Source organism: Candidatus Kryptoniota bacterium (assembly GCA_036567965.1).
Classification (GTDB): domain Bacteria; phylum Bacteroidota; class Ignavibacteria; order Kryptoniales; family JAKASW01; genus JAKASW01.
Map to the genome: position 1 here is coordinate 115,343 of DATCTN010000007.1, position 57,671 is coordinate 173,013.

At 49.9% G+C, this 57,671-nt stretch carries 47 protein-coding genes (2 of these 47 running past the window's edge); 36 read left to right on the forward strand and 11 right to left on the reverse strand.

Translation table 11 applies throughout. The features are described 5' to 3' along the window. The 5 genes from VIS48_02155 to VIS48_02175 all read left to right on the forward strand — a co-directional run. On the forward strand, positions 1 to 422 hold the 3' portion of the coding sequence (locus VIS48_02155) for a thiolase family protein (GenBank protein HEY9164944.1). It extends 754 nt beyond the left edge of the window; only the last 422 of its 1,176 coding nucleotides appear in the window; the start codon falls outside the window, past its left edge; it ends in the stop codon at positions 420 to 422. A 3-nt stretch (positions 423 to 425) separates the two neighbouring features. Next, complete coding sequence (locus VIS48_02160) at positions 426 to 1,292, forward strand: 3-hydroxybutyryl-CoA dehydrogenase (GenBank protein ID HEY9164945.1); 867 nt, start codon at positions 426 to 428, stop codon at positions 1,290 to 1,292. Positions 1,293 to 1,334: 42 nt separating this feature from the next. Beyond that, positions 1,335 to 2,480, forward strand: a complete 1,146-nt coding sequence (locus tag VIS48_02165) for an acyl-CoA dehydrogenase (GenBank protein ID HEY9164946.1) — start codon at positions 1,335 to 1,337, stop codon at positions 2,478 to 2,480. 89 nt (positions 2,481 to 2,569) lie between these two features. Further along, complete coding sequence (locus VIS48_02170; GenBank protein HEY9164947.1) at positions 2,570 to 5,044, forward strand: family 20 glycosylhydrolase; 2,475 nt, start codon at positions 2,570 to 2,572, stop codon at positions 5,042 to 5,044. Positions 5,045 to 5,200: 156 nt separating this feature from the next. Next, a complete protein-coding gene (locus tag VIS48_02175) occupies positions 5,201 to 5,638 on the forward strand; it encodes a hotdog fold thioesterase (GenBank protein ID HEY9164948.1) in 438 nt (145 codons plus the stop codon). Here the strand turns inward: VIS48_02175 and holA are convergent. The 8 genes from holA to VIS48_02215 form a co-directional block, all read right to left on the reverse strand. Then, positions 5,631 to 6,647: a DNA polymerase III subunit delta gene (gene holA, locus VIS48_02180; GenBank protein HEY9164949.1), complete on the reverse strand. Its 1,017-nt coding sequence runs from the start codon at positions 6,645 to 6,647 to the stop codon at positions 5,631 to 5,633. The genes VIS48_02175 and holA overlap by 8 nt on opposite strands. Next, positions 6,644 to 7,126, reverse strand: coding sequence for a peptidylprolyl isomerase (locus VIS48_02185; protein HEY9164950.1), 483 nt, complete (start codon positions 7,124 to 7,126; stop codon positions 6,644 to 6,646). Before VIS48_02185 ends, holA begins: the two co-directional genes overlap by 4 nt. Positions 7,127 to 7,367: 241 nt before the next feature. Next, positions 7,368 to 8,153, reverse strand: coding sequence for an undecaprenyl-diphosphate phosphatase (locus VIS48_02190; GenBank protein ID HEY9164951.1), 786 nt, complete (start codon positions 8,151 to 8,153; stop codon positions 7,368 to 7,370). Between the two features lie 26 nt (positions 8,154 to 8,179). Further along, positions 8,180 to 8,854, reverse strand: coding sequence for a hypothetical protein (locus VIS48_02195; protein HEY9164952.1), 675 nt, complete (start codon positions 8,852 to 8,854; stop codon positions 8,180 to 8,182). A gap of 65 nt (positions 8,855 to 8,919) precedes the next feature. Continuing rightward, the gene (locus VIS48_02200; GenBank protein HEY9164953.1) at positions 8,920 to 11,109 is read right to left on the reverse strand and encodes a bi-domain-containing oxidoreductase; all 2,190 of its coding nucleotides are present in this window, start codon (positions 11,107 to 11,109) and stop codon (positions 8,920 to 8,922) included. A 10-nt stretch (positions 11,110 to 11,119) separates the two neighbouring features. Beyond that, entirely contained in the window at positions 11,120 to 11,776 is a 657-nt protein-coding gene (locus VIS48_02205) for an LUD domain-containing protein (GenBank protein ID HEY9164954.1), read from the reverse strand. Beyond that, on the reverse strand, positions 11,773 to 13,146 hold the full coding sequence (locus tag VIS48_02210; protein HEY9164955.1) for a LutB/LldF family L-lactate oxidation iron-sulfur protein: 1,374 nt from the start codon (positions 13,144 to 13,146) through the stop codon (positions 11,773 to 11,775). Before VIS48_02210 ends, VIS48_02205 begins: the two co-directional genes overlap by 4 nt. Then, positions 13,146 to 13,919, reverse strand: a complete 774-nt coding sequence (locus VIS48_02215) for a (Fe-S)-binding protein (protein HEY9164956.1) — start codon at positions 13,917 to 13,919, stop codon at positions 13,146 to 13,148. Before VIS48_02215 ends, VIS48_02210 begins: the two co-directional genes overlap by 1 nt. 499 nt (positions 13,920 to 14,418) lie before the next feature. Between VIS48_02215 and VIS48_02220 the strand changes: the two genes are divergently transcribed. From VIS48_02220 to clpB, 6 genes are all read left to right on the forward strand, one after another. Next, positions 14,419 to 16,467: a trehalase family glycosidase gene (locus tag VIS48_02220; GenBank protein HEY9164957.1), complete on the forward strand. Its 2,049-nt coding sequence runs from the start codon at positions 14,419 to 14,421 to the stop codon at positions 16,465 to 16,467. Between the two features lie 11 nt (positions 16,468 to 16,478). Next, positions 16,479 to 18,638 (forward strand): trehalase family glycosidase, encoded by a 2,160-nt coding sequence (locus VIS48_02225; GenBank protein HEY9164958.1) that lies wholly within the window; start codon positions 16,479 to 16,481, stop codon positions 18,636 to 18,638. A 5-nt stretch (positions 18,639 to 18,643) separates the two neighbouring features. Next, the gene (locus VIS48_02230) at positions 18,644 to 19,702 is read left to right on the forward strand and encodes a UDP-glucose--hexose-1-phosphate uridylyltransferase (protein HEY9164959.1); all 1,059 of its coding nucleotides are present in this window, start codon (positions 18,644 to 18,646) and stop codon (positions 19,700 to 19,702) included. Positions 19,703 to 19,714: 12 nt separating this feature from the next. Continuing rightward, the gene (locus VIS48_02235) at positions 19,715 to 22,297 is read left to right on the forward strand and encodes a TIM-barrel domain-containing protein (protein HEY9164960.1); all 2,583 of its coding nucleotides are present in this window, start codon (positions 19,715 to 19,717) and stop codon (positions 22,295 to 22,297) included. A 245-nt stretch (positions 22,298 to 22,542) separates the two neighbouring features. Beyond that, the gene (gene dnaK / locus VIS48_02240) at positions 22,543 to 24,462 is read left to right on the forward strand and encodes a molecular chaperone DnaK (GenBank protein HEY9164961.1); all 1,920 of its coding nucleotides are present in this window, start codon (positions 22,543 to 22,545) and stop codon (positions 24,460 to 24,462) included. Positions 24,463 to 24,526: 64 nt separating this feature from the next. Then, positions 24,527 to 27,169, forward strand: coding sequence for an ATP-dependent chaperone ClpB (clpB, locus tag VIS48_02245; GenBank protein ID HEY9164962.1), 2,643 nt, complete (start codon positions 24,527 to 24,529; stop codon positions 27,167 to 27,169). 128 nt (positions 27,170 to 27,297) lie between these two features. On the opposite strand, the gene VIS48_02250 is transcribed toward clpB, so the two are convergent. Further along, positions 27,298 to 28,293, reverse strand: a complete 996-nt coding sequence (locus VIS48_02250; protein HEY9164963.1) for a phosphatase PAP2 family protein — start codon at positions 28,291 to 28,293, stop codon at positions 27,298 to 27,300. Between the two features lie 215 nt (positions 28,294 to 28,508). Between VIS48_02250 and hisB the strand changes: the two genes are divergently transcribed. From hisB to fbp, 14 genes are read left to right on the forward strand one after another with little or no spacing between them, the layout of a single operon-like run. Next, on the forward strand, positions 28,509 to 29,096 hold the full coding sequence (hisB, locus tag VIS48_02255) for an imidazoleglycerol-phosphate dehydratase HisB (GenBank protein HEY9164964.1): 588 nt from the start codon (positions 28,509 to 28,511) through the stop codon (positions 29,094 to 29,096). Continuing rightward, the gene (gene proC, locus VIS48_02260; GenBank protein HEY9164965.1) at positions 29,097 to 29,933 is read left to right on the forward strand and encodes a pyrroline-5-carboxylate reductase; all 837 of its coding nucleotides are present in this window, start codon (positions 29,097 to 29,099) and stop codon (positions 29,931 to 29,933) included. Beyond that, positions 29,920 to 30,528 (forward strand): imidazole glycerol phosphate synthase subunit HisH, encoded by a 609-nt coding sequence (gene hisH, locus VIS48_02265; GenBank protein ID HEY9164966.1) that lies wholly within the window; start codon positions 29,920 to 29,922, stop codon positions 30,526 to 30,528. Before proC ends, hisH begins: the two co-directional genes overlap by 14 nt. Position 30,529: 1 nt before the next feature. After that, a complete protein-coding gene (hisA, locus tag VIS48_02270; protein HEY9164967.1) occupies positions 30,530 to 31,294 on the forward strand; it encodes a 1-(5-phosphoribosyl)-5-[(5-phosphoribosylamino)methylideneamino]imidazole-4-carboxamide isomerase in 765 nt (254 codons plus the stop codon). Further along, complete coding sequence (gene hisF, locus VIS48_02275; GenBank protein ID HEY9164968.1) at positions 31,288 to 32,118, forward strand: imidazole glycerol phosphate synthase subunit HisF; 831 nt, start codon at positions 31,288 to 31,290, stop codon at positions 32,116 to 32,118. Before hisA ends, hisF begins: the two co-directional genes overlap by 7 nt. Next, positions 32,115 to 32,519: a phosphoribosyl-AMP cyclohydrolase gene (hisI, locus tag VIS48_02280; protein ID HEY9164969.1), complete on the forward strand. Its 405-nt coding sequence runs from the start codon at positions 32,115 to 32,117 to the stop codon at positions 32,517 to 32,519. The genes hisF and hisI overlap by 4 nt, the downstream gene beginning before the upstream one ends. Further along, positions 32,516 to 32,983 carry a 5-(carboxyamino)imidazole ribonucleotide mutase gene (gene purE, locus VIS48_02285; protein ID HEY9164970.1) on the forward strand — a complete coding sequence of 156 codons (468 nt, stop codon included), beginning with the start codon at positions 32,516 to 32,518 and terminating at the stop codon, positions 32,981 to 32,983. Before hisI ends, purE begins: the two co-directional genes overlap by 4 nt. A gap of 10 nt (positions 32,984 to 32,993) precedes the next feature. Beyond that, positions 32,994 to 33,902, forward strand: coding sequence for a carbohydrate kinase family protein (locus tag VIS48_02290; GenBank protein ID HEY9164971.1), 909 nt, complete (start codon positions 32,994 to 32,996; stop codon positions 33,900 to 33,902). Beyond that, positions 33,889 to 34,806: a dTDP-4-dehydrorhamnose reductase gene (gene rfbD / locus VIS48_02295; protein HEY9164972.1), complete on the forward strand. Its 918-nt coding sequence runs from the start codon at positions 33,889 to 33,891 to the stop codon at positions 34,804 to 34,806. The genes VIS48_02290 and rfbD overlap by 14 nt, the downstream gene beginning before the upstream one ends. Before the next feature lie 11 nt (positions 34,807 to 34,817). Next, positions 34,818 to 36,104 (forward strand): serine--tRNA ligase, encoded by a 1,287-nt coding sequence (gene serS, locus VIS48_02300; GenBank protein ID HEY9164973.1) that lies wholly within the window; start codon positions 34,818 to 34,820, stop codon positions 36,102 to 36,104. 3 nt (positions 36,105 to 36,107) lie between these two features. Continuing rightward, the gene (locus VIS48_02305) at positions 36,108 to 37,853 is read left to right on the forward strand and encodes an ABC transporter ATP-binding protein (GenBank protein ID HEY9164974.1); all 1,746 of its coding nucleotides are present in this window, start codon (positions 36,108 to 36,110) and stop codon (positions 37,851 to 37,853) included. A 5-nt stretch (positions 37,854 to 37,858) separates the two neighbouring features. Beyond that, positions 37,859 to 38,869 carry a hydroxyacid dehydrogenase gene (locus VIS48_02310; protein ID HEY9164975.1) on the forward strand — a complete coding sequence of 337 codons (1,011 nt, stop codon included), beginning with the start codon at positions 37,859 to 37,861 and terminating at the stop codon, positions 38,867 to 38,869. Position 38,870: 1 nt separating this feature from the next. Next, positions 38,871 to 40,703, forward strand: a complete 1,833-nt coding sequence (locus VIS48_02315) for an ABC transporter ATP-binding protein (GenBank protein ID HEY9164976.1) — start codon at positions 38,871 to 38,873, stop codon at positions 40,701 to 40,703. A 17-nt stretch (positions 40,704 to 40,720) separates the two neighbouring features. Continuing rightward, entirely contained in the window at positions 40,721 to 41,737 is a 1,017-nt protein-coding gene (fbp, locus tag VIS48_02320) for a class 1 fructose-bisphosphatase (protein ID HEY9164977.1), read from the forward strand. Between the two features lie 52 nt (positions 41,738 to 41,789). On the opposite strand, the gene VIS48_02325 is transcribed toward fbp, so the two are convergent. Both VIS48_02325 and VIS48_02330 read right to left on the reverse strand, forming a co-directional pair. Next, a complete protein-coding gene (locus tag VIS48_02325; protein HEY9164978.1) occupies positions 41,790 to 42,875 on the reverse strand; it encodes an LptF/LptG family permease in 1,086 nt (361 codons plus the stop codon). Continuing rightward, entirely contained in the window at positions 42,872 to 44,242 is a 1,371-nt protein-coding gene (locus tag VIS48_02330; protein HEY9164979.1) for an LptF/LptG family permease, read from the reverse strand. The genes VIS48_02325 and VIS48_02330 overlap by 4 nt, the downstream gene beginning before the upstream one ends. A gap of 237 nt (positions 44,243 to 44,479) precedes the next feature. Here VIS48_02330 and VIS48_02335 point away from each other — a divergent pair, with 237 nt between their 5' ends. The 11 genes from VIS48_02335 to VIS48_02385 form a co-directional block, all read left to right on the forward strand. Further along, complete coding sequence (locus VIS48_02335) at positions 44,480 to 46,087, forward strand: sodium:solute symporter family protein (protein HEY9164980.1); 1,608 nt, start codon at positions 44,480 to 44,482, stop codon at positions 46,085 to 46,087. Positions 46,088 to 46,107: 20 nt separating this feature from the next. Continuing rightward, positions 46,108 to 46,338: a hypothetical protein gene (locus VIS48_02340; protein HEY9164981.1), complete on the forward strand. Its 231-nt coding sequence runs from the start codon at positions 46,108 to 46,110 to the stop codon at positions 46,336 to 46,338. An 80-nt stretch (positions 46,339 to 46,418) separates the two neighbouring features. Continuing rightward, complete coding sequence (locus VIS48_02345; GenBank protein HEY9164982.1) at positions 46,419 to 49,520, forward strand: M1 family metallopeptidase; 3,102 nt, start codon at positions 46,419 to 46,421, stop codon at positions 49,518 to 49,520. Between the two features lie 29 nt (positions 49,521 to 49,549). Next, positions 49,550 to 51,358 (forward strand): long-chain fatty acid--CoA ligase, encoded by a 1,809-nt coding sequence (locus VIS48_02350; protein ID HEY9164983.1) that lies wholly within the window; start codon positions 49,550 to 49,552, stop codon positions 51,356 to 51,358. Positions 51,359 to 51,368: 10 nt separating this feature from the next. Beyond that, a complete protein-coding gene (locus tag VIS48_02355) occupies positions 51,369 to 52,562 on the forward strand; it encodes an acetylornithine/succinylornithine family transaminase (GenBank protein HEY9164984.1) in 1,194 nt (397 codons plus the stop codon). Between the two features lie 348 nt (positions 52,563 to 52,910). After that, positions 52,911 to 53,288, forward strand: a complete 378-nt coding sequence (locus VIS48_02360; GenBank protein ID HEY9164985.1) for a hypothetical protein — start codon at positions 52,911 to 52,913, stop codon at positions 53,286 to 53,288. Continuing rightward, positions 53,282 to 54,670 carry a tryptophanase gene (locus tag VIS48_02365; protein ID HEY9164986.1) on the forward strand — a complete coding sequence of 463 codons (1,389 nt, stop codon included), beginning with the start codon at positions 53,282 to 53,284 and terminating at the stop codon, positions 54,668 to 54,670. The genes VIS48_02360 and VIS48_02365 overlap by 7 nt, the downstream gene beginning before the upstream one ends. Before the next feature lie 57 nt (positions 54,671 to 54,727). Next, complete coding sequence (locus tag VIS48_02370; protein ID HEY9164987.1) at positions 54,728 to 55,429, forward strand: hypothetical protein; 702 nt, start codon at positions 54,728 to 54,730, stop codon at positions 55,427 to 55,429. A gap of 45 nt (positions 55,430 to 55,474) precedes the next feature. Then, positions 55,475 to 56,197 (forward strand): N-acetylmannosamine-6-phosphate 2-epimerase, encoded by a 723-nt coding sequence (locus VIS48_02375; protein HEY9164988.1) that lies wholly within the window; start codon positions 55,475 to 55,477, stop codon positions 56,195 to 56,197. After that, a complete protein-coding gene (locus VIS48_02380; GenBank protein ID HEY9164989.1) occupies positions 56,181 to 57,194 on the forward strand; it encodes a hypothetical protein in 1,014 nt (337 codons plus the stop codon). The genes VIS48_02375 and VIS48_02380 overlap by 17 nt, the downstream gene beginning before the upstream one ends. 95 nt (positions 57,195 to 57,289) lie before the next feature. Beyond that, positions 57,290 to 57,671: the beginning of a hypothetical protein gene (locus VIS48_02385; protein ID HEY9164990.1), read on the forward strand. The gene runs 776 nt beyond the window's last position; only the first 382 of its 1,158 coding nucleotides appear in the window; its start codon is at positions 57,290 to 57,292; its stop codon lies beyond the right edge, outside the window.

Sequence of the window (57,671 nt, forward strand, 5' to 3'; positions counted from 1 at the left end):
GAGCGGCAGCCATAATACTTATGTCGGAAGAAAAGGCAAAAGCAATTGGGATAACACCTCTTGCAAAGATTGTCTCTCAGGCGTCGGCGGCACAGGCGCCGGAATGGTTCACCACTGCGCCCGCAACTGTAATCCAAAAACTCTTCAAGAAGACCGGATTTCAAAAGGATGACATAGATCTTTTTGAGATCAACGAAGCATTTTCAGTGGTTTCATTGGCAGTGAAGCAGCTTCTCGACCTGGACCTTGAAAAGGTGGATGTGTGCGGCGGTGCGGTCGCGCTTGGTCATCCCATTGGAGCGAGCGGAACGAGGATTCTCACGACACTGGTCCACTCGATGCGGAGGAAAAATGTCCATCGCGGGCTCGCCGCGATCTGCATAGGCGGAGGAGAGGCCGCCGGTCTAATCATCGAAAGGTAAAAAATGGAAATAAGCAGCGTAGCCGTTATTGGCGCCGGTACAATGGGAAACGGAATCACCCATGTGATGGCGCTGTCGAAATTCACGGTTTGCATGATCGACCTCAGGAGAGACGCGGTTGAAAAGGGAATGAGTTATATACGCCACAACCTCGACAGGCAATTAGGGAAAGGAATTATCTCGGAAGACCAGAAGAACGAGGCGCTGGGGAGAATCTCTCCTCTGACCTCGCTCGAATCAGGCGTTCGTGATGTCGATTTCGTAATTGAAGCCGCTACAGAGAATATTAAGATTAAGAAGGACCTGTTCCATACTTTGAGCGACATCTGCAAACCGGACGCGGTCCTCGCGAGTAATACCTCCTCCATCTCCATCACCGATCTCGCGGCTTCAACTCTTCGTCCGGACAAAATAATCGGGATGCACTTTTTCAATCCGGTTCCGGTGATGAAACTGATCGAGATCGTTCGCGGCCTCGCGACGGCAGTCGATACCTACGAGACGGTGCGCAACCTGGCGTACAAACTCGATAAAGTTCCCGTCGAAGTTCAGGATTATCCCGGCTTCGTATCGAACAGGATCCTGATGCCCATGATCAACGAAGCCATCTTCTGTGTCATGGAAGGTGTCGCCTCGGCCGAATCAGTGGACACCGTTATGAAACTTGGGATGAATCATCCGATGGGTCCTCTCGCACTGGCGGATCTGATCGGGCTCGACGTGTGCCTCGACATTATGAATGTCCTCTTTCACGGGACCGGCGACCAGAAATACCGTCCCTGCCCGCTTTTAAGAAAAATGGTATCGGCCGGTTACCTCGGCAGGAAGACCGGACGTGGATTCTATACCTACGAATCCAAACCGGGATGATTCTGTCCTGAACCAACTTTTTAACCGCGGAGAGATTTGATGATCGATTTCGAGTTCACTCAGGAACAACAGATGATAAAGGAAGCAGCGCGGGACTTCGCTGAAAAGGAGTTGGCACAGGGAGCGATGGAGCGTGACGAAAAGGAGCTCTTTCCTTTCGAGCAGGTCAAAAAGATGGGCGAACTCGGTTTCATGGGTATGATGGTTCCTGCCGAATATGGCGGAGCGGGCATGGATACCGTCAGTTACGTCCTGGCGCTCGAGGAAATCAGCCGCGTGGATGCGTCCGCGGGCGTTATCATGAGCGTAAATAATTCGCTGGTGTGCTGGGGAATGGAGGAGTTCGGCTCCGAACAGCAAAAACAAAAATACCTTACCCCGCTGGCGTCGGGCAAAATGCTGGGAGCGTTCTGTCTTTCAGAACCGGAGGCGGGAAGCGATGCCGTCAATCAGCGCACCACTGCCGTCAGCCGAGATGGCGGATATATCATCAACGGGACAAAGAACTTTATAACCAACGGAGCAAATGCGGACGTGCTGCTCGTCATGGCGACGACGGACAAAATGAAAGGTGCGAAGGGAGTCAGCACATTCATCGTCGAAAAGAAATTTCCCGGAGTGGTCGTGTCCAAGAAAGAACACAAGCTCGGGATCAGAAGCTCCGATACTGCCCAGATAACGTTTGAGGATTGCCGGGTGCCCGCCGAGAACCGCATCGGTGATGAGGGATTTGGATTCAAGTTCGCAATGATGACGCTCGATGGAGGAAGGATCGGCATCTCCGCCCAGGCGGTCGGGATCGCCCGTGCTTCGCTCGACGCTTCGCTTAAGTATGTTAAAGAACGGAAAGCGTTCAATAAGTTTCTGCACGAATTCCAGGCAATTCAGTTCAAACTTGCCGACATGCACACGAATGTCGAAGCTGCCCACCTCCTGACTCTGAATGCAGCGCTGAAGAAAGACCGCGGCGAACATTTCACAAAGGAAGCTGCTATGGCAAAGCTGTTCGCCTCTAAAGTCGCGGTCGACAGCGCTCTTGAGGCCATCCAGATCCACGGAGGATATGGTTATCTGAAAGATTTTCCAGTCGAAAGATATCTGCGAGATGCAAAGATTACGGAAATTTATGAGGGGACGTCTGAGATTCAGAGAATTGTAATTGCCAGGGATGTACTTGACCTCAAGTGATCCATCCCGTCATGGGCGTCGTCAACTCCACGGAAGAAACAAGGAAGTTCAAGCGTGATGCCGACGTCCATTCCGCCAGGGATACACAGATGAACAAACGAATTCTGACTCGACGATCAATCGTAATCATCTTTGCATTCTTCCCGATGATTTTATCAAGTATTCCATCTGATGCCGGCATCCTGCCGACGCCGAAGTTCTTCCGTGAGCGCAACGGGAGAGTGAACTTCCGGATTGCAGTCCTGAATTTTCACGGAGAAGCCAATGACACTGCCGCTGTCAGTGAACTGGTTTCGTATTTCGGTAAAGACGCACGACGCGGATCAAAAAATGTGAGGGACGGCATCTTGATTTCCGGACGCTTATTTGGCGGTGAGACGGAAGCACCAAACCGCTTCTCGGTTGCGATTGCCGACACCGTCTTCGCGTCCGAGGAAGGCTACCTGATCGAATCGGGAGATCGTACCGTCACAATCTCGGCCAAAACGCGGACAGGCATCTTTTATGGAGTTACGACCCTTCTCCAATTGCTCGAGAAACGAAAAGGCGAATACTATCTGCCCGACGCTTTCGTCGCCGATTATCCTTCGATGAAGATGCGCGGGATAAGCGACGACATAAGCCGCGGACAAATCTCTACAACGGCGAACTTCAGGAAGATAATCAGGTTCCTTGCTCTGCATAAGATGAATGTCTATATGCCGTACATTGAAAATGAATTCGATTTCAAATCCTATCCGGCCTTTAGCGAGGGGCGCGCTCCATTGACTGCGGGCGAAGTCGCCGGCCTGAACCGGTACGCGACTATGTACCATGTTCAGCTCATTCCGATATTCGAAACATTAGGTCACCTTGAAGATGTCCTGATCAAAGACGATTTCAGTAAATACGCCGAGTTTCCCGGATCGGCGTGCATAAATGTATCTTTCGATTCAACTTACATGTTCATGAAAGGTCTCCTGACTGAAATTGCATCAGCGTTTCCAAACGAGTACTTCAATATGGCCGCGGACGAGACGTGGGACGTGGGCCTCGGTGCAAGCAGGAAGCTCGTCGATTCGCTCGGACTGGCCAATGCGCACGCGCAGCATTACAAAAAGATTTACGACATCCTGAAATCATTGGGCAAGAAAGTCATGATGTACGGTGATATAATTCTAAACAACCCGGAAATCCTCGACTCCATTCCAAAAGACATTACGATTGTCGATTGGCACTACGGACCCTCGTTTGATTATCCAAGCATACAGAAATTCAAAAAGGCGGGCTTCGAATTTATCGCGTCACCCGCGGTCTGGAACTTTGTCGGTCCTTTTCCGAATTTTCCCGCGAGTTACGCGAACATCCAGTTCTTCGCGAGAGAGGCGTACCAGGAAAATGCTCTCGGGATGGTCGTGTCGACCTGGAACGATAACGGCGGTGCTGAACTGAGGGAACTTAACTACCCTGGTTATGCGTGGAGTTCGGAATGTGCCTGGAATCCGGCAGGCGCGTCAGTTGACACCTTCGAAAACGAGTTCTTCGAAGATTACTTCCGGACAAGATCCGATTTGCCGAGAATTATTTATGAGCTCTTATCTTCGAATAACAATCTTGTCGACTGGAATGAGTTCTGGAGGGCACCATTCCTTTCTGCGGGCAACGGGCAAGCTGCTCTGCGGACCGAAAGCATCCTATCAAATATGCCTGAAGTCTTCTCTTTGATTTCGCGCGCGAAAGGAGAAGTGAAAGCGAACGCAGATATTCTGGATATTTATCAGCTGGTCGCGACGATGGACGAGTTTTACGCGAGGAGAAACATCGGCGTCATCAAGATGAGAGAGATCTCCGCCGATACCCTACTGACGACTGAGGAAAAGGCGGCGAGTATCAACTCAATCGAGCAGGACCTCCTGAAGAGTCTGCATGGAATGGACAAGGAGTATAGGAAAATCTATCTCCGGACAAATCGTTTGCCCATGCTCCAGCTTCTTCAAATGAGATTTGACGATGAGGAAAACGCACTTTCTTCAGGTGCCCGCGAGCTGGCGTCCGGTAATTCGTCATACGATCAAAAACTCAAGAGCGGGTTTATTTATTATCCTGGCAGCCGGCCGTATTCAAGACAAAGTTCCAAGGTGGACTCGTGCACATTCTGGAAAACAGTGGAGATCGATTCGCTACCAGCACGAGTTGTCGCCCAGCTCATCGGCGATACGTACTGTAAGCTTTTTGTCAACGACCAGTACGTCGGAAAAGTGGAAGCGAGACGCACTCTCACGCTCGATGTCGAACGTCAAAGAGTGCAGGTCTTTGATCTCGCGAAATATTTGAAAGCCGGCCGGAACACCCTGGTGATTCAATCGGCAAATTACGACAGAAATGGGTCAGCCGGATGCAACCTGATGGCCGTAATCGGAAACGATACGTTGTCGTCGGACAGCACCTGGATGGTGACCAAAAGTGTAGTGAACCCATCCAAGCTGGACTCCACGACGAGCATGAACGCCACGGTTTACGACAATGGCTGGACGGTTTCAGCTCCGGACTTTTCGTTGAAACTGAAATCGTGGATCGAAAGATAAAACGATTTTGAGAATTCCCGGCGCACGAATTTGTTTCGATATCTGAAGATCCTGGCGACTGTGAGCACACGATGACTTACGTAATTCCTCTTTCAATTTGAAGAACAGTAGTTCTAATTCTCAATACGCTATCGTTACGTCGACAGGAATTTTTTAATGACCGAACTACGAAAGACAACTCCATCTGAAGCAAATCGATTCATGCGCGACACCCTGGCCGAGGCGTTGGGAATTGAAATTACAGAAATTGGAAAAGATTATGTCAAGGGGAGTATGCCCGTGGACAGGAGGACGAGGCAGCCGTTCGGGATCCTGCACGGAGGCGCTTCTGCCGCGCTTGCAGAAACTCTGGGGAGCATTGGAGGCACGCTGGCTCTGGAATCGGAAGCGCAGTCATGCGTCGGGCTGGAAATCAACGCAAATCATGTGAGTTCCGTCAGCGGGGGGAAGGTCTACGGAACCGCCGTTCCGCTTCACATCGGGAGGACCACTCACGTGTGGGAAATTACGATCGAGGATGACGAGAGAAATCTAGTCTGCATCAGCCGGCTGACGCTTGCCGTCGTGTCGCGGACTGATCCGGTCTCTAAATAGCTTCCGCAGTTTTACTGTCAAGAATTTCAGAAAGAATGATTGCTAACGCGTCGGCGTCCGAGTAACCGCCGCTCTTCAGCTTGGAGTCGGCGTCGAGGAGTGTCGCAACTGCTTTCCTAAGTCTCGGCATAGAGTACATTCTCGCTGCCGAAACATACTCGTTGAGGAATGGATTCCATCTCCCGAAAATCCTCGTCGACATCTCGTTTGTGTTGAGTCCCTTCGCCGCGAAATGTTTAACTTGAATCAAGTTCAGAAAGTATCGGGTTAGCATGAAGCCGATGTAAACAGATTTCTCGCCCGATTCGAGCATCTTGATTCCCACTTCATACGCCCGCGGTGAGTTGCGCTGACCGATTGCGCGCTGGAGTTCAAATATATTGAATGTCCTCGACTTGCCCACTGCCGCGCTTATGTCGTCAAACTCGATCTGCTTTCTGTCTCCGACATAGAGAGACAGTTTCTCGAGTTCCGACGTCAAGTCCCCGAGTGAATCGCCCGTTAGATCGATCAGGAAGTCTGCATTGCCCGGAGCGATGTCCTTATCGAGTTTTCGGGCATAATCCACGAGAAACTCAGTTAACTCAGCACCTTTGAGGTGATTGAAGATCAGCGTCTCCGCGACGGGTGAAATTGTTTTGTATGGCTCTTCGGAGGATTTTATTTCCCCCGCCACAAGGCAAAGAATGCTGGAATCCGGTACGTCAGCAAGATGGGCGGCGACATCAACTCGATGCCTCTTGTCCATCCTCTCAAATTTCTTGACGATGGTAAGCCGCTTATCGCCGACAAAAGGGAAGCTGAGCGCCGAAGAAAGTACGTCTTCAGAAGTGCATTCACTGCCGTCCAGCACGTCAAGATTGAATGACCGATTGGCCGGATCCACTGCCGCTTGGGTGATGAGGTCGGTCGCTTTTGAAATGAAGTAATCTTCATTTCCGTAAATCAGATAGATCCGCTTGAATTTCTTCTTTTTTACATCCGAAGAGAATTTCTGGAAGTCGCTCATTTCTCCATGTACGCCTTTAAAATATATACGGGTTGAAGAGGAACGTCGCGTTCATCGCGTGCCAGCTTTGAGATTTTGTCCGCTACATCCATGCCCTTGACGACCTTGCCGAACACTGTGTAAGCTCCGTCGAGACGAGGCAGATTCGAAAGGCAAATGTAGAATTGACTGCCGTTGGACTTTCGCTGCGGATTCACCTGGTCCCCTTCGCGTGCGGCTCCGACCGACCCGCGGAGATGAGGCTTCCCGATTTCAGCAGCAATTGCGTACCCTGGCCCACCCTCTCCATATGAATTCCTGTTTGTTGACCGGGTATTCGGATCGCCTCCCTGTATCACGAAGTTAGGAATGATACGGTGGAACTGCAGGCTGTCGTAGAAGCCCTCAGTCACGAGCTTGCGGAAGTTCGCACTGTGCAGGGGCGCCGCATCGTCGTACAGCTCTATCTCGATGTTTCCATAATTGGTTTCGAGTATCACGTTCTTTCCTTTCGATGTGCAGCCTGATATGAGAAAAGTTAGAAGGCACAAAGTTACAAAGACGCTCAAGGACGATGGCAGGACATTTCGGACTCCTAGAAAACTGTGTCGACATGCACTTCCGGGATGACGTGTCGCTGTGTCACTTTGCTTTTCCATCTTCGTGCCTTTCTTATTCTAAATCGGATGAACACAAGATTTTCGTTCGATCTGTCCTCGTTCATGAAAACTCCCGAGAACGCTAGCTGTTCAAGAATATAAGGAGCAAAAGTCCAAGTGCAATTCTATAGACTGCGAAAACAGTAAATCGGTGGGTCTGGATGTATCGCAATAGCCACTTCACGACGAGGAAAGCGGTGATAGTGGAGACGACAAACGCGATTACGATGTCACTCCAGCTCCCTCCTCCGCCGTGCTTATATGCATCCCAGAGCAGTTTGCCACTGGCAGCATACATGGTAGGAATTCCTACAAGAAACGCGAATTCTGTTGCCGCGGATCGATTGCTCGTACCCAGAAGCATAGCTGCGAAAATCGTCACCCCCGATCGCGAAGCACCGGGGAAAATCGCGGCGACTATTTGTCCAAGGCCTACTGCCACAGCAACTTTCCAAGTTATCAGGACAGTATCTGTTTTTTTTGCGGCAAGCCACTCCGCAACAATGATCCATACGCCGCCGATAATGAGCGCCCAGGCAATCGGGGTGATCGTCTCCGGCAATTTGAAACCCATTTTAAGGGCAACGAGTCCGAGAATTCCCGTGATCACGAATGCACCGATGAGTTTTGCCGCATAATCACGATTCTCGGGTTTAGAAAGTCCCGTGGCGAGCGACCATAACCGCTTCCAGTAAATTAACGTTACTGCGAGAATCGCTCCCGCCTGGATGACGACATTGAATAAGTCCGAACGATGTCCTAAGCCCAGCTTTTCAGCTATCAGCAAGTGTCCCGTGCTGGAGATTGGAAGGAACTCCGTGACTCCTTCGATTATTCCAAGTATTATACTTGCGATGTTGTGATTCACCAGGTCTCCTCTAAATTCGTGTTCAATTAAAAGTAATACACTAGTCCGAATGTGAGTCCGATACCCGATAGATGCATGTTGACGGGTTGAGGATTAGAAGTGGCATCGAGAAAAGTGAGATCACTTCCATCGCTTGCTTTCAGATTTCCAATGAATTCGGATCGTGCTTCGCCGTCGACGCGTGCGTAAAGATTGTCTCCAAGCTTCGTATCGATGAGCGCATCGAACTTCAAACCTATTCCTCGTGCGGAATAATTCGTGGGCGCATTCGAGTAGATATTTGTCGCGCCGAGGTAACCGAAGTGGTATCCGATCCCTCCTCCAAATTTCACGTAGAAATTTTCGCCTGTGACAATTTTCCGAAGCGTGATCGAAGGCATGAGACATGAATAGTCAATCTGCAGTTGTCCTGCCTGACCCGAGGAACTCGAGCTCTTAGTAATGTATCCGAGTTCTACACCAAGCGACCAGTCGCCGGATATTGGATACTCACAGGCGCCGACAAATTGCCCTGCGGTGGTGTACGTTCCAGGAGTAATGCTTCCCGGCGCAGCGTAGTTAAGGTATTGAGATAGCGACGGTGCGTCGAAATACTCGAAGCCAAGACCTGCCGTAATTGAAAGACCCTGCGCATGCAGGTTCAACGGAACCAATGATAGACAGGAAATCGCGATTATCATGCATCTCTTTGTTGATTTCAATAGAACGCTCCAGTCTGAATGGGTGTTGTCAGATTGCTCGCAATTTAGTGACGCGAATCGCAGAATTACAGTTCAACCGGCATGCCTATCGAAAGTGCCGTCAGGATTCTGAAAGTTGTCAATGAAGAATTGATGAGATCGTCGAAACTTATCAATGGCAACCCGCTAGATTGAACAGCTCGCATGAAGGCTTTCACTTCGCTCGTGATTCCTTTATCCGTTTTTCCATTTCCGATTTTCTTGCGCGAGCCTTTGCTGAAGAGGTACGCGACCTGGAAATTGTCGATCACAGCGGCTCGTTTACCCGCAGTTACTTCGATGCGCTCTTTGGGAAGCGACATGTCGCCGTTCGCAAGATAAGTAATTATTCCGAGCGAGCCGTTTTTCATGCGCAGCGTAATCGAAGCGTTGTCGTTGTCCACGATACCCTTGTTGCCCGATGCCACAGATTCAGCCATGATCTTGGAGATCCTGGAGTCAGTTATGAATTGAATCAGATCGACGAAATGGCACACTTCGCCGACTATGCGGCCGCCACCTTCCACGGGATCTTGAGTCCAGTGGGTTTTGGGCACAAACCCTGCGTTTATTCTACAGTTGACGACGATGGGTTCGCCGACATCTTTGAAATGACTTTTTACTGCCGCGGTCAGAGGCGCGAATCTCCGATTGAACCCGACCATGAGAAGCGGGAGATCTTTCTCGTCGTGCGCTCTATAAAACTCTCCGATGGAAATCAGCTCATCTTCATTAAGAGCAAGCGGTTTCTCCACGAAAACATTTTTGCCCGATTTCAGTGAGCGCAGGGCAAGCGAAGCGTGAAGGTTGTGTCGGGTCGCGATGAATACAGTGCCGATGTTGGTGTCGGAAATAATATCATCTGCATTCGTCGTGATCCCTGAAAACCCGAACCGGTTTTGAGCGCTCTTTGCGGTCACGCCGGATGATGTACAAACAGTTTGAAGCGACAGATTACTGATTTCGGCAAGCGCAGGGAGGAGGTTGGATTGAGCGAAGCTTCCGGCACCAATGAATCCGACATTAAGCGGCTTGGCTCTGAATGGTGCGGATTCCGGCCGAGCTCCCGATGAACTTATCGCCTTTGGGCCGCTCGCCGAGGACCTGCCTGTTTCCTGATCGTACTGGAGCAGTATGCCGATATATTTCTCGGCGCTCTTGCCGCTTATCAGTGCATAGGCCTTCTCGCCTTCTTCAATATGAAATTTGTGAGTCGTCAACCCGCGTACGTCGACCTTCTTTTCGCCCACGAGCTTTATAAACTCCCGCATGTTTCTATTTTCTGTCCACCTGACATAGCCGATCGGATAATCGTTGCCTTGTTCCTCGAAACTGGGATCATACCTGCCGGGTCCGTAGGAACGCGAGAGTTTCAACTCGAGCTCCTTCAAATAATACGGCGCGCGCGGTACGTTCATTCCTGTCTCACCTATCATGACGATTCGTGAACGATCGCGGGCGATTTCTCCGGCAAGCGAGAGAGGATCGCTGGACTTCGTCGCCGCGGCTATGATTACGCCATCCGCCCCGTAACCGGCTGTGAATGAGTCGATCATCGACTTCACGTCTGCCGTCCTAATTGCCCCGTTGTCGGCACCAAGTTTCTTCGCAAGTTCCACATTTTCCGGGTCGATATCGATCCCGAAAACCGAACAGCCATTTGCCTTCAGGATCTGCACGGCCAGCAAGCCGACTAGTCCCAGACCTATCACCACAAAAGATTCACCGAGCGACGGTTCCGCCTGGCGAATGCCTTGAAGCGCAATTGAGCCGATAGTTGCGTACGCAGCTTCATCGAGTCCTACACTATCGGGGACTTTTACGGCCAGATTCTTTGGGACAAATACAATATCGGCGTGATTGGCGTATCCGGCACCGGCGCAGGCGACTCGGTCGCCAACCGTGAAATCTGAAACGAGCGGGTCGACAGCGATTACGACGCCCGCCGAACTATATCCCATCGACTTGTAGGAGTTCAGTTTGCTCATGACTTTTCGATACGCTGCGAGAAAACCCGTTTGGCGAATTTCATTCAGCAATCTCTTCACGTCTTCCGGCCGCGACCTCGCCTTCTGGAGTAAACTTTTCCTTCCCGATTCGACAGATGTTTTTTCAGTGCCCGCGCTAACCAGCGAGAAATGATTCTTGACGAGTATACCACCGGCGCGAAAAGCCGGGGCAGGGACGTCTTCCACTTTCAAGTCGCCCGTTCTTAGATTTTGCAGAACTTGCTTCATCCAGCCCTCATTATCTTTTTTGAAAGATTACGATGACGTGCTTCGGACCGTGTACGCCAGTCACGAGCTCCTTCTCGATATCAGCTGTTCGACTAGGACCGGTAACCAGGAACAGATTGCTCCCGGTATGCTCGCTGAACTTAATGGTGAACAAATCGTCAAGTGTATCAAGTAATTGGACCGGGTCGACGATTACGACAAGAGTTTGCGCCAAAGCTGCCGGAAGTCGCATCTTGTTGCTCAAAACGATAGTGCCTGTTTCGGCCACACAAGCCGCACATGTTGAAATAACCATGTCAAATACTGACGCCTCTCGCACATCATAACCCTTCAGGAAATCGGATTCAATTTTGACTTCCGCCTTCTCACGGATCCGCTCGACGACGTCTCGATAATATTTCGTTACATCTTCATGAATGAATAATCTGTTGTCGTGTCCGAACTTACTTAACAGGTAGTTCAGTGCAGTATTAGAGTTGTCGGCGATGAAGACTTCTCCGCCGAGTTTCGTCAACTCTGCCTTAAACTCGTCTAACTTTCGGCCGGATAAGTCATCAGAAATCTCTCTTGCAGGGCTGGCGGACGCGACTCCTGTATTTGATCCTTTCGAGCTCCTTAGTCCCCTTCGAATGGACGCAAATATTTTCTCCCTGTCATCTGGGATCATGAATTCTCTCTCGTCTTGAAAACCTCCCTGAACGAATGCCCGGGTGATTCGGGAAGCTCACGGAACCTGGTCCAGCCGCCGGCAATTCCCCGAAAAAGTTTCTTCTCCGAAAGGAATCTACCTATCCTCCCAATCAAATTGAACCTCCGCGGTCTCAGCATCATTGATTTGAAATACCGAAACATCATCCGTTCAAGAAATGGACTGCTTCTCGTGACGATTTCACTCCTCAAAGTCAAGAGGTGGTGATGAATATCGATTCCCACCGGACAGACTTGTGTGCAGTTTCCACAAAGCGAAGACGCAAATGGAAGCTCACGAGCGTTTTCGATCCCAAAGTAAAGCGGGGTCACGAGGGAACCGATCGGTCCAGGGTATACTGATCCGTATGCATGTCCCCCGATAGTTCTGTAGACCGGACAGACATTGAGGCAAGCGCCGCAGCGAATGCAGTTCAAAACGTCCCGGTACTCGCCGCCGAGCAACTTGGTCCTTCCGTTATCCAGCAATATTATGTGGACTTCAGCCGGGCCGTCTTTTTCGTCCTGCTTCTGTGGCCCGCGAATCAACGAAACGTAACTTGTCAACTTCTGGCCGGTGCTGCTCCGCGCAAGCAGCCGCATGAAGATTCTCAGATCGGCAAATCGTGGGATCACCTTTTCAATTCCGGCTACAACCACATGGATTGCCGGAGAGGAAGTAGAGAGTCTGGCATTACCTTCATTCTCTACAATTACAATGTCACCCGTATCGGCAACAAGAAAGTTCGCCCCGGAAATTCCCATACCCGCAGAAAGGAATTTTTCCCTGAGGACGGTTCTGGCCTCAGCAGTGAGAAAAGCCGGATCATTGTTTAGCGCAGTCCCGAGCTTCTCATGGAAAAGAGCGGCAATCTCGTTACGCGACTTGTGTATGGCAGGCGTTGTTATGTGCGACGGTTTTTCACCGGCCAGCTGTACGATGTATTCTCCTAGGTCAGTTTCCACAGTCTCGATGCCGTGTTCTTCGAGATATTGAACCAGCTCGATCTCCTCCGTCACCATCGATTTTGACTTTACAATAGATTTCACACCGTGCCGCTTCGCGAGATCAAGGATATACTCTTTTACTCTGTCAGGAGTCTCAGCGTAAAACAAATTGCAGCCGTTCTTTGAAGCAGCATCCTCAAAATGCGAGAGATACTCATTGAGATGACCGATTGCTTCGTCTTTAATTCTTCTCGCGTCATTCCGGAAAGATTCAAAATCCAGTTCTTTGAATGACTCCAGGCGTTTGTCAACCGCCTGCAGCGTTGCCTTCGAAAGATTGTTGCGCAGCTGGGCGTTGGAGATCTCGTTTCTATACCGGTTCTTGAAGTCTGTCGCCGCCATCACCGGATGCTTTCCCCCATTATCTCCGCGATGTGGGCGAACCTGGTCTGAATCGAAAGCCGTCGCGCCCGACCTTGAAGGTGCATCAGACAGCTGCTATCTCCGGACACAAGTATATCGGCTCCAGTTGACTTCAGTCTTTGCAGCTTTTCATCCGCCATGGCGCTTGAAATCTCGGGGAATTTCACTGAAAAAGTTCCGCCGAACCCGCAACAGACATCATTGTAGGGAAGTTCCACTAGTCTCAATCCCTTGATTCTCGCCAGGAGGCTGCGGGGTTCTTCATACAAACCAAGCTCTCTCAGCCCGTGACAAGAGTCGTGAAAGGACACGACCGCGTCCAGCTTGCCGGAGAACTTCTCGACTCCGATTACCTTCGCGATAAACTCCGTGAACTCATAGACCCTATCAGTGAATTGATCGGCAATATTTGAGAAGCCGGGTAATTCAGAGAGAAGGCCCGGATAATAATTCCGAATCATCGCTACGCAAGAGCCTGACAAACCGACGATATAATCATTGTTAGGGTTAAACGAATCATCGTGAGTGTTATTAACATTCGCGCCGAACCTTATAAATGCGTTTGCCTCATGCATGGCGACAACGCGCGCTTCCTCCACGTAGCCCGAGTTAAACGCCGGCTGTCCGCAACATGTCTGCTCAACAGGGAAGACAATCTCACAACCCAAATGTTCTAAAACCTTAGTTGCGCTGAGCGCAACATTAGGAAAGAATTGATCTATGAAGCATGGTACGAAAAGGAAAACGCGCATGTAATTGAAAAAATATAAAGTCCGTAGAAGGAATATTCAATTTAATTGAGAAGCAGACCCTGGTTTGAGGTCAAGGCAGTAACTCTACGAATGTTCTCCCGCAACGACGGGCAATTTCATCTACTTTGGGATACTTCATGATGAAAAGCTTCACAGGGTCCACTCGTCTTTCAGCATGGTGACACTACCAGTTCTCCGACATTCTTGTTTTTTCAGAGGCTTCGGGTTAATTTCGCACTGGCATACTTATCCAGGAAGGGCAGAAGCGGAACGTGGAGTGTTAGGAGCATATAGAGTTACGAGCGTAGAACAATTTCCCAATTTGAACGCAAGCCTTCGCGTGGGCAAACGGATATGATGATTCGGTTGAGCTCAGAGACTGAATTGAATTTCGTTTCCCGATTTGCATCCAATTCTCCCGCCGAACGCCTGTCGCTTCCTCTGGATTGAGATCCGAAAGGAGACTGCTGGTTATGAAAACAATCAAAGATGTTGTCCGGTGAGGCACTCATTAGCTGGCTTCATTCTCCTGTTCCTTCTCGCATTCTCCACTCTCCATGCTGGAGCAAGACAACCATTCCTATCTCATCTCAGAGCAACCAAGGATTCGCCGATCTATACGACGTACGCAGCCTCAATGGATCGATCTCAGTTCATCCTGGATGAAGGGTATCACTTTGTCTTTTACTTATCCGATCGGGGAATTGAATTTGAGAACAGCCGGTCAGGGACGCTCGGTGTCGGATTCAGGATCGATTCATCTGAAGTCCTGAAGCTGTCTGATATCGCCGGACCGCCTGTGATAACAGTATCCTACTCGGACGTCGTGAGGTTTCATTACTACCCGACCAAAGACCTTCGAGTAGACGAAACATTTTTGGTGTACAGTTCAAGGATTGCTGTTGAGGATATCACTGTCCGAAATGTCGGATCAAAGGATCTCTCTATTGAAGTAATGCCATTTATCACGGCGGCAAGCGCAGAAAATTTTCACAAGATCGAGCATCGAGGTAAACACAACTGGGTTTCATTCTCTCATCGGGAACCGGCGGACGGCTGGACGATTGAGCACAATATTCCTTATGTCGAATCCGTAACCGATGTCCTCATGCAAACTGGATCACCGGACGTCTTCGCTGAATTCGACGGTGGGTTGTCCAAGGACTCGGTCGTGTCGGACGACTCAGCGAAAACAATCGCGTTCAATACATCGGTGCACCTGGCTCCCGGAAATTTGTTTCACTTTCGGATCGCAAGAGGAGTAGAGCCGTCTGGTAAGAATACGAAAGATTTGTTGACACAAATTAGAGAAGTCCTGCAAACTAACCTTGACAGATTTATCGGGGTGGATGAAAGGATTTACAGCAGTGTGCCTCGGATTCGATTCAAGGATGCCGACGATGAAATGCTTTACTGGAGCGGTTTCTCCCTGCTCAGGCAAGTGATGATGCCTCCGGAAGGAAAATGTCATTATAACTATTACGTTTTCTCGAGGGAGCCGCAATGGGGATGGGGACATGGCGGAGAGGTTTTCCATGAGAGTCTGTCTATGCTCGCGTACGTATTCATGGATCCCAAAAGTGCGATGGGCTCACAGCTTGTCTATGTGGAGCGGCAACACCGTGATGGATTTATAAACTACCGCACTGGACCGTATCTCGACGAGACGATCCCATACGACAGCCAACTCACCACTTCTGCTCCGTGGTTCAGCTGGGAGAACCTTGGAATTTACAGTGTGACCCGCGACCGCCGGTTTCTTTCTGAAGCTTACAAAGCAGGCTCCCGATTCTACCATTACTGGCCGACAAATCGTGATTCGCTTCGCGACGGGCTTTGTGAATGGGGCGGACATGCTGTTCTTGAATCGGTCAGGGATGATCAGGTCGCCGTCTGGGATAAGGTGGGATGGCCCAGCAATTTTGAGGGGCCGGATTTGAATAGCATGCTTGTTGAGGAAGCGAGATCATTGTCAAAGATGGCCGCGATTCTTGGCAGGCCGCGAGAAGCGGAAAGGTGGAACAGGGAGGCGGCCGCAAGAGCAGAATTGGTTAACCATCTGATGTGGGATAGCACGACTTCATTTTATTACAATGTCGATTCGAAAAATAAGATGTTCACATTTAATAACCGTGACGATTTGAAGCGAGAAGAGATTATCGGGTTCCTTCCACTCTGGGCCGGCATTCCGGACTCCATGCGCGCCGCGAAACTCATTAGTGTTCTTACTGACACATCGAAGTTCTGGCGAAGGTATGGAGTGCCATCGCTCGCCTCTGACGACCCCTATTATAATCCAAAAGGGTATTGGAACGGACCGGTCTGGGTTGAATGGAACTTCCTCATCGAACAGGGCCTCATCCGTTATGGATACAAGAAACTCGCGGGAGATTTAGTGGAGAAAGTCTCGAACGGAATGATCGCTCAACTGGAGAAAGATCACCGGATGTGGGAATTCTATGATCCCGATCAGGCCTGGGCAGGATACCACACGGCGTATATCTGGGCTGGATTGATTAGCAGGATGCTCATGGACCGGTATAAGTGATTGGCAGTCGCATGAACTTCTTTAGAGGCAGCATTTTGTCGGTCATAATTTTAGTATGGGCCGCGTCGGATAGCAAAGTTGCATTTGGACAGACGGAAGTAACAGACGGCTATCTTCGCATCGACGCAGGAGCCGGCGATCCGCTTTTTACTACATACGCCGCATCGATGAGCAGATCACGACTTTACGGTGACAAGGCTTACTTTATGGATTATTTTTCTTCCGACGAGCCGGTAAGCTATTCGAGCCAGTACGCCGGAGAGCTGTCGCTGCTGTGGCGCGTGAATGATATAGTCATCGGACACACAGGCGACTTCGCTGTCAGACCTCGGGTTGTAGCGTCCTTCCCGGATATGGCGATCCTGAAGTATCAACCTTTTGCAAACCTCGAAGTGACGGAGACGTTCCTGGTTTACAGCTCAAGCACGGTAATTATTGATGTGCGTGTCAGGAACGGGGGAAGTGTTCCTTTCCACGTGTCCGTTTATCCAGTACTCAGACACGTCTATGATTCCCTGCTGGTTTCTGAATTCGATTCAACGAATTATGGTTACCGGTTGTCCCACTATGAATCGCTCGAGCGGTTACATAGCAATCTCTATCCGGCTGCTGGTTATCCAACTCAGTTCAAAGATTTTCTTGGGCTTGATTCGATGCCGGGCAGCTATGGGGGTTACCCCGGTGAAAGCATTGTAGATTTCACGGAACATATTCGACTCTCAAACGAGAATGACACACCGGTGTACGGGCTCAATCAAAGGAAGTCAGGATATATCAAACTTGCGGCACTTGAAAAAGATTTCGACATCGCACCGGAACAGTTCACGGAATTTAGGGTGATTCGTGTGTCGGAACCTGCTTCAGTGGCTGATTCGATCGTATCGTCGGACACCCGTGTCGGGATGAATGTGGATATAAAGAAAATGGAGGTGGCTGACGAAGAAATTTTCAAAACCGTGCCGAAGCCAGCTTTCATGACCGCTGACGAAAAGCTCATCTATCTCGGCGCGCTGAACCTCGTCCGTGAGTGCATGCTCCCTCCCGAAGGGAAAACGAAATTCAATTACTATGTCTTCTCCAGGAATCCGATTTGGGGATGGGGCCATGGTCATCAGGTCATGCACGAATCGCTTTCCATGATTCCATATTCTCTCATGGATTCGAGATCGGCAGAGGAATCACAGGAGATCTTTGTGGAGCAGCAACAACCCGACGGCTTGATACCTTACCGCGTCGGTCCACGCGGTCCTCAATACTATCCGCACAATGGTGTCGGAACTACTTCCGCGCCCTTCTTCTCATGGACAAACTGGGAAATATATGAAGTCAGTCACGACAAAATATTTCTTTCAAGAGTCTATGATACCGGGATGAAATACCTTAAATATCTTGAAGAAAATCGGGCCTCTAACCGCGATGGGCTGTTCGAGTGGGGACCTTACGGGATGATTGAGAATGTTCGCGACGACTGGAATGTTGTGTTTCAACTCTTCGCAAAGGATCATACCGACACAGTCGATGTTTCAAATCGGATCGACTGCCTGGATCTCTCTTGTCAGGTCGCGAATGAAATATACTATCTGGGTAAAATGGCCGAAGAACTCGGGAAGAATAGTGACTCGAAAGAATTGAGCTCTAAATTCCAGAGACTTCAGGATTTGATCAATAGGTTTATGTGGGATCCAGTGGATAAATTTTATTACAACGTATCCATGGAAGATCACTCATTCGAATACAGAGGACGAAGTCTCAAGAGAAAAGAGATTATCGGCTTCCTACCACTGTGGTCTCGTGTTGCAACAAAGGAGCGGGCGGCCGAACTCGTCACAGCATTGACAAACGATTCGACTTTTTGGCGGAAGTATGGCGTCCCGACACTTAGCGCCCTCGACTCGGGATATACTCCGTTCGTGGATTGCTGCTGTCACTGGAATGGACCGGTCTGGCTCCTCTGGGATTACATGGTCCTGGAGGGACTCGAGAATTATGGCTACCATAAGACTGCACGAGAACTTGCGGACAAGCTTCTGCTCGCGGTTGGAACTCAATTGAGAAACAATCACCGATATTGGGAATCATACAGTCCCGATTATCCAATTCAATCGAGTCCATCGAATTACATCTGGGACTCGATCATGGCAACGATAATACTTCGATACTATTCGAGATAACGACGATGAAAAACAGCGGAATCTTTTCGAGTCCTCACAGGAGATTCAATCCTCTTACGGGTGAGTGGATCCTCGTTTCTCCCGGCCGTACTAAACGCCCGTGGAAGGGAAAAGTGGAATCTTCAATCCTTCCGGAGCCTCCGGAATACGACGCCAACTGTTACCTTTGTCCCGGTAACACTCGCGCCAACGGAGACAATAATCCGAAATATGAATCCACATTTGTTTTCGACAATGATTTCAGCGCTCTGCGGTTTGGGACGAAGTCAGCCGAAATCAATGAGTCCGGTCTCGTCATTGCTCGCGCCGAGAGCGGTATTTGCAGAGTGGTCTGTTTCCTCCCCCGGCACGATCTGACTCTTGCCGAAATGTCGACCGAAGAAATACGGAATGTTGTAAAAGTATGGACCGATGAGTACGACCAGCTCGGCAAGAATGCCGAGGTTAATCATGTGCAGATATTCGAGAACAAGGGAGAAATAATGGGCGCGAGCAACTCTCATCCGCACTGTCAAATCTGGGCGCAGAACTCTATACCGGTCGAGCCATCTAAGGAATTTGTTCAACTTCATAAATATCTGACCGAGAGAAAGAGTTGCTTGTTATGCGACTACATCGCTTTGGAGCTCAAGGAGAAGGCGCGCCTCGTAATTGAAAATGAATCCTTCATCGCTGTAGTTCCGTTCTGGGCCGTGTGGCCGTTCGAGACGATCGTCGTGTCGAAGAGGCATCTCGGTTGTCTCACGGACATGAGTGAATCGGAGCAAACTAAATTTTCAGAGATTCTTAAAGTTTTAACTGTCAGATATGACAACATTTTTGAAATACCTTTTCCATATTCCTCGGGGATACACCAGAAGCCCACTGACGGAAAGCCTCATGAAGAAGCACACTTTCACATGCACTTCTATCCGCCTCTTCTTCGTTCCGCGACGGTCAAGAAGTTCATGGTCGGGTATGAAATGCTCGCCAACCCGCAGAGAGACATAACTGCAGAGGAAAGCGCGGAAAGAATCCGTGAACTCCCCGGCGTACATTACAAGGCGCGGAAAATGAAAGCCTGAAGGAATCAGATTATGAAATCACTTACTAGATGGACATTTCAGCAGTTTGTCCCATTGGTTGCTCTATGTCTTGCAGTATATGTGCAGGATTCTAGGGCGCAAGAGTACAGATCGATGGCCAGCCCAAAATCGGAAGTCATCTCTGGACTTGCGAGATTCACGGTCCTGACGCGGCAAATGATAAGACTTGAATGGTCATCTGACGGCAAATTCGAAGACAGGCCATCTTTGGTATTTGTAAATCGTGATCTCCCCACGCCCGGTTTCGCTGTCTTCTCGGACGGCGGGTGGCTGGTTATCAATACCGGAAAGCTCGTGCTGAGATATTTGAAGAATTCCGGAGAGTTCACTGCGACGAATCTCTCGATCTCACTCGAAGTGGATGGCAAGAAGATAACGTGGCAGCCGGGCACGCCGAACTCGGGAAATCTGCTCGGCACTATCAGGACGCTCGACGGAGTAAAAGGTTCGATCGGACTTGAGCCGGGCCTCCTGTCGCGAGACGGCTGGTCGCTGATAGATGATAGTGATCATCCGCTATTTGATGACAGCAAATGGTCCTGGGTGGAGCCACGGCCGAATGGAAATCATCAAGACTGGTACTTTTTCGGCTACGGTCATGAATATAAAAAAGAACTCGGCGATTATGTCAAGGTCGCTGGAAGAATTCCGATGCCGCCGCGATATGCATTCGGCACGTGGTGGTCCAGATACTGGGCATACACGGACGAAGAGCTGAAAGGCTTGGTAAATCAATTCTCGGCTTTCAATCTCCCGCTCGACGTGCTGGTCGTGGATATGGACTGGCATCAGACATTCGATCTTCGCTGGTCCCGGTCAGTAGTTGACCAGGCAGGACAGGCGAAAGGTTGGACAGGCTACTCATGGGACAAAATCCTCTTCCCTGATCCTGCGGATTTCATGAAGTGGTGCAAGAACCGCGGGCTCAAGCTCACCTTCAACTTGCATCCCGCAGCAGGAATCGAACCGTGGGAAGATCATTACCCTGCGATGGCCTTGGCGATGGGTATAGATCCGGCAACAAAAAAGTATGTCCCGTTCGACATCACCGATAAAACATTCGCGGAAAACTATTTCAAGATAATCATCGATCCGCTCGAAAGAGAAGGAGTCGATTTCTGGTGGATGGATTGGCAGCAGTGGGACACAACAAGAATTCACGGACTCAATCCGACATGGTGGATCAACTACGCGTTTTATACGCATATGGAACGTGAGGATAATGAGAGACCCATGATACTTTCGAGATGGGGCGGGCTCGGCGACCATCGCTACGAAATCGGTTTTTCGGGAGATGTCATCACGGATTGGTCGTCGCTTGCATTTCAACCGTACTTTACTTCCACAGCGGCAAATGTCGGCTTCGGTTATTGGAGCCATGATATCGGTGGACACATTCCCGGGACGGTTTCACCCGAATTATATACGAGGTGGGTGCAGTGGGGCGCATTCAGTCCCATCCTGCGCACACACACAACGCGGAACGCGGAATCCGAGAGGCGTATCTGGGCATTTCCTTATCCGTATTTTAATGCGATGAAAGATGCCATTGAGTTGAGGCGGTCACTCATGCCTTATATTTACACAGCGGCACGCGAGACGTATGATACAGGTATCTCATTGGTACACCCGCTTTATTATGATTATCCCGATCAACCGGAATCTTACTCTTTCGAGGACGAGTACATGTTTGGTGATGACATCATGGTGGCGCCCGTTGTCGGTCCAATGGCCGGGGACACGCTTCTCACACTCCAAGATGTCTGGATTCCGCCGGGAAGCTGGATTGAATGGTACAGCGGGAGAAAATTTGTGGGTCCCGCTGTCGTCAAACGGAGATTTGCTATCGATGAAATTCCGGTCTACGTGAAGCAGGGTTCAATAATTCCTGCCACTGACCAGACGTCACATAATTTGTTGAAGCCAATTGACCAAATCACTCTCGTTATCTTTCCGGATAAAGCGGGCACATGCGAGCTTTATGAGGACGAAGGAAATTCGATTGGTTACACAAGAAGCGCTTTCGCTCGGACCAGAATATCATACTCGAGAGAGGATCGAAGCTCAATAAGACTCACAATAGAACCACTCTCCGGACACTATGAGGGAATGCCACAGGTGAAATCCTACGAAGTTAGACTCATGAACGTTTTACCTGTGGAATCTGTAATCGGTGGCGGATCCGGTACAAAATGGAATTATGACGGCGACAGGTTGATGGCAACAGTATTCATTCCCAGTGCAAGCGTACACAGGAGAATCAACATGAAGATTTCTTTTGCTCCGTCGGTTGATGACGAACAGCTTTATGGGATGGCAGGCAAAATAAAACGCTTGAAGGAAGGGATGGATATCTTGAATCATCTCTGGCCGGAAGATTGGTCGCCAGACTCGCTCATCGTAGCGGCTCAAACCGGAGACCGCATTTCTCTTTTTCCAAAGACAGCGGCGGCCGAAGTCAAACGGTTTTATTCGATTCTTCCGCTGCTCACTACCCAAATAGAGGGGCTGAAGGGAGACAAGACAATTGTTAATCGCGCGCTCGTCAGACTCGAAGGAACGCTGACAAAGTAATTCGGCTATCAGTCAGACCTCATCGCGCAGATTATTCTCTGATCTTCAGCGAGAACTGACAAAATTAACAACGACTGCCAATTTGTCATCCCAGGGCATTGGATTGGCATCGGATATCAACCAGTCCCCTCCGTATGATCCCTAAACGCTTCGGTTTGGCCGTTTTGTAGTGGCATGCAGATTGCCCGAATATGGTCACATGCAAATTTTCATGAAAGACGATTCAAACAAAGGAGAGATATAAGATGGCGAAAATTATTGGAATTGATCTGGGAACAACCAATTCATGTGTCGCAGTGATGGAGGGAAATACGCCGACCGTTATCGCGAACGCTGAAGGGGCCCGGACGACACCTTCAATCGTTGCCCAGTCAAAGACAGGAGAGTGGCTGGTTGGCGCTCCTGCGAAGAGGCAAGCAATAACGAATCCCCAGAATACTGTTTTCTCGATCAAGAGATTCATGGGACGATTCTATAATGAGGTGACGGAAGAGATGTCACGCGTACCTTATAAGGTTGTCAAGGGGCCGAACGATTCTGCGCGCGTCGAGATTTCCGGGAGGCAGTACTCGCCGCCCGAAATAAGCGCAATGATACTTCAGAAGATGAAGCAGACCGCGGAAGATTACCTCGGCGAGAAGATCACTGAAGCAGTAGTGACGGTCCCTGCTTACTTCAATGATGCTCAGCGTCAGGCCACCAAGGAGGCGGGAGAGGTCGCGGGATTGAACGTGCGCCGGATTATCAATGAGCCGACTGCCGCGGCACTCGCCTATGGTCTCGACAAGAAAACCAAGAATCTTAAAGTCGCCGTGTACGACCTTGGGGGCGGTACGTTCGATATTTCCATCCTCGAGCTCGGTGACGGCGTGTTCGAAGTGAAATCGACAAACGGTGACACTCACCTCGGCGGCGATGATTTCGATATGAAGGTCATGAACTATATCGCGGATGAATTTTTCAAGAACGAGAAGATCGATCTCAGAAAAGATCCCATGGCGCTGCAAAGGTTGAAGGAAGCCGCTGAAAAGGCGAAGATGGAACTGTCGACCCAGCTTCAAACTGAAATAAATCTTCCGTTCATCACTGCGACCCAGGACGGGCCGAAGCATATGAACATGACACTGACGAGAGCGAAACTCGAACAGCTGGTTGCGGATCTGATTCAGCGTACGGTCGACCCTGTCAAGAAAGCACTCTCCGACGCTAAGCTGTCGCCGGCAGAAATCGACGAGGTGATTCTCGTGGGTGGGATGACAAGGATGCCGAAGGTGCAGGAAACTGTGAAGACATACTTCAACAGGGAACCGCACAAAGGAGTCAACCCCGACGAGGTCGTCGCGATAGGAGCGAGCATCCAGGGCGCCGTTCTGACTGGAGAGATAAAAGACGTTCTCCTTCTTGACGTCACGCCGCTTTCTCTTGGCATCGAGACACTCGGCGGAGTCATGACGCCGTTGATACAGGCAAACACTACGATTCCGACCAGGAAGAGTGAAGTGTTCTCAACAGCTGCAGACAATCAAACATCGGTAGAGATTCACGTGCTGCAGGGTGAGCGACCGATGGCGAATGACAACAGGACTCTCGGACGTTTCATACTTGACGGGTTGCCGCCGGCCCCGCGCGGCCTGCCGCAGATCGATGTCGCATTCGACATCGACGCGAATGGCATCCTCCACGTTACAGCTAAGGACAAAGCAACGAGCAAGGAACAAAGTATTCGAATAACTTCTTCGAGCGGTTTGTCCCGAGAGGAGATAGATCGCATGAAGAAAGCTGCAGAAGAACACGCGGCCGAAGACAAATCGAAGAAAGAGGAAGTCGAAACTCGAAATCAGGCTGATAATCTTATCTTCCAGAGCAAGAAGCAGCTTCAAGAATTCGGTGAGAAGATTCCTGCGGACAAGAAGAAGACGCTGGAAGACGCAATTCAGAAGCTGGAAACGTCGGCGAAGACAGCGTCGCTCTCAGAGCTCAAGTCGGAAATTGAAGTGCTCAACAAGGCATGGAGCGAAGCGGCGACCTACATGTATCAACAAGCCCAATCGCAACCTCAGGGTGGACAGCAACAGCAGGGCCCCCAGCAAGGTACCACGGAAGAAAAAGGGCCCGGTCCCGAGAACGCCGACTATGAAATAATCGACGACAAAGACAAGAAATAATTCGTGATGATTAACAGCGGGAGGCTGCATTTCCTTGCCTCCCGCTTTTCACAAAGACATAATTATGAATCCCAATAAACTGACAGTAAAATCGCAGGAAGCGCTGGAACGGGCGCGTGTAATTGCATCTGAAAATCAACAACAGGCGATCGAGCCCGAACATCTCCTCCTCGCACTCGTTACAGACGAAGAGGGAGTTGTTTCATCGATCATGCAGAAAGCGGGTGTCAACTCAGATTACGTCAGAGGAAAGCTCGAAGAAAGCATAAGGAAATTTCCCCGGATCTCAGCCGGAGGCGTAACTAGCCAATATCTCTCGCAGCCCCTGGCACAGGTGCTCGACTCGGCTGAGAAGGAAGCATCTCAAATGAAAGATGAGTTTGTCAGCACAGAACATTTACTGCTGGGATTCCTTACCGCGCGGAACACAGATGCTTTCAAAATCTTGAACTCGCAGGGGCTGACGCATGAGCTCGTCCTTAAGGCTCTCAAAGAAGTTAGAGGAACTCAGCGTGTGGTCGATCAGAATCCCGAAGAGAAATACCAGTCGCTCGAAAAGTTCGGCCGTGACTTGACCGATCTCGCGAGAAAGGGGAAACTCGATCCCGTGATCGGCCGCGATGACGAAATCAGGAGAGTCCTCCAGGTTCTCGAGAGAAGAACAAAGAATAACCCAGTCTTAATTGGAGACCCTGGCGTCGGTAAGACGGCCGTTGTGGAAGGGATCGCAAGGAGGATCGCGACCGGCGATGTTCCCAACAGCCTGAAATCAAAGCGCATAGTAGAGCTGGATATGGGAACCCTGGTGGCCGGAACCGGCTATCGGGGTCAATTTGAAGACAGGCTCAAGTCGATTATCAAGGAAGTCGTTGAGTCGAACGGCGAGGTAATCCTCTTCATGGACGAGCTGCACACTCTAGTCGGAGCTGGAGCAGCGCAGGGTTCGGTAGACGCTTCGAACATGCTGAAGCCGGCACTCGCGCGCGGCGAGCTAAGAGCGATCGGCGCGACCACTATAAACGAGTATAGGAAATATATCGAGAAAGATCCGGCGCTGGAAAGGAGATTCCAGCCCATCATGGTCGATGAGCCGACGATCGAAGACACGATCTCAATTTTAAGAGGACTCAAGGAGAGGTATGAAGTTCACCATGGGGTCAGAATCACGGACGGCGCTATCGTTGCAGCCGCACAGCTGAGCAACAGGTACATAACCGACCGTTTCCTCCCCGACAAAGCGATCGATCTGATAGACGAGGCGGCTTCAAAGCTGAGAATCGAGATGGATTCGCTCCCGGAGGAGCTTGATGAAGTCGAAAGAAAAATCAAACAACTCGAGATCGAGAAGGAAGCCGTCAGGCGTGAAAAAGATGACGAGTCGCAGAAGAGGCTGAATGTCATCGAAAGGGAGCTTGCGGATCTCCGCGAGCAAAGCACGAAGTTGAGAAGCCATTGGCAGGTTGAAAAAGAATTGATCCAGACGATTCAAAAATCAAAAGAGGACATCGAGCGTCTGAAGATAGAATCCGATAAAGCCGAACGCGAGGGAAATCTTGGAAAGGTTGCAGAGATCAGATATGGCGAGATTATCGGAATAGAAAAGAGGATGAAGGAGTCGTCGCAGCGCCTCGCAGAAGTCCAGCGGAACAGCAAAATGTTGAAGGAAGAAGTGGATTCTGAGGACATCGCGGAAATAGTATCGAAGTGGACAGGAATTCCGGTGACAAGGATGTTGGAGAGCGAGAGGGGCAAGCTTCTTCATATCGAAGAGCGGATTCACGAACGCCTGGTGGACCAGGAAGAGGCTGTGTCCGCGGTGGCAAACGCAGTTCGCAGAGCAAGGGCCGGCCTCCAGGACGAGAAAAGACCGATCGGTTCATTTATCTTTGTCGGGTCGACCGGTGTCGGCAAGACCGAACTTGCCCGCGCTCTCGCGGAGGTTCTCTTCGACGACGAGGATGCAATGGTTCGTATCGATATGTCCGAGTACACGGAGAAATTCTCAGTCTCCAGATTGATGGGTGCACCTCCCGGATATGTAGGATACGAGGAGGGCGGCCAGCTTACTGAGGCGGTCAGACGAAAACCCTACTCGGTCGTGTTGTTGGATGAAATCGAGAAAGCACATCCTGAGGTCTTTAATGTGCTCCTGCAAGTGCTTGATGACGGTAGGCTCACCGATAGCAAGGGAAGGACAGTAAATTTCAAAAACACCATCATCATCATGACATCGAACATAGGCTCGCAGCTCGTTCAGCAGAAGATCGAGTCCTCGACTGAACGTAATCGCGCGGAGATGATGGAAAGTTTGAAGACTGATCTGTTCAACCTTTTGAAACAAACGATAAGGCCGGAGTTTCTCAATCGTGTAGACGAAATAATCGTGTTCAAGCCGCTGAGACGTGAAGACATCCGGAATATTGTCGATCTCCAGCTCCGAAGGATTATGTCGAGGATCAACGAAAACAATAACATAAAGCTGGAAGTGAGCGATAGGGCTAAACTCTTTCTTGCAGACGCCGGCTATGATCCTACGTTCGGGGCAAGACCTTTGAAACGCACGATTCAGAAATATATTTCAAACCCGTTGGCGGAAAAAATTCTCGCGGGTGAGTTCGAACCCGGTAACGCGATTGAAGTTGATGTGCCTGAATCCGGCAAGGTGGAGTTCAAGAAAGTTCGGAACCACGCCGAAGTCTCGAAATAAATTTCTCATCACATATCTCTCCGATGAGAGCCCGTCCAGCTTCTTTGGGCGGGCTTCGTCTTTGTATAGGCGACTCGGTTACATGAGTTTCGTGTCAGGCCGCTTCTGAAAGCACGGCATACTGGCGCCTAAAAGGAAAGCCCCAGATCTACACCGAGGCCGTTCTGCATTAAGACCGGCTCGAATGAAAGTTTCGGAGAATAGTTTCCGGAAGACGAATCAAGATGAACGTTTAAGGGATGAGATGCTATTTCACCAAACGAATAACCAAGAACGATGCCGAGCGGGATGTCGCTCCACCAATGAATCCCGTATGCGACCAGACTCGATGAAATCATTCCAAGCACCACGTAGCCCGCGGGTTTCAGCCACGTGACCTCCGGATAATTCTCTGCAATCACAATTAGTGTCGTCGTAGCGGTGGCAATGTGACCGGATGGAAATGAATCGTAATGGGGCACATGCTTCAAGTAGGCGAGTTGGCCGGGAAAGAAAGTCCAGTCTCCGCCTATTTCTGACGCGACCTCCGGTCGTTCTCTCCCTGTCGCGTGCTTTAGAAATTGCACGACTGCGCCGGTGGCAAGGATCGCCTCGGTCACTTCACTTGCGGTCCGAAGTGCGCGAGAGTCGTTAAACGCGAAACCGTAAGTCGCGAAGGCTCCGACAATCCCGAATTGAAACCGACCGTCGCCGACAAATACCATATCGTTTGAGAAGCCGCGGAATCCACGATGCCTGTTGTACCAGCCGCTCTCAGCTTGCCACAGGCCATTGTCAGCAGCCATAAGTCCGGCTGTCAATCCGGCAATCCCAACTGCCAGCGGTATGTTTTCTGTCCGAAAGGATTGGAGTCCGAATCTCTCCCAGTCGCCTGGTAATCTGGTGATCATTTCATACCAACGCGGCACATAAACAGATTTTGCTCCGCCTGTCGAGGTCATCACCAGGGAGTCGGCGCGAATTACCGAGTTACTGTCGGATCTAGTGTCGTGAGCCGGACCTCCTGTCATCGGCCCAACTGCAAACGCTTGGCTCGACATTGTGGAACAGATGATGAGGCTGAAAATCAGGAAAAGTGTTTGGCGCGTGTCGAGTAGTGCCGCGGAAAATGTGCCTCTCTTCAATGGATAGCCTCCTGACTTTGCCAGCCGCTCGTGTGTGCGAATCATCCTTGCCTAATGTCCATTTAACATCCTAACCAAGAGTTTAGTTCATGGTATTTTTCCTGGTCATTGTTTGTCGCGGAAACCTCATTTTGTTAAGCTGGAAGGTCAGTCATCCTTCGGCGCCCTGAATTCTTGCATTTCTGTCATAAAATCAGCATTTTGAATTAAAAAAAGTGGCACGAAAAGCATCTATCGATCGTAATACCAGGGAAACAAAGATTTCTTGTTCTGTAAACCTGGACGGTACAGGTAATTCAAATGTCGCGTCGGGGATCAGGTTTTTTGATCACATGCTCGAGCTGTTTTCAAAGCACAGCCTGATCGATCTGACTCTCAAGTCGAAAGGTGATGTTGACATCGACGATCACCACACCGTTGAAGATGTGGCGATTGTTATCGGAAAATGCATTGACAAAGCGCTCAATGAGAAGAAGGGTATCTCTCGATACGGTTCAGCTTACGTTCCTATGGATGAGTCGCTTGCCAGATGTGTTGTCGACCTGTCCGGTCGGGGTTACTGCGTCTTCAAGGCGGAGTTTACACGCCCGAAGGTAAACGACCTGTCGACGGAAATGGTCGAACACTTCTTCAGATCGCTGGCGGATAACCTCAAGGCGAATGTCCATGTCGAGCTGATCTACGGCAAGAACAATCATCATCGCGTTGAGGCACTCTTTAAAAGCTGTGCTGTAGCGCTCCGAGAGGCTGTTGCTATAAATCCGAGAATAAAAGGAATTCAATCAACCAAGGGAAAATTGTAAATGTTAAGCGACAAGACGATCGGTGTAATAGGAGCTGGCCATATCGGGTCTGCGGTCATCGGCGGATTATTAAAAGCGAAGCTGACATCTCCGAAAAATATTTATGCTTCAAGGAGAAGCGCTGAGAGTCTCGAGGAACTTCAGAAACAATTCGGGATTCACACAACTTCAGATAATCGCAAAGTTGCCAGGGTATCCGATATTTTGTTGATTGCGGTTAAACCGCAGAATTCAAAACAGGTTCTGAGTGAAATCAAAGATTCGGTCAAGCCGTCGCAACTTATCATTAGTGTGATGGCAGGAATAAAGACGACTTTCATAAACACCGCGCTCGGAGTCTCCTGCCCGGTAATCAGATCAATGCCAAACACACCGGCGATGGTCGACGCCGGTGCAACTGCCATTTCGAAAGGGAAGTTCGCAGACGACGACCATCTCAAAATCGCCAACACGATTTTCAAATCCGTAGGAACCGTGGAAATTGTACCTGAGCACTTGCTTGACGCCGTCACGGGACTAAGCGGAAGCGGTCCTGCATATATCTATATGGTGATCGAGGCCATGACTGATGGCGGCGTGAAAATGGGAATCCCGAGGCAAATTGCATTCAGACTCGCGGCTCAGACCGTCTTTGGATCAGCTAAGCTCGTCATCGAAACCGGAAAGCATCCGGCGATCTTGAAGGATGAGGTCACAACGCCGGGTGGTACCGCGATCGCCGCAGTCCATGAATTGGAAACTTACGGGCTAAGGACGATGCTGATCAATGCCGTCTCGACCGCGACTGCTAGAAGCAAAGAGCTGAGCAAGCTTATCGAAGAGAATGACGACTTATAACGTCACGGTTGTCGATTACCGTACGAGCAACCTACTTTCGATTGTGAAGGCATTCCAGAAAGTCGGTGCAACGGTCGAGTTGACCCAGAGTCCGGAGAGGATCAGAAATTCTTCAAGACTTGTGCTCCCGGGTGTTGGAGCGTTCGGTGCAGCGATGAGGAACATAGAATCACTCGGCATCGGCAGGGCAATCATGGAATTCGGCAAAGGCGGTGCGCCACTTCTTGGTGTCTGCCTTGGAATGCAACTGCTGTTCACTGTTAGCTTCGAGCGCGGCGTATACGACGGGCTTGGCCTGATTCCCGGCGAAGTAGTCTCTTTCAATTCATCCGTGAAAGTCCCTCACATCGGCTGGAACCAGGTCGATTTCGTGAAGCGCTCGAAGCTGTTTTCCGGACTCAATGACAAAGAGTTCGCTTATTTCGTTCATTCTTATTTTGTGAAGACAGATCCAGAAAATGTCTCGGGCTCGACCCAGTATGGTGTCACGTTTCCCTCAGTCGTTGAAAAGGAAAACATATTCGGAATTCAGTTTCATCCGGAGAAGAGTCAGACTTTCGGTCTGACAATTCTGGAAAATTTTCTGAAGATTTAAAATGATACTCGTGATTCCCGCAATAGACTTGAGAAACGGTAAGTGCGTCAGGCTGATCCACGGTGAGGCAGGAACCGAGAAGATTTATTCCGACGATCCGGTAAAAACCGCAATCGTTTGGCGCGGTGAAAACTTCAAAGCACTTCACGTGGTGGATCTTGATGGCGCGTTCGAAGGAAAACTTGTGAACTTCGATACCCTGAAGTGCATTGTGGAAGCGGTTGATATCCCGGTCCAGTTTGGTGGAGGATTGCGCAAATACGAGGATGCGAAGAGGGCCCTGGACGCGGGCGTTTACAGGGTCATTATAGGTACGGCTGCCGTCGAGAACAGGAAAATGCTTCTGCGGCTTCTCAAGGATTTCGGTCCTCGACGGATCGCGGTGGGGATAGACGCACTAAACGGCGTCGTCCAGATCAAAGGGTGGAAACGATCGGGAGACATTTCCGCCGCAAAGCTCGGGAAGGAACTCAAGGAGGAGGGGATAGTCAGGGTAATCTATACGGACATTTCCCGTGACGGGGCTCTCGAAGGCGCTAACATTGACGCACTGAGAAGCTTTGCTCTCGAAACTGGCCTCCGGATCACTGCCTCAGGCGGCGTGACCTCGTATGAAGATCTCATTAAGTTGCAGGAGCTGGAACCCTACGGTGTGGACTCCGTGATTATTGGGAAGGCACTTTACGAAAACAAATTTCCGTGCGAGGGACTCTGGCGTGTTAACGAGAAGTCTCTCGAAGACCTTGGCCCGACGCGCCGATGTTAGCAAAAAGAATCATACCTTGCCTCGACGTCGATGCAGGAAGGGTTGTCAAGGGAATTAATTTTGTCAACCTTCGAGACGCGGGCGATCCCGTCGATTCTGCAAAGTTTTATGAAAGCGAGGGCGCTGACGAGATTATATTTCTCGACATAACTGCGAGCGTGGACGATCGCGGGACAATGCTCAACGTGGTCAGACAGACTGCCGAAACTGTTTTCCTCCCCTTTACGGTCGGCGGCGGAATCCGCACAGTGGATGATGTGAGGACAATCCTGTCGAACGGAGCTGACAAAGTAAGTCTGAACACTGCCGCTATCCTTACCCCGGACCTTATTTCCGACGCTGCTGAGGAATTTGGAGTTCAGTGCATCGTAATCGCGGTCGACGCTAAGAAAGTCAACGGATCGGTATCCAAAGATAGAATGACTGTGCCGGTCGCGCTCGAGAGACTGATGATTGAAAAGATCCAAGCACCTTGCGGTTATGAAGTGTACATTAATGGAGGACGAACGCCCACGGGACTCGATGCCGTCGAATGGACGAGATACGCCGCGAATAGCGGCGGCGGAGAAATCCTCCTGACCAGCATCGACAGGGATGGAACATCCAGCGGTTACGACGTCGAGCTGCTCAAGAAGATATCGGGGTGCGTGAATGTACCCGTGATCGCGAGCGGTGGAGCGGGTACACTCGATCATTTTCACGAGGCGATTGAGAAAGGTGGCGCCGACGCCGTCCTCGCCGCATCGGTTTTCCATTTTGGCACGTTTACAATCAAACAGGTGAAAAACTATTTGTCGGATAAAGGTGTTACTGTGAGACTATGATTGACTTTAACAAGATAAAAAGCGAATTGAAATTCGGGAGCGACGGACTCGTAACTGCGGTCGCGCAGGATTACTCCACCGGGGAGATCCTCATGCTGGCACACATGAACGAGGAAAGCATTCGTAAAACTGTCGAAACAGGACAAGCTGTTTACTGGAGCCGGTCCAGGAAGAGACTTTGGCACAAGGGGGAAGAATCCGGAAACGTTCAGAACGTCAGGGAAATCCTCGTTGATTGCGATGGAGACGCCGTGGTGCTCAAGGTGGAGCAGGTAGGTGGTGCCGCGTGTCATACAGGTCACCGTTCTTGTTTCCACAGAAAGGTTTCTGACGCGGGGCTTGTTGAAGTGGGCAAGCGAGTTTTTGATCCGGAGAAAGTTTACAAGCACAAGGGAGAATGATGTCAAAACCCAAAGTCGCTGTCCTGATCGGGAGCAAGTCGGACGAATCCGCTATATCGGAAGCTTTCCCGTATCTGGATTACTTCGGCATCCAGCATGAACTTCACGTGCTGAGCGCGCACCGCAATCCGAAGGAGACTTCGGAGTTCGCCTCGAACGCGGAGAAAAACGGTTATAGTCTCATTATTGCGGGCGCAGGAATGGCAGCCCACCTTCCGGGAGTTGTAGCAAGTTTGACCACGCTTCCGGTCATAGGAGTCCCACTTAGCGGCTCTGAGCTTTCGGGAGTGGATGCGCTCTACTCGATAGTGCAGATGCCCCCCGGCATACCTGTGGCGACAGTCGCTATCGGCAAAGCCGGCGCTAAGAACGCTGGAGTGCTTGCTGCGGAAATAATCGGCCTCTCTGACGGCGAAGTGAAGAAGAAACTGGTCGAGTTCAGGTCGAAAGGCTCGAAACTCTGACGCGGCTCCGATGCGAATCCTTGTAATCGGTGAACCCTGCATAGACGTCATTCATAAGGCCGACGGCAGGGTATACAATGAGCACGGCGGGATTTCTTATTCAGTTGTTGCGGCCGGAATCCTCGGTGACGGAATCGAAATCGTTCCGGTCATAGGAGTTCACGATGAAGACCGTGAGTATTTCGCCGGCCTCTTCGGCAAAATCCCATCGGTGGATCTCCGGGGTATTTATCATGCAAACAATCCGACCAGAAGAGTGAATCTGTTTTACCAGGACGAAAACAACCGGTGGGAGTGCAGCACTCAACCTATAAGTCCCACGACACTTGAAGCAATTCGGCCTTTCCTGCCGGCAGATGGGATACATGTAAACCTGATAAGTGGAAGCGATCTGGCTCTTACAACTCTGGCGGAGCTTCGCGCAGTTTCGCATGCGTCTCATATTCATCTCGATCTTCATAATATCGTCATGAAGCACTTGCCCGATTCGAAACGCGTGAGAGTACCCCGAGCAGATTACCTCGATTGGTGTTCGCTCGCCGATAGTGTCCAACTCAACGAAGAGGAAGCGAAAGTGATCGACACTAACGGGCCTGGAATTCGGGAGCTCGCGTGCAAAATCCTCAATTCGGGACCGGGTGCGGTCGTTGTGACATTGGCCGAAAGGGGAGCAATGCTTTACCAAAAAGAAAACAAGAATGTAGTTGAATACCATCTCGAACCCAAGTCGGTTGAAATCGTTGACCCGACCGGGAGTGGCGATGTGTTCGGCGCTTCGTTCCTCCATGCTGTCGTGAAAGGAGCTGGTTATCTCGAGGCAGCCCAATTTGCTGTAAGTATGGCGTCAAGAAAAGTGTCTGTTGCCGGACCAGCGGCGATGCTCGATTGGAAATTGGTGGGAATGAATGAACCGAGATAGAATCCTTGTTGCCGGCGCGCGCGGTCTCCTGGGTCAGAAGATTGTTGAGGTCTTCGAAAGGGAATCCGAATATGAACTCATTCGCTGCGGGATCGAGGAAGAAGGAGAAGATTTTCTCACACTGGACATTACTGACCGTGAGAAAGTCGTGGACACGGTGTCGACCTATAAGCCGTCGATAATAATCAACGCGGCCGCGTTCACTGACGTGGACGGCGCTGAACGTCAGAAGGAAATTGCCTACAAAATTAACGCTACTGCAGTCGGTTATCTGGCGGAAGCAGCAAACATTTTCGGATGCAAGCTGGTGCACGTGTCGACCGACTATGTTTTCAACGGGCTGAAGGGAAGTTATTCCGAAGAGTCGGTACCGGAACCGGTGAACTACTACGGTCGTACAAAGCTGGCCGGTGAAAATCTTGTAATATCGAAGGTCGGTGATTTTGCAATTCTTCGAACTCAGGTCCTCTACGGATATGCGTCAAATGTAAAAAAGAATTTTGTCCTCTGGGTCATTGATAAACTCTCGAAGAGCGAAGAGATCAGTGTCGTGACCGACCAGGTCGGAAACCCGACTCTTGCAGACGAACTTGCCTTTGCTATATTGAAAGTCTGTCAGAAGAATGCGCGCGGGCTGTACCACGTATCGGGCTTCGAGACGGTCTCGCGCTTCGAGTTTGCCCGGGAGATCGCATCCGTTTTCAATCTCGATTTTGAACTTGTGAAACCGATCAAGACGCATGACCTTACGCAATTAGCGAGACGTCCTCTCAATTCCAGTTTCGTTTGTTTGAAGGCTCAAACGGACCTCGGCATAGGAATGCCTTCTATAAAAGATTCTCTCCTCCTTATGAAACAGCAGATGAAGCGAGCGGGAATCATCGAAAAAACTTTCAAGAACTGACGGCGGAGAAAATGCTCGACCTGAAATTCATACGGGAAAATCCACAATTGGTGCGGGAAGCTATTCGTCACAAGAAGGAGACGGACCACCTCGACGAAATACTCGCCCTTGATTCCAAACGGCGAGACCTCATCCAAAAGTCTGACGCAATAAAAAGCGAGCGCAACAGGATCGCGGAAGAGGTGGCAAAGCTAAAGCAGCAGAAGAAGGACGCCTCAACCCTGATTGCCGATGGGAAGCTAAGAGGTGAATCTCTGAAAGGCGTTGAAGCTGAGTTGAAGGAAGTTGAGGAAAAGCTTAATGATCTCCTCCTTTTTGTTCCGAACGTTCCTCATTCGTCGGTGCCCATCGGAACTGGTGCGGCTCAAAACGTCGAAGTGAGAAGGTGGGGAGACGTAAGCGAGAAGAAGAGTGCAGACTTCAAACTTCTTGATCATTTGGCGCTCGGCGAAAAGTTGGGAATCCTTGATTTTGGACGAGGCAGTAAAGTCTCCGGCGCAGGCTTTCCGGTTTATCTTGGGAAGGGTGCCTCTTTGGAGCGAGCTCTGATAAACTTTATGCTTGATTTGCATGTTAATAAACATAGCTACACCGAGGTGTTTCCGCCGTTCATGGTAAATCAGGCATCGATGCGCGGTACCGGTCAGCTTCCCAAAATGGCTGAGGATATGTATCACTGTGAGATTGACGACTTATATCTTATCCCAACTGCGGAGGTTCCTGTCACGAACTTACGACGCGACGAGATCATTCCGGCTGAACAGCTTCCAATCAAGTATGTCGCTTATTCGGCATGCTTCAGACGTGAAGCTGGAAGCTGGGGAAAAGAGTCTCGCGGATTTCTGCGTGTCCATCAATTCAATAAGGTGGAACTCGTCAAGTTCACAAAACCGGAAGACTCGTACGAGGAGCTGGAAAAACTGGTCTCGGATGTGGAGGAAGTTTTGCAGCTTCTAAATATTCCCTACAAGGTAATGCTTCTTAGCACAGGTGACTTGAGTTTTTCGGCTGCGAAATGCTATGACATAGAGGTATTCGCGCCTGCGACGGAGGCGCGAGATGGATGGCTGGAGGCTTCGAGTTGCTCAAACTTCGAGAGCTTTCAGGCAAGGCGCGCAAACATCAGGTTCAAGAGAGACCCGAAGGCGAAACCGGAATTCGTCCACACTCTGAACGGCTCCGGGCTTGCCACGTCGCGTCTCATGGTCGCACTGATGGAGAATTATCAGACACCGGAAGGAAAGATCATCGTTCCAAAAGCACTTCACAAGTACACTGGATTCACGGTGATTGAATAGATTATGAAGCACCTTTTACGATTGCTTCCGTACCTTAAGAAGTACAAGAGGACTCTGTTCATCGGCCTGCTGACAGTACTTCTGGCGAATCTTTTCGGTAATTATGTGCCCCTCGTTATAGGTGGCGCGATAGATCAGATGAAGTCTGCTCCGTCGGCAGGCAAGCTCATTGAGTATGCTGCTCTAACAATAAGCTTGATATTCCTGAGTGGGTTCTTCACGTTTCTCACCAGGCAAACAATAATTGTCACGTCGCGGCGCATAGAGTTCGACCTCGTGAACGATTTTTATTCTCACATCCAGAAACTTTCTTATCCTTTCTTCCTGAATACCCCGACCGGAGACCTGATGGCTCACGCGACAAACGATATCTCTGCGGTTCGTAACGTGCTTGGTCCCGGGATAATGTATACCTCCGACACCGTCACCGGTTTCATAATGGTCATCGCGATAATGTTCTCACTTGACGTGAGACTTTCGTTATATGCGCTTATCCCGCTTCCGTTTGTATCAGCGGCTGTTTATTACCTGGGGAAGTTCGTGAATCATCATTTCGAGGGTGTACAGGCACAGTACAGTTCACTTACGGCAAGGGCACAGGAAAGTATCGCAGGCGTGAGAGTCGTGCGCTCATACGTCAGGGAAGATTATGAAGAGGGCCGATTCAAGTCGATGAGTATCGACTACATGAAGAAGAATCTCGTGCTGGCTCAAGTGCAGTCGATCATGTGGCCGCTTCTCGGAATCCTCACGGGTGCATCCACAGTAATAGTTCTCTGGCGCGGAGGTCTGGACGTCATAAGAAACACACTTTCGCTCGGAACCGTAGTGTCGTTTCTGATTTACCTCGGTCTGCTCACGTGGCCACTTATCGCATTCGGATGGGTCGTGAATATTTTCCAACGCGGCGCGGCGTCGATGGGCCGGCTGAACAAGATACTGTCAACTCAACCTGAGATTAAGGACACCGACGAAACCGACCGTTCAATCACCGGTGTCAAAGGAAGCATTTCATACCGCGATGTCTCGTTCAGATTTCCGTCAAAGGAATATTACGCGCTGCAGAATATATCTATCGAGATCGACAGTGGATCGACACTTGCCATTGTCGGGAGGACAGGCGCGGGAAAATCCACCCTCGTCAACCTTCTCCCGCGGCTGCTGGACACCTCGGCAGGTGAACTGCTGATTGACGGTAATTCCGTCAGGAGGATTCCTCTGGACGTGCTTCGAAGAAATATCGGTTATGTACAGCAGGAAACTTTTTTGTTCTCCGATACGATAGCGAACAACATCGCGTACGGTGTGGAGCACGCCACCCGCGAAGAAATCGAGTGGGCGGCAAACGTTTCACAGATTCAGAAGGATATCGATTCATTCCCGCTCAAGTACGATACGCTCGTCGGTGAAAGAGGAATTACACTTTCCGGCGGCCAAAAGCAAAGAGTGGGAATCGCAAGAGCTATCCTCAGAAAACCGAGCATTCTGATCCTCGATGACGCATTGTCGGCAGTCGACACCTACACGGAAGAAGCTATACTGACGCAACTGAAACAGGTAATGAAGGAAAGAACAAGCATCATCATCAGCCATCGAATCTCAACCGTGAAAGACGCCGACTCAATTATCGTGCTGGAGAACGGAGCGATTGTCGAGACAGGCACACACGAGGAGCTCGTTGTGCTGAACGGGATATACGCCGATCTCTACAACCGTCAACTTCTTGAAGAAGAATTACAAAGGATGTAATCGTCTTGATAAAGATCAATTTTTATGAAGTTGACGCAGGAGAGAAGAAGTTTATCAACAGGGCACTGAAAGGGAAGTTCAAGCTGACATTTTACAAAGATCCGCTGACCGCAGAAAATATTTCCTCGGCGCGGGATGCTGAGATCGCTTCAGTGTTCATTTACTCCGTTCTCGATAAAAAGAATCTCGCCGCACTGCCAAAACTGAAATTTATCTCGACACGGAGCACGGGGTTCAATCACATAGATTTGAAAACAGCATCAGCAAAGGGAATTCCTGTCAGCAACGTTCCTTATTATGGCGAGAACACCGTTGCAGAGCACACGTTCGGATTGATCCTCGCACTGTCTCGGAACATTCACAAAGCGTATGTAAGAACAATGAGAAACAATTTCTCGGTCGATGGTCTGGAAGGCTGGGACATAAAAGGAAAGACTCTCGGAGTGGTGGGTGCGGGGAGTATCGGCTCTCATGTAATCAAGATCGCGAAGGGTTTTGGCATGAATGTTCTCGCCTTTGACATCCACAAGAATCACTTCATGGAAGAAGTCCTCGGGTTTAAGTATGCCCCGCTCGACACGCTGCTTCGGAAATCCGACATTATTTCACTTCATTGCCCGTATAACAAGGCCACTCATCACCTGATCAACATGTCAAACATAGATCTGGTAAAAAGGGGAGCGCTGTTTATCAATACCGCCCGTGCCAGCATTATCGAACCTGCGGCGCTCCACTATGCACTTGAGGCCGGCATATTCGGCGGTGCGGGGCTCGATGTGTTTGAAGGTGAAGACCTCGTCAAGGAAGAGAACCAAATGCTGACTCGGAACGTTTCCATCCAACACCTTAAGGCAGTACTCGAAAAAAATATTCTTCTGAATCGCGAAAACGTGATTATAACGCCTCACATCGCATTCGACAGCGTTGAGGCGGTCGAGAGAATACTTGAAACGACCGTCGACAACATTAACGCGTTTGCTTCGAAAAACCCGACCAACATCGTGAACCCGGACTGACATGGCAGTAGATCTGCACGAAGAAGAAATACTCGGCAAGGCTTACGATGCGCGGCTGATGCGGCGGCTGCTGCATTATCTGCGGCCCTTCTGGATACAAGTTGTCATAGCAATAATAATAACCATCGCATACTCCGGGATGGGCCCGATCAGACCTTACCTGACGAAGATCGCGATTGACAATTATATCAAGAACTCAAATCCAGCCGGACTCTTCCAGATAATCCTTGAGCTGTTCGCAGTTACCGCCCTGCAGGCGTTCCTACGATACGGTTCGGCTTACCTCACACAGTGGATCGGTCAGAAGACCATCTTCGACGTGAGGATGCAGATATACAACCACCTGCAGAAGCTGGGGATCAGGTACTTCGACCGGAATCCCGTGGGCAGACTCGTCACGAGAGTGACCAACGACGTCGAAGCGTTGAACGATCTTTTTTCCTCCGGCATCGTGATGGCCTTCGGTGACATTTTCACGATCCTATGGATCCTGTATTTCATGTTTTCTTTGAGCGTTCCGCTTTCTCTCGTCACATTGACCGTCCTCCCGATCCTGGGATATATCACGATGCAGTTCAGAAGAAATGTACGTTCCGCGTACAGGCAGGTTCGTCTGCTGATCGCCCGCATGAACGCATTTCTGCAAGAGCACATCTCGGGGGTCATCGTGGACCAGGTTTACAATCGGGAGAGGAGGGCACTGCATAATTTCGAGGAAGTAAGCGGTAAACTCAGAGACGCGAATATCAAGTCGGTTTTCTACTATGCACTGTTCTATCCCGGTGTCGAACTGACCAGCGCAATCGCTATTGGCCTGATAATCTGGTACGGTGGGACACACATCGTTCCGGCGACATTTAATCCTGCGAGCGGAACGATTTCGATCGGAGTGCTGATCGCCTTTCTCCAGTTTACCGAGCAGTTCTTCATGCCTATCCGCGACTTGTCCGATAAGTATAATATTCTTCAGACCGCGATGGCTTCTTCTGAGAGGATTTTCAAAGTCATCGACGACAAGACGGTTGTTCCCGAGCCGGAGACTCCGATCGAGTTCAAACATGCGCAGGGTAAAATAGAGTTCAAAGATGTTACGTTTGCATACGATGACAAGAACTATGTACTGAAGAATGTCACTTTTGCCGCTCAACCTGGTGAGACTGTGGCGATTGTCGGAGCGACGGGCGCCGGAAAGACTTCTATCGTTAATCTCCTTATGCGCTTCTACGATTTGAACGAGGGTGGCGTTTACCTCGACGGTATAAACATCAAGGAGATTCCGACTTCCGTCCTTCGGAAAAACATCGCGATCGTGATGCAGGATGTTTTTCTCTTTTCCGGAAGTATCCGTGAAAATATTTCACTGGGTAATAGCGACATTACCATGGAAAAGGTCGAGAGGGCCGCTGCTCTTGTCGGAGCTGACCAGTTCATAAGGCGGCTGCCGGAACTTTACGAAGAAGATGTTAAGGAACGAGGCGCAGCGCTTTCAGTCGGCCAGAAACAATTGATTTCATTTGCGCGGGCGCTTGCGCATGATCCTCGGATCTTGGTTCTCGACGAGGCAACCGCGAACATCGATACGGAGACCGAGCAGCTGATCCAGAGAGCGACTGAGAATCTTCTGCGTGGACGAACCAGTATTGTAATAGCTCACAGGCTTTCCACTATCCAGCATGCATCGAAAATCATAGTGTTACATAAGGGTGAAATCCGAGAACAGGGGACCCATCAAGAGCTGATTGCAACGGGGGGAATTTACTACAGATTATACCAGCTTCAGTACAAGGATCAGGAGCGCATGGCCCAAAAGGCGCGTTCCACTGCCGCTAAATAACCAACAATGGAGACAACATGACGGAGAAGAGCCGGCTTATGACGCTGGGGCGTCATATCATGCAAGGGGAGCACAAACATCCCGAGGCGACCGGTGATTTCAGCGAACTCCTTAGCGACCTTGCGATCGCGATCAAGCTCATCTGGAGAGAAGTAAGCAAGGCAGGACTGATCGATATTCTAGGGACGACTCATAAATTGAACGCCAGTGGCGATGAAGTAAAGAAGCTCGACGAATTCGCGGACCAGACTATTTATCGGGCAATGGACCACGGCGGCCACTTGTGCGTGATGGCCTCCGAAGAAAGTGATGGGGTTCTGGAAATACCCGATCGGTACAAAAGAGGCAAATACGTTTTGATCTACGACCCGCTTGATGGTTCTTCGAATATTGACGCGAACGTTTCGATTGGAAGCATCTTCGGGATATATCGTCGAGTGACACTATCCGGCGCAGGAACGGAGCTGGACTGCCTACAGCCTGGTTACAAACAAGTCGCAGCCGCGTATGTCATTTATGGCTCAAGTACAATCTTCGTCTACTGTACCGGCAACGGAGTACACGGATTCACTCTTGATCCATCGGTTGGTGAATTTCTTCTCTCACATGAATCGATACGCATCCCGTCACGCGGCTCGACTTACAGCGTGAACGAAGGGAACTTCGCGAGATGGGAAACCGGCGTACGTAGTTATGTTTCATATCTGAAAACGGAGGACAAAAACACTAATCGTCCTTACACTTCGAGATATATCGGTTCACTTGTCGCCGATTTTCATCGAAATCTTCTCTATGGCGGAATCTACATGTATCCGTCAGACACTCTTCATCCGAAGGGGAAACTCCGACTCCTGTATGAAGCGTCACCGCTTGCTTTCATCGTGGAACACGCAGGTGGAAAAGCTTCTGACGGGCGTCAGCGGATTCTTGAGAGGAGTCCCGAATCTCTCCACGAGCGAACGGCGCTTCTCATCGGGTCGCCGGAAGACGTTTCTGAAGCGGAGGAATTCGTGCAGGGAAAGAGAGAGTCATAGCTCGCCGCGCTCTCAATTCGGCAGATGCTCCGTTGTAACCTGACGGTGGATCCTACCTTTCGACCTTTGCTGTGCTGTATAGTCCCGCTGCGATGAAGATGATGTTAGCGAGCCAAGCAGTGAGAAAAGGGCTTACGATACCGTCGTAGCCCAATACCTGACTCAGCTTTATCAAAAGGAGGTATATGAACGATATCAGAATGCTGACACCAAACTCCATCGCCAGCCCGCTCCTTTTCTTTCGTGCCGAGAGCGGCACCCCGAAGAAGACCACCACAATTGCGGCGAACGGAAACGAGACCTTCGAGTAGTAATCAACTTCATACCGGGCAACATCGTTACCACTGTTCTTCTGAAGCTCAATAAATCTGCGTAACTGACTATAATCCATATCATTAGGGTTGAGTTCTTTCTGCTGCAGATCAACAGGCTTGAAACTTATTCTCTGAAGCGGTAGGACAGCATAGCTTGTAAATGTCTCCTTCGGCCCATCGAATGTTCGTTCTATCGCACCTTTCAGTACCCATTCGCGCGCCGCTGTATCGTACGTCATGCTTTGAGCATCATATCTTCTGGAAAGATAAGTCAGGTTAGTGTCTGCAAATTCCTGTATGGATACTCTCGAAGCAGTATTTGTTGCGTCATCGAAATAACCGATCGACACGATCCTGTCATGGCTGTCCAACATGAAGATGTTCAACTTCCACCAGCCCTCCTGATGCTGCTGGAGATAGATCTTCTCAATCCTGAACTTTTCGTGATTTGCTTTAGGCACAACCCACTCATTGAAGTAGATCATCAAGAGGCAAAGGATAGAAGACACAATAAGAAACGGAAGCATGATTCGATAAATATCTACGCCTGACGTCTTAACAACGATTATCTCGTTTTGATTAGACATTCTTCCAGTGGTGAAGAGACAGGCAAGGAGAACAGCGACAGGTGCAACAAGCCTCAATATCTCCGGAGTGAAATAAAGGTAATACATCGCGACGACGGTGAGTCCTACTCCGTGGTCCATGAAGTCGTCAAGATGCTCCATCAGGTCCACCAACACGAAGATGATCGCGAACGCAATCAGCGCGAAGAGAATCACACTCACGAATTGCTTTATGATATAAACGTCGATCTTCTTCATCGCGTCTGCTTTGAGAGCTCGTCGAGGGTTTCCTCCGATATCCATCTCTTGGGCAGGAGTCGGAGGACGGTGCTCCAGTTGATAATGACCGTTTCCCTGGAGACTTTATATGTGAGAATCAATCCAAGCCCACCGAGAACTATATTGGCGAGCCACATCGCCATGAAAGGACTTAACATTTCTCTATCGGAGAGCTTTTCTCCGGCGATCAGAAACGCCCAATAAACCACAAAAAACAGAATGCTAAAACCCGCTGAGACACCAAAGTTTCCACGCCTTGCCATCATTCCCAATGGAGCACCTAAAAACACGAACACGATTGCTGCAAAGGGAATTGAATACTTCTTTTCTATTTCGGTCTGGTAGGAATATATCTGCCGCTCCATGTTATCGAGACTTGCGAAAAGGCTCTTTGCCACAGATGTCGCCGAGAGAAGACGTGACTGGGCTTGCAGGAATATCTGGGTTGAGTCAACAGCGTTCGAGATTACGTACCCACCGGTTGAAGGAAGGGTGAGATTCCTGAAATCCTTCTGAAGGTAGAGTACTAGTTGATCCTCCAGGATTGCCGCGTCCTTTTTCATGCCGACCACAATGGTTCTCATCGAGTCCGCGCTCAGTTCCCTATCGCCCCTTTGAAACGCATTTTCGGAAGAGTTTTCGAAGGCGAACCCTTCCGCGGCCAAGACGATTTGCTGATGCTGAAATCTAATCCGCTGGTAGACTCCCGACTGGCTGATGTCGTAGTCGTCAATCTCACCGTCGTACAGCTGCATGATGATCTGTTTGAAATTGGGTGAGAACGCCACCTGGCCTTTTTCAGCCGTGATGGTTCTTAATTTCTCCGGTACGCTGAAATCAAAAATCGTTACCCCGTACAGCTCGGTGGAATTCGGGACTGTTCTTCTAACAAGTATTGCGTGACCGTCGATTTCCTGAGAGAACTGTCCGGGTTCAATTGTAAATGTCGGCTTCTTTCGCCTGATATCGATCATGATCGTCTTCGCACGATGATTTGCATCCGGCAGGACGTCATTATCGAACAGAACGAGAAGGTAGAAGACCCCGATCGATGCCAGGAAGACAGGGAACATCATTCTTAGTAGTCCGACTCCCGAGCCCTTTATCGCCGTCACTTCGTTGCTCGATGATAGCCCGCCAAACGCCATGAGTACCGCCACCAGAACGGACATCGGAACCGCAAGGACTACGATCCAGGCAAGATTGAACACTATCAATTGCACGATGATCCCAATACTTAATCCCTTGCCGACGATTTGGTCCATCGACTGCATAAGGAACTGGAGGAGAAACACGAACGTGATAACAATCATGGAGAGGAGAAACGGGCCGACGTTCCGCTTCAATATGTAGAGGTCCAGCTTCACGAAGTTAATATAGCATTCGTTTGTCGAGGCCTCAACGACGGTTTACTCCCTGCAAGATTTGAAGCTTTCGAGCCGACTATTATATTTAGCGGTGATTTGAACTCACTCCAAAGGTTTTCGACATTGCTTGATATAGAGAACGCGGACTCTCATTTTACGGGATTCGATCCCGTCCCCCCAATTTAACCAGGAGGTAATGTGGCGCCTGTAATCTCAATGAACTTGATTGACTACACAATACTGGCGGCTTACGTGGTGATCACGATAGTGGTCGGTTACGCGCTGAAGAAGTATATGAAGACCAGTGAAGACTTCTTCCTTTCAGGCAGATCATTGCCAAGTTGGATAACGAGTCTTGCCTTCCTTTCAGCCAACCTCGGGGCGCTTGAAGTTATCGGGATGGTTGCGAACTCGGCGAAATATGGGATCCTTACGGTGCACTTCTACTGGATTGGTGCCATCCCCGCCATGATATTTCTCGGACTATTCATGATGCCGTTTTATTATAGCACGCGCGTCAGAAGCGTACCGGAATATCTCAAGTTGAGATACAATGAGGCTACACGCGGACTGAACGCAATCTCGTTTGCGATTATGACTCTCCTTATGAGCGGGATCAGCATGTATGCAATGGCTCTCCTCTTTGAACTCACGCTCGGTTGGTCGCTGACATCGAGCATCCTCCTCTCGGCATCCGTCGTACTGATCTACGTTTTCTTCGGTGGGCTTTCTTCCTCAATTTATAACGAGGTGATTCAGTTCTTTCTGATATGGCTCGGATTACTCCCGGTCGTTTATATCGGGCTCCATGCAGTCGGCGGGTTCGCGGGATTGGTACAGCGCATCCCTCCATCATTCCTTCAGGCGTGGAGACATATGGGTTCCGCCTCAGATAACCCGATGGGAGTCGACTGGATTGGCGTGGTGCTCGGTCTCGGGTTTGTATTATCGTTCGGATACTGGACCACCGACTTTCTTGTTGTCCAGCGAGCGATGGCGTCGGAAGATCTTTCAGCTGCGAGACGAACTCCGCTCATCGCGTCTTTTCCGAAAATGCTCGTTCCAATAATTGTGGTCATTCCTGGACTCCTTGCCGTCGCACTGTTGCCGCAGTTCAAGATTGTCGCAGGCGGGCCAACCCCTAACTACAATTCCGCGTTGATTCTAATGTTCGCCCATTACCTCCCGAATGGTATCCTGGGTCTGGCGATCACCGGACTTCTTGCGAGTTTCATGTCGGGAATGGCCGGAAACGTCACGGCGTTCAACACGGTCTGGACGTATGACATCTACGGTAGTTACATCAGGAAGGGAATGCCCGATCAGCATTATCTGAAGATGGGGAAGTACACTACGATCTTCGGAGTAATTTTCAGCATCGGGACCGCGTATATCGTTAGATCGTTTCCGAACCTGATGGACTACATGCAGCTTATCTTCTCGTTCTTCAACGCACCACTTTTTGCGACATTCCTCCTTGGAATGTTCTGGAAGAGGACTACTCCATGGGCAGGTTTTTTCGGACTTCTTTTGGGTATACTCGCTTCGGCATTTCACTACACTTTATACCAGCTCCATTACGTTCACTATCCAAGCGAAATGGCTGCGAACTTTTACCAGGCTTGGTGGGCATGGCTGACTGATTTTGTCGCGACGATCATAATCAGTTTATTTACTCCCAGGAAGGATGAGAGCCTGCTCGTCGGTTTGGTTTACGGACTGACTCCGAAGCCGCATTCCGCGGAAAGGCTCCTGCGCAAACCTGCGTTCTGGGGAGTTCTATCGCTGGTTGTAATGGTTGTCCTTAACATAATCTTTTGGTGAGAAATCTCGGAGACAATAGAATGGAATCCACTAACAATCGTCCGCATTTCTTCGATCTTAAGATCCCGCTCGGCTCACTTCTCGGATTCTACGGACTCCTGCTATTCGGTTACGGCTTACTGGGTCCGCGGGAAATTTACGGGAAGTCTCTCGGAATGAACATAAATCTTGTCTGGGGGATCATCATGATTGTTGTTGGCGGTATCTTCCTTGGCGTATCGTACGCCAAAAGGAACGGAAAAAGACAATAAATCCGTACGATTGCCGGCCCGCTCATAGTTTACCGACGATTGGTCTCATTCCCACCTTACGATTTTACCAGGAGAAAATAATGTCTAACAATTCCGAAGCATTGGCCGTTAGGGTTCAATACTTTTTGAAAATTGCGCTGACGCTCACTGCAATACTAGCGACTGCGGCAATTTCTAAAGCAGGTGAAACCTATTGGCAGCAATATGTTCACTACACAATCGCGGCCACGCTCCATGACGACACTCACTCAATTGACGGAAGTGAAACCATCGTGTACAAAAATAATTCTCCGGATAATCTTGACCGGGTCTATATCCGTTTATATTGGAATATGTTCACGAAGGGAAGCTACGGATACAAGCAGGCTGAATACCAGAAGAGGTACGGAATAACCACTACAGGCGGAATTTGGGTCAATCGGATTTCTGAGCGGACGGGAGAAAAAGAAATTCCGCTCGAACTCAAGGTTGACAACACGATCGCGGAAGTGAAAATCCCTGAACCTCTCAAGAGCGGTGATAGTATTTCTTTCGTTATAGACTGGCATGAGAATGTTCCTTTCGGCGGCGACAGGACAGGATATATCGGCGACGATTATGATATCGCACAGTGGTACCCGCAAATTGCCGTGTACGACAAGTTCGGCTGGCATAAAGATCAGTACATGAACAGGGGCGAGTTCTACGATGACTACGGCACATTCGACGTTGACGTAACGCTGCCTAAAAAATTCATCGTCGGTTACACGGGAGAATTGCTCAATGCAAATGAAGTTCTACCCGACAGCGTCCTGTTAAATCTCCAGCAAGCGAAGTCTAAAGCCGGGACGTCGCGGGTAGCTGACTTCTCCAATCGGGAATTGAGTCCGGCCGATACCGAAATGGTTACATGGAAATTTCACGCGGACAGCGTCAGGGACTTTGCATGGGCAGCTGATCCGCATTTCATCTGGGACGTATCTTACTGGAACGGGATCGCGATTCATTCTCTTTACTTCAGCGATAAAGCCGACTACTGGTGGGAAACCGCCAGGATGGGGACTGACGCGATAAGCTTCTTCTCTACGCATTTTGGAATGTACGCTTACAAGAATGCCTTTGTCGTCGAAGGTACCGAGGGCGGGGGAATGGAATATCCTGGTATCGTTTTTATCGGCCACATCGGGAATGAAAACGACCATGAGCTTGCAGGTGTGGTGATACATGAACTGGGGCATGAATGGTATCCGATGATGATAGGAAGCAATGAGACGGAAAATGGTTTTCAAGACGAAGGGTTCAATACTTTTATCACAACGCTCGCTCTCGAATCCTATTACGGAAGGTACGACAACACATATCATTGGACCAAGTGGTATCAGAAGTTCCTCGGTTTTCCAAACACCGACGAGCGAGCAGGAAATGTCGGAGCTTATTTGTATCTCGCCCGTACCGGATACGAAGAACCAATCCTGACGCATGCTGACCACTATGCGGAGCCTTATCTCCAGGACCTTTCGATCTATCCGAAAACGGCGGACATAATGTTTATGTTAAGGTACGTGCTGGGTGACTCGGTGTTTTCCAGACTGATGTTGACTTACTACGACACTTACAAATTCAAGCACGTGTATCCCGAGGACTTCTTCAACCTCGCGATGAATGTAAGTGGCGACAAGGACTTGAGGTGGTTCTTTAATGAATGGTTCAACAGGACATACAAGTGCGATTACGGAATTCGGCACATCTCACGCACCAGGGTCGATTCGTCGGGAAACGTCTCATATAAAAACAAAATAGTAATTAGCCGGAGGGGCCAGGCGATCATGCCGATCGATGTTCACCTCCACCTTGCCAACGGTACAGATACCGTGCTCTATCGTCCGGTCGACGATTGGAAGAGCGGCGAGCTGTCAAGATCCTATATGGTAATCACCACCTCCAGGGTTGAAAGTGCGGAGATCAATCCGGGACAGGAGATCCTCGACATCAACCGGCTCAATAACACATGGCCTTGTCCAAAAGTCGACTTCGGATTCGACAATACGATGGTAAATCTGGACCGCAACGACGCTTACATGATTCGCTGGAGACCCAGTCTGTGGTTCAATACCTTCGATGGCGTTAAATACGGTTTGAAACTGAACGGGAGCTACTTAGGCAGCATCAAAAACCTCAACGCAGGATTATGGTACGGTTCAAAACTGAAACACACTGAAGTCGATTACGACCTGGGTTATAATTCTCTCGTCCCGAATATCGCAAGACAATTTACGGTGAATGCCAGGGCTGCAAGGATAGAGGGAAGGGATTTCTACTCTCTCGGTTTCGCCAGCACTTTTTCCAGGCATTACAGTTATCCACCATACAACAACGTCACCCTCAGCGTCAATTCAGCAATGGCAGAAAAGCTCGACTACCTTCAGTATCCCTCGACTTGGGATTTGAAGAAAAGGATGAATTTCCTCAAAGCGTCTTACGAGTACAATAATTATGGCAGAGGATGGCGCGCGTCCTTCCAGGCAGATTACGAAGCCACTCTCCCTTTCACTTCGGAGAACTCTTACGATTATTCAAAGCACGAGATTCAGTTTTCACTCTCGCTTCCATTTGATGACAATTCATTCGATCTTCATCTGTTCGAGGGAAGAGCGTCCGGGACGGTTCCGATCATGACACAGTTCTTTCTGGCGCAAGGTGATCCGCTGGAAGTCTTCGATGAAGCTCTGTTGCGGAGCAGTGGAACACTTTCGAAACAAATGGTTGAGAATTCGAGAACCTCGGGTGGCGGGGGTGTGAGGGGATACAGCGGCCTCATCTCCGGTGACAAGATGGATGGCGGCAATCTAGAAATGCGTTTTGGCTCTCTCATACCCTTCGTTCCAAGCGGAGACATCCCACTTTTGGGAGACCTTTTCTCATTCTTTTCGACGAATCTGTTCTATGACGCCGCCTTTTTTGGAAATGGAGGAGAAACCATCGAAAACAGCTCGCATTTCTACGACGATGCAGGAATTGGAATTGTATTTGATATTCAGGGCATAAATAAGCTATTTTTCAGCGAGCGGACGAACCTTCTCAAATCTATTGACCTGTCTGAGTTAAGATTTGATTTGCCGTTGTTTGTGAATAAACCGGCATTCGCCGGAAGCAAGAAGGAGTTTGAGTTTAGGTGGAGGCTTGCATACTCGAAGTCATTCTGAGGAAAACTAAATCTCGAGTAGGGATCTGATTGGGCGCTGCGGTTGAGTTCAGCACAATTACCGAGATGTTTGCACGATTGACCAGGAAGTATTCCGGGAGCGGTAGAGAAGTATACAGGTACAAAGTCGGCGGCAAGTATATCGGTCTTACATATGACGAGTTTTACGATAAGGTAGAACTGTTCGCACGTGGACTCCGCGAGTTAGGTATGAAGCGTGGCGACAAACTGGCTATCCTTTCAGAGAACAGGCCCGAGTGGCCGATCGCCGACCTTGCATCACTTGCCATTGGCGTGATAGATGTTCCGATTTTTCCGACTCTCACAGCGAAACAGATTGAGTACATCATCCTCGATGGCGACGTATCTGCAGTAGTGGTGTCGAATTACTTCCAGCTGAACAAGATTCTGAGGATCAAAGAAAACATAGGACACGTGAAGCATTTGATCCTCATGAACCAGAAGGAAGATTCAAAGGATAAGACTATTCTTGATTTTTCAGAACTGTACGAATTGGGAAGACGAGGTCGGGACACCAGCAAGAGTGCGTTTGAAGATTGGCTCGCAGCCCCAAAACCTTCGGACGTGGCTACTATTATCTACACGAGCGGTACCACCGGAGAACCAAAGGGAGTGGTGCTGACACATGGTAATTTTGCGGCCAACATAAAAGGAGCGCTGGATCATATTTCAATAACAGACGAGGATACTCTCCTTTCGTTCCTGCCAATCTCACATAGCTTCGAGAGAATGGCCGGCTATTATACAGCATTAACTGCGGGGGCATCTGTCTCGTACGCGGAAAGCATTGAAACCGTCGCTCAGAATCTTCTTGAGGTAAAGCCGACAATAGTAACCACGGTGCCGCGGTTGTTTGAACGCATACATGCGCTTATTGTAAAGAACGTCGAAGCCGGATCGACTCTCAAGAAAAAAATATTTTACTGGGCGCTGGGCACAGGCAAGGAAGTTGTCATGGCAAAAAGAAGAGGATTTGTCGGTCCTCTTCTTCGAGCGCAATCCATTTTGGCAGATAGATTTGTACTTTCAAAAATTAAGGAAAGAACGGGCGGCAGAATAAAATTCTTTGTAAGTGGAGGTGCTGCGTTATCAAGGGAACTCGGAGAATTCTTCGAGGCGGTTGGCATAATGATTATTGAAGGCTACGGTATGACAGAGTGCTCGCCTGTGATATCTGCAAACAGAATTGATGACTACAAATTCGGCAGTGTCGGCAAGCCGCTCAAGAATGTTCAGGTGAAAATCGCTGATGACGGAGAAATCCTGACACGCGGCCCCCACGTAATGGTAGGGTACTATAAGAATCCCGAAGCCACGAGAGAGTCGATAGACAAAGAGGGATGGCTCCATACCGGTGATGTTGGGCATTATGACACCGATGGCTTTATCGTGATAACCGACCGTAAGAAGCATCTCTTCGTGAACTCGGGCGGGAAAAATATCGCCCCTCAGCCAATCGAAAACCTCCTGCTCCAGAGTAAGTTTGTCGACCAAGTGATCCTGATCGGAGACAAGAGAAGATTCAATACTGCACTGATCGTCCCGGATTTTGAATTTCTTAAGGACTTCGCCGGCGAAATCCACCTGGATTTTACAGATGAAGAGGAATTGGTTTCGAACGACAAGGTGAACGAGGCAGTGAGAAAGGACATTAACGATCTCCAAAAAGATCTGGCAAAATACGAACAGGTCAGGAGATTCAAGCTTCTCCCGACGCCCTTTACCATTGAAAATGGTGATCTGACGCCAACACTTAAAGTTAAGCGAAAGGTCGTTGAGGCGAAGTACGCCGAATTAATTGACTCGATGTACAATTGAGGAAAGAGCGATGAACCTGAAACAGAAGGAAGAAGAGTTTTTAATCCACACGTATAAGCGCTTGCCGATAGAGGTGGAGCGGGCTGACGGTGTTTACATCTTTGCAAAGGACGGGAAGAGATACATTGATTTCTTTGGAGGTCTTGCAGTCAACGCACTGGGCTATAATCATCCGCGCGTCAAGGCCGCAATCGCCGAGCAGGCAGGTCGTTATATGCATATGTCTAATATGTTTTATATGGATGTTCAAATAGAATTTGCCGAACTCCTCTGCCGCCTATCCGGCTTTCCGAAGGCGTTCCTTACAAACTCAGGCACTGAAGCTGTCGAGGCCGCTATGAAGCTCGTAAGAAAGTGGAGCAAGCGATCAAACAAATCTGTGGTGTTCGCACTCAGCAATTCCTTTCACGGCAGGACTTTTGGTGCTCTTTCGCTTACCGACAGAGACAAGTATCGGCAGGGCTTCGAACCGTTCCTGCCGGACGTAAACCATATCGGTTTCAACAACGTGGAAGATCTCAGGCGGAAGGTGGATCCAAAGACCGCCGCAGTCTTCGTGGAATTCATCCAGGGGGAAGGCGGCGTGAACGTCCTGTCTCGCGAGTTTGTCGGCGAGCTCTTTTCGCTGAGACAAAAGTATGGCTTTCTGATCGTTGCCGATGAGATACAGTCCGGTGTCTACCGGACAGGAAAGTTCTTTTCTTTCGAGCATTATGGCGTCAGACCGGATCTTGTTACAGTGGCGAAGCCGATCGGCGGCGGGCTCCCTCTTGGCGCGCTCCTTGTCGATGACCCACTTGTCGATGTCATGGGATACGGGACACATGGAACGACGTTCGGAGGTAATCCGGTTTCCTGTGCGGCAGGGCTTGCGACCCTCAAAGAGCTATCCGAGTGTAACATCGCCGGTCACGTGACCGAGGTGGGCGGGTATCTCAAGCAACGGCTTACCGATTTTGGAGCGCGCCACGCTGACCTGGTTTCCGAAGTTCGTGGCATCGGACTCATGCTCGGAGTCGAGTGCAAGTCCGAATGCGGCGGATTCGTTAACAAGCTCCTCGACTCAGGTGTCCTTGCAAATTGTACGAACGGAAATGTGATCAGGCTTCTCCCGCCGCTTGTCATTCAACGGGAACACGTAGATATCCTTCTTTCCAGGCTGGAAGAAGTCTCTGCCGAGTTCAAAGGCGTCCCCGCCAAATAGATGAGACTAATGAACTTCTCGAATTTTCCACGCCCAGATGTTATTATTCTCGATGAAGCCGGTTCAGCGGAAAGTGATTTCGTCGCAAAAATCAGAGACCCTGTTGGAATCACTTCAAAGGGCGGAAGCATTAGCGGAGGCCCGAGGCTGACCGCAAAATTTCCTGCTCGACTCCGTATCTGCAATAATTATTCAGTTTCAATCAACAAACCAGAGCGCCAGAAAGATACGACTCGAATTCAGATGGAGCGCGTCCGTTACGTGTCGATCCGACAAAAATCTATTAGTAGCCGGATTATGGACCACCGGAATAATCCCGGTAGTCCAATCCTGAAATAGGAGATAGTAATGGGAACGCAACAACTGCTCTTTCTTATTCTTGTGGCGATCATCGTAGCGGTTGCAATCTCGCTCGCGATTATTTATTTCAAATCGAACCAGCAAGAAACTGAGATCAATGAGGTTATCAACGAATTGAATCATGTATCAGTGACGGCGCAGGGATGGTACAGAAAGCCGACGCAGATGGGCGGAGGAAACGGTTCCTTCGATGGATTCACCTTCATGTCGATTTCACAACCTGATTCTACCGACCTTGCAAAATACCAGATAGTCTCCACGGGAGGTAACTTGCTAAAGCTGGAGGCTGTCGGCCACCTTAATTTTTCGTTGAGCGTAAGCGTCTATCCGGATTCCATCGGGAGCTACGGTGTGGTAAGATGGTAAAAACCATCATCGAGCCGTTCAAGGTCAAATCCGTCGAGCCGATAAACTTCACTTCCGTAGAGTATCGTAAGGAAGTCATTAGAAAGGCTCACTACAATCTCTTTCTGGTCAAGGCAGATGATGTTCTAATAGATTTTCTCACGGATTCCGGTACGACGGCCATGAGTTCACGTCAATGGGCGGGAATCATGGACGGAGATGAGTCGTACGCGGGCTCTAGAAGCTTTTTCAAATTCGAAGGCGTCGTCAGGGACTTGATGGGATTCAGCAACATCATACCGACCCACCAGGGCAGAGCTGCCGAAAAGATTTTGTTCACTATCGTCGGAGGTCCGGGTAAAATTATTCCCAGCAACACTCACTTCGACACGACCCGGGCGAACGTCGAGTTCTCGGGCGCGACCGCGGTTGATCTACCTGTTTCTGTCGCTCTCGACACGGACAAGCCGTACGACTTCAAAGGCAACATAGATCTGAACAAGTTGGAAGATCTAGTTAAGAAAACGGGGCGCGAGAAGATACCTCTATGCATGCTCACTGTGACCAATAATTCTGTCGGCGGCCAGCCGGTGAGCATGAAAAACATAAAGGAAACGAAAGCCCTTCTCGCCAGATACGGAATTCCGCTGTTCATCGACGCGTGTAGATTTGCTGAGAACGCCTACTTCATTAAGACACGTGAGCCCGAATACAGAGACAAACCCGTCAAAGAAATCGCGAGCGAAATGTTCAGCTATGCTGACGGGTGCACGATGAGCGGAAAGAAAGACGCACTCGTGAACATCGGCGGCTTCCTTGCGATGAACGATCAGATTATGGCCGAGAAGGCGCGCAGTCTCCTGATAATGACGGAGGGCTTTCCGACTTACGGTGGCCTGGCAGGCAGAGACCTGGAGGCGATGGCACAGGGACTGGTGGAAGTTTTGGACGAAGACTACTTGAAGTACAGGATAAGGTCGATTGAGTATTTCTGTGAGAAGTTGAAGGAGGGAGGGGTCCCCGTTCTTGTGCCGGCCGGCGGGCACGCAGTCTTCCTGGACGCGAAAAGATTTCTTCCGCATGTCTTGCCGCAGAATTATCCCGGCCAGGCAATCGCCGTCGAGCTGTACGTCGAAGGAGGGATCAGGAGCGTCGAGATCGGGTCGGTGATGTTCGGAAAAGAAGTCGACGGGAAATTTGCTCCCGCCAGCCTTGAATTGGTCAGACTCGCCGTTCCTCGAAGAGTCTACACACAAAGTCATATCGATTATGCCGCCGAAATAACAATCGATGTTTTCAAAAGGAGAAATTTTATCCCCGGTTACAAAATAACTTACGAGCCGCCGTACCTCAGACATTTTACGGCGCATTTTGAACCGGTCGAGGAGAATCAATCGGCATAGTGGCCTGTAATCAGTCGACGAGTTCATTCGTTTTCCAGACAGCAGGGAGGAGTTGGATTGACTAATTGTCCTGTATGTGGCTCGCAAAATTCAGATCTATCGTTGAGGTGTTTCAGTTGCAGGAGCCATTTACAATCGAACGTGAAGGCGCTGGATCTTTTCTCTACCATTTACGCTTTGTGGAAAAATCCCGACTCCACCCTAAAGAGAATCATCCTGGCTGAGCACAGGAATTACAGTTTGTTGCTCGCTGTACTTGAATCCATAGGGATCTCGTTCTTTTTCCTTTACTTTATCAAGGCTGCAGATGTGTACTCTCTTGACCTTTCGACTCTGGTGCTGGAAGGAATCAAATTATCCTTGACAGTTTTTCTTGTCGGAATCTATTTGTTCTCCGTGCTAAATTATATGGTGTCGAAGTTCAAGCGCACAGGCGCGGGTTTCAGAGGGATGGTTTCCGGATCCATCTTTGCGCTTCATCCCCTTGCTGCGGACGCCATATTCCTCATTCCCCTCGAGGTCGCGGTATTCGGCTCGTATTCGTTTTCAAACAATCCGTCACCTCAAATCATCAATCCGATCCCGTTCTATTTACTTTCTTTCCTGGAAATCCTGACGCTGGCCGCCGCAGTATATTTCTTCCTCAGGTTTTCCAAGGTTCTTTTTGGAGTGAGATTGTTCTCATTCGCGTTTGCGGCCACAGCAGTTGTCGTCCTCATTTCTTCGTTCCAGATTGCAAAAGGAATCCTTTTGCGATGATGCTGGAGCGATTAATTATCACACAATCAAACCGAGAGTAGTGAAATGGAATATTTGAATTCGATCGCAAATATGAAAGGCGGTCTTATCGTGTCGTGCCAGTTTGAATCGGACGATCCGTTCAACAAGCCGGAACATGCAACCGCGTTCGCGCTCTCGGCTCAACTGGGCGGTGCTGCGGGGATTAGAACCGAGGGGAAAGATAATATCAAAGCAGTGAAGGAAGCCGTCAAGCTGCCGTTGATCGGTGTGATCCAGTCGAGCTATCCCGACGGTGCAGTGCTTCTGACGGAGGATTTCAGGCAGGTGGGTGAGATCGTCGACGCGGGCGCGGACATTGTTGCGCTCGACGTAACGGAGCGCATCAGGCCGAACGGGTTGACGGGTTTCGAGTTCCTGCGCAGAGTCAGAGTGAACCACCCGGGCACGCTTCTCCTCGCCGACATCTCGAACTTCGAGGAAGGGATCCAGGCCGCGGAATTGGGTGCGGACATCGTATCCACCACTCTCTCCGGCTATACCCAGGCTACGTCTCATAAGGCGGCGCTGGGAGTGGACTTCGACCTTGTTGAACGCCTCGCGGACGCTCTCGTTGTACCGGTAATCGCTGAAGGGCGAATTCTCGTTCCAGGCGAGGCGGCACATGCGCTTGAGCTCGGCGCGTACGCTGTGGTTGTCGGGGCGGCAATTACCCGCCCGACGGTTATCACACAAATGTTTATCCACGAGATCCAATCAAGAAGCAGGCGAAGTGACAAGGAAGTTTAAGGTCATCCAGGTCGGACTCGGCCAGATCGGACTCAACATCGCGAAAGCCCTACTATCGCACCCCGATAAGTTTAAGCTTGTCGGATGTATGGACAATGCACCCGACAAACTGCATAAGGATTTGGGCGAGTTGCTGGATCTCAAAACGATTTACAATCTTCCGGTTGCGGGGACGATCGGCGAACTCAAAGCGAAGAGAGCTAGCCTCGCATTTCACTCCACAGTGTCTTTTCTTCCCGATGCAGCCGATCAGGTTGCCGACCTGCTGAAACACGGCTACAATGTGATTACCACGGCGGAGGAACTCTTCTTCCTTAAGAAGCGGGATATCAAGATTTTTCATCACCTCGACAAAATCGCTAAGGCGAAAAGGGTCAGGATCATGGCGACCGGGGTGGATCCCGGATACGTTATGGACAGCCTTGTCTTAATGCTGACCGCGCCATGCGTCGAAGTAAGATCCATAAGAGCCGAGCGTATGATCAACCTCAGCCGCATGAGACTCTCTCTTCAGCGCAAACTGGGTATCGGACTTAGCAAAGAAGAATTTATCGAGGAGACAGTCAGCGGAAAGTTCGGTCCGTCCGGCCTGACAGACTCGGCGGAATTTTTGGCGAGCTACCTCGACATCAAGTACGAAAGAATCAGGTCAAGCGTCCAGCCAATTATTGCCGACCATGATTTCCATGGCGAAAATATTTTTGTAGCAAAGAATCATGTCGTCGGCGTAAGACAAGAGGTGTCCGTCGAAAAATCTGACGAGGTCGTCATATCTCTGCGCCTTAGTACGCGGATCGACGCGTCCATTGAGTATGATGCGATAAATGTGGACGGTGACCCGCCCGTAAATGTCATTATCAATAACGGGATCATGGGAGATACTGCAACTGTCGGACTGATGCTGAACCAGGCGGAAAACCTGATGAATGCTCCTCCGGGGTATCACGACATGGCTGAGCTGCCTTTGCCTCACTTTTCTATGGACCATTTTTCTTGAGGCACCATCGTCAAGGCCGATATTTCCTCTTCCTTTCGTTGTACACTATCGCTACATCCGTACTTCTGCACGCCTTCATTGTGAGAGGGGCGACTTTGATCGCCTTTTTTTGTTTTAGTGCCGTGATAATCTCCGCACTCCTGATAAGCTGGGCAGCAGAAGCAGCGGAGTTCAGTATCAGCCAGGGCCTTGCAGTAGCCATCGTCGCCCTTTTGCAGGTCGTGCCGGAGTTCATGGTCGAAGCCGTCATCGCCTGGAGAAAAGATATCGACCTGATGATGGCCAACTTCACAGGATCAAACCGGCTTCTGATGGGGGTAGGATGGCCGCTCATTTTCATTACGGCCGACGTCTACTCACGGTTCCGCAACGGCAGGAAAATCGAAGCGATAACGCTGAGGCCTGAGAATATTGTCGAGATCGCGACGCTTTTCATCTCGTCCCTCTATTTTCTCATAGTTCTTTTGAAGAAGGATC

Excerpts from the sequence above, each read along its gene's own strand:
- VIS48_02375 (HEY9164988.1), top strand. The coding sequence starts at position 55,475 with ATGGAATATTTGAATTCGATCGCAAATATGAAAGGCGGTCTTATCGTG.
- VIS48_02335 (HEY9164980.1), top strand. The coding sequence starts at position 44,480 with ATGAACTTGATTGACTACACAATACTGGCGGCTTACGTGGTGATCACG.
- hisH (HEY9164966.1), top strand. The coding sequence starts at position 29,920 with ATGACGACTTATAACGTCACGGTTGTCGATTACCGTACGAGCAACCTA.
- VIS48_02175 (HEY9164948.1), top strand. The coding sequence starts at position 5,201 with ATGACCGAACTACGAAAGACAACTCCATCTGAAGCAAATCGATTCATG.
- VIS48_02170 (HEY9164947.1), top strand. The coding sequence starts at position 2,570 with ATGAACAAACGAATTCTGACTCGACGATCAATCGTAATCATCTTTGCA.
- VIS48_02230 (HEY9164959.1), top strand. The coding sequence starts at position 18,644 with ATGAAAAACAGCGGAATCTTTTCGAGTCCTCACAGGAGATTCAATCCT.
- VIS48_02210 (HEY9164955.1), bottom strand. The coding sequence starts at position 13,146 with ATGGCGGCGACAGACTTCAAGAACCGGTATAGAAACGAGATCTCCAAC.
- clpB (HEY9164962.1), top strand. The coding sequence starts at position 24,527 with ATGAATCCCAATAAACTGACAGTAAAATCGCAGGAAGCGCTGGAACGG.
- VIS48_02325 (HEY9164978.1), bottom strand. The coding sequence starts at position 42,875 with ATGAAGAAGATCGACGTTTATATCATAAAGCAATTCGTGAGTGTGATT.
- proC (HEY9164965.1), top strand. The coding sequence starts at position 29,097 with ATGTTAAGCGACAAGACGATCGGTGTAATAGGAGCTGGCCATATCGGG.
- VIS48_02345 (HEY9164982.1), top strand. The coding sequence starts at position 46,419 with ATGTCTAACAATTCCGAAGCATTGGCCGTTAGGGTTCAATACTTTTTG.
- VIS48_02225 (HEY9164958.1), top strand. The coding sequence starts at position 16,479 with ATGAACTTCTTTAGAGGCAGCATTTTGTCGGTCATAATTTTAGTATGG.
- VIS48_02215 (HEY9164956.1), bottom strand. The coding sequence starts at position 13,919 with ATGCGCGTTTTCCTTTTCGTACCATGCTTCATAGATCAATTCTTTCCT.
- VIS48_02305 (HEY9164974.1), top strand. The coding sequence starts at position 36,108 with ATGAAGCACCTTTTACGATTGCTTCCGTACCTTAAGAAGTACAAGAGG.
- dnaK (HEY9164961.1), top strand. The coding sequence starts at position 22,543 with ATGGCGAAAATTATTGGAATTGATCTGGGAACAACCAATTCATGTGTC.
- hisA (HEY9164967.1), top strand. The coding sequence starts at position 30,530 with ATGATACTCGTGATTCCCGCAATAGACTTGAGAAACGGTAAGTGCGTC.
- hisI (HEY9164969.1), top strand. The coding sequence starts at position 32,115 with ATGATTGACTTTAACAAGATAAAAAGCGAATTGAAATTCGGGAGCGAC.
- VIS48_02235 (HEY9164960.1), top strand. The coding sequence starts at position 19,715 with ATGAAATCACTTACTAGATGGACATTTCAGCAGTTTGTCCCATTGGTT.
- VIS48_02290 (HEY9164971.1), top strand. The coding sequence starts at position 32,994 with ATGCGAATCCTTGTAATCGGTGAACCCTGCATAGACGTCATTCATAAG.
- VIS48_02340 (HEY9164981.1), top strand. The coding sequence starts at position 46,108 with ATGGAATCCACTAACAATCGTCCGCATTTCTTCGATCTTAAGATCCCG.
- hisF (HEY9164968.1), top strand. The coding sequence starts at position 31,288 with ATGTTAGCAAAAAGAATCATACCTTGCCTCGACGTCGATGCAGGAAGG.
- VIS48_02355 (HEY9164984.1), top strand. The coding sequence starts at position 51,369 with ATGAACCTGAAACAGAAGGAAGAAGAGTTTTTAATCCACACGTATAAG.
- VIS48_02160 (HEY9164945.1), top strand. The coding sequence starts at position 426 with ATGGAAATAAGCAGCGTAGCCGTTATTGGCGCCGGTACAATGGGAAAC.
- VIS48_02360 (HEY9164985.1), top strand. The coding sequence starts at position 52,911 with ATGGGAACGCAACAACTGCTCTTTCTTATTCTTGTGGCGATCATCGTA.
- holA (HEY9164949.1), bottom strand. The coding sequence starts at position 6,647 with ATGAGCGACTTCCAGAAATTCTCTTCGGATGTAAAAAAGAAGAAATTC.
- serS (HEY9164973.1), top strand. The coding sequence starts at position 34,818 with ATGCTCGACCTGAAATTCATACGGGAAAATCCACAATTGGTGCGGGAA.
- VIS48_02365 (HEY9164986.1), top strand. The coding sequence starts at position 53,282 with ATGGTAAAAACCATCATCGAGCCGTTCAAGGTCAAATCCGTCGAGCCG.
- VIS48_02200 (HEY9164953.1), bottom strand. The coding sequence starts at position 11,109 with ATGAAGCAAGTTCTGCAAAATCTAAGAACGGGCGACTTGAAAGTGGAA.
- fbp (HEY9164977.1), top strand. The coding sequence starts at position 40,721 with ATGACGGAGAAGAGCCGGCTTATGACGCTGGGGCGTCATATCATGCAA.
- VIS48_02205 (HEY9164954.1), bottom strand. The coding sequence starts at position 11,776 with ATGATCCCAGATGACAGGGAGAAAATATTTGCGTCCATTCGAAGGGGA.
- VIS48_02315 (HEY9164976.1), top strand. The coding sequence starts at position 38,871 with ATGGCAGTAGATCTGCACGAAGAAGAAATACTCGGCAAGGCTTACGAT.
- purE (HEY9164970.1), top strand. The coding sequence starts at position 32,516 with ATGATGTCAAAACCCAAAGTCGCTGTCCTGATCGGGAGCAAGTCGGAC.
- rfbD (HEY9164972.1), top strand. The coding sequence starts at position 33,889 with ATGAACCGAGATAGAATCCTTGTTGCCGGCGCGCGCGGTCTCCTGGGT.